Origin of the sequence: uncultured Proteiniphilum sp., from assembly GCF_937873925.1 — a bacterium.
In the GTDB taxonomy this organism is placed as follows: Bacteria; Bacteroidota; Bacteroidia; order Bacteroidales; family Dysgonomonadaceae; genus Proteiniphilum.
In genome coordinates this window covers 1-55,582 of record NZ_CALNAT010000151.1, presented here as the reverse complement: position 1 = coordinate 55,582, position 55,582 = coordinate 1, and the positions used below count along the sequence as shown (strand labels likewise).

Here is a 55,582-nt window from a genome sequence, read left to right as displayed (position 1 = left end):
GATATATCAGTGACCTGGGAGGTCCCTCGGCAAACATGTACCGGATGCAGGGAAAGGATCTGGCAATTTGCGAAAAATGTAAAAAACCCTCCTGCATCTTCCCGAAAGTCTGCTTCAACCTGAATACCGATCATTCCGGTCTGTTGGATATCTACAGGGAAGTGGATGCATTGCCCGGGATCAGGAAATCATTTATCGGAAGCGGTATCCGTTACGATATGCTGCTGCACGACAGTAACGATGAAAAAACCAATGAATCCAACAGGGCTTATCTCCGCGAACTGATCAGGAATCACGTCTCCGGAAGATTGAAAATCGCTCCCGAACACACTTCGGATGCAACATTGAAGATCATGCGGAAACCTTCTTTTCAGTTTTTCGACCGGTTCAAACAGATCTTCGATGAATTGGATAAAAAATACGGTCTGAATCAGCAGCTTATCCCCTACTTCATCTCCTCCCATCCGGGATGCACGGAAGAAGATATGGCGGAATTAGCCGTTATCACTAAAAAACTGAACTTCAGGCTGGAGCAGGTCCAGGATTTCACTCCATCACCCATGACACTCGCTACTGAAATCTACTACACCGGTTTTCACCCCTATACCCTCCAGCCGGTTTTTACGGCAAAGAGTAAGGAAGAAAAAAATGCCCAGCGTCAATTTTTCTTCTGGTACGACCCCAATCACAAACAGGACGTTATCAAAGAGCTAAAACGGATGGGCCGGCCGGATCTGGTCAAAAAGCTCTATGCGAAAACCCCTTATAACAACCCACCTCTCCCGGGAAAAAAGCTATCCAACGACCCGAAAAGTTAAATATTGCTAATTAATCAAACTTCCTTGTTTTTCCATGCAGCGTTTTCTCTTTTTATGCATCTGTTATAAAAAGAGGATAGATATGTATGAAACGGGCAATCAATTTATCAGACCCGAAAGTATAATGATGGCGGGGTTCATACACCAATCTAAATAAAATAGTCGCATGAAGAGAACAGTATTGACATTCAGCCTCCTTTTGATCGGGATTCTACTGATCACTACCTCCTGTGACGATAATTCAAGATCGCCGGATTTCCGCATCAATATCGCCACTGTCATACCGGAAGGTGAAAACGCATATTCCCTGCTGCTGGATAACGGCAAACGCCTATGGCCTGCTGCCAGCGATATAAGATATACGCCGGCATATAACCAGCGCGTCTTCCTGAATTATACAATCCTCCGCGACAGCCAGGGAGAGTATGATTACGACATCAAAGTGAACGACATATGGAATATACTCACCAAACAAACCATCGAACTGAATGCGGAAAATGCTGACAGCATAGGTAACGACCCGGTAAAAGCCAATGCCGTCTGGGTCGGCGGAGACTACCTGAATGTATCGTTCATGTTCAATTACGGTGGTATCAGGCCGCACGCGATCAATCTGGTCGAGAACACCCTTTCGTCCGAAGTATCGCCCGACGCGATTGAGCTCGAATTCCGGCATAACTCCTATCAAAGTCCGCAGACAAGATTGTACGAAGGATTTGTCTGCTTCGACCTGAAACCTTTCAGAATAGACGATGCCGACTTGGTCAACCTCTCCATCAAAGTAAAGGAGTGGGATAGAGAAATAATATATAATGTGGTTTACAGGTATAATCAGCCGGCGGCGGAAGCAATCACCCAAATGCCCATACCTGTAATATCATCCAATGAATACTATTAAATATGAAACCACAACCACAATTAAATTAGTTCTATTTCTTATATGACTTTTTGATTTTCCAATAACCGGGCGGACTCTGTGAAGAGTTCGTCCGGTTTACTTTTCCGTAAACATATGTTATAAAACATATAAATATCTTTTTCTATTTCTTCTTTTTGTTCTACTTTTGTACCAGAACAGAACAGCACAGTATGCCGGATCGATGAAATTAGAGTTTAACAACAGAAACACCAAAGTACAGCAACTCACGGATTTTATCCAGAAATCCATTGCTGCCCGTGAATTGAAGGTTGGAGATAAGTTACCCTCTATCAATCAGCTGAGTAATCGGTTTCATCTCTCCCGCGATACGGTCTTTAAAGCTTTCACAGATTTAAAAAGCAGGGGCATCGTAGATTCCATACATGGCAAAAACTATCATGTAGCGTCGCACAACAAGAACATTTTATTGTTACTGGATGAATATACTCCTTTTAAAGAAGTATTATACAATACGTTACGAGACAGATTACCCTCTTATTATGACATTGATCTCTGGTTTCACCAATATAATGAACATCTTTTCAATCAGATAATCAATAATTCTGCGGGTATGTACAACCGGTATCTCGTGATGAATTATCACAATGAAAAGTTTTCCGAAGAATTGGTGAAAATTGATCAAAAGAAGTTATTGCTTTTGGATTTCGGAAAATTCGAGAAAAACGGGTATTCCTATGTTTGTCAGGACTTCGATACGGCGCTTTACAATGCTTTGGAAACAATAAAAATCCGGCTAAAAAAATACCGGAAGTTGTTCTTCGTATTCAATAAACACCACAAACATCCACAGAGCAGTAAGGAGTATTTCAGCAAATTTTGCATCGAGAACAATCTCCCGTTCGACATCATCGATGAGATCACGGAAAGAACGATCATCCTGGAAAACGCGTTTTATCTGGTCATCAAGCAGGAGGATCTCGTAAAGATCATAAAAAAAGGAAAGTCGGAACAACTTAAATCCGGCAAAGATTACGGGCTATTGGCCTATAACGAGACTCCGTTCTATGAAGTGATAGAAAACGGGATAGCAAGTATAGGGGTCAATTGGGAAAAAATGGGAACCCTCGCTGCCGATTTCGTCGTTAAGGAAGATCCTGTCAAAATATTTTTACCGACAGAGATCATACTCCGGGATTCTTTTTAATTTTTTTTATTCGCAATCAGCACAGTTCAGCATACAATTATCTAAGAAAATATAAAACGAGCAGGAAAGTCAATTTGGTGAACCGATTTAATAATTACTAAACAACAAGTCGATAAATCGTTAAATTAACTAATCATTAAAGGTTCCATACACCTGAAAAAGCAACTATATGAAAAAATATCCTAAAATCGGGATCCGTCCTACCATCGACGGACGTCAGGGAGGTGTCAGGGAAAGCCTCGAGGAAAAAACGATGAAGCTGGCAAAGGCTGTTGCCGAACTCATCAGTAGTAATTTAAAAAACGGGGATGGGAGTCCGGTAGAATGTATAATCGCCGACAACACTATCGGACGAGTGAGCGAAAGCGCTGCCTGTGCCGAAAAATTCGAACGGGCGGGGGTGGGCGCCACCATCACCGTCACTTCAAGCTGGTGCTACGGTTCGGAGACCATGGACATGAATCCGTATTACCCAAAAGCCGTTTGGGGTTTCAACGGGACGGAACGCCCGGGGGCCGTTTATCTGGCGGCAGTCCTGGCAGCCCATTCACAGAAAGGGCTTCCTGCTTTCGGTATCTACGGACATGAGGTGCAGGATATGCAGGACAACACGATCCCCGAAGACGTGGCGGAAAAGCTCCTGCGTTTCGCACGTGCTGCACAGGCCGTAGCCACAATGAGAGGGCAATCATACCTTTCCATAGGCAGCGTTTCAATGGGGATTGCCGGATCCATTGTGAATCCCGTTTTTTTTCAAAAATATCTCGGTATCCGGAACGAATCGGTCGATTCTACAGAGATCCTTCGCCGGATACAGGAAGGGATCTACGACCACGAAGAGTTCGAAAAAGCCATGGCGTGGACGGAGAAATACTGCAAAGTGAACGAAGGCCCCGATTTCAATAGAAGGGAAAAACAAAAGAGCCGTGAGGAAAAAGACCAAGACTGGGAATTTGTCGTAAAAATGACCATCATCATCCGCGACCTGATGCAGGGCAACCCGAAACTCGAAGCGTTGGGTTTCAAGGAAGAGGCGATCGGGCATAATGCGATCTCCGGCGGATTTCAGGGACAACGCCAATGGACCGATTTCCTGCCCAACGGCGATTTCAGCGAAACGATACTAACTACGTCGTTCGACTGGAACGGTATCCGCGAGGCTTATGTAGTCGCCACCGAAAACGATTCGCTGAACGGGGTGGTCATGTTGTTCGGCCACTTGCTGACCAATACGGCACAGATCTTTTCAGACGTACGTACTTACTGGAGCCCCGAAGCCGTGAAACGCATTACCGGAAAAGAGCTTACGGGACTAGCGGCCAATGGCGTCATTCACCTGATCAATTCGGGAGCCACCACGCTCGACGGTACAGGCCGTATGGATCTCAACGGGAAGCCGGCCCTGAAAGAACCGTGGAATATCACCGATGAAGAAACAGAAGCCTGTCTTGCGGCCACCACCTGGTCGCCCGCCGATCGCGATTATTTCCGCGGCGGCGGGTATTCATCCACCTTCCTCACCAGAGGTGGCATGCCCGTCACCATGTCTAGACTGAATATGGTGGACGGCCTGGGGCCTGTCTTACAGATAGCCGAAGGGTGGACGGTAGATCTCGATCCCGAAGTTCACCATATCATCAACCAACGCACTGATAAAACATGGCCAACCACCTGGTTTGCTCCGCGCCTTAACGGAAAAGGTCCCTTCAAAGATGTCTATTCGGTGATGAACAATTGGGGTGCCAACCACGGAGCGATCAGTTACGGCCATATCGGGCAGGATCTGATTACCCTCGCATCGATCCTCCGCATTCCGGTATGCATGCATAACGTGGAAGAAGACGATATCTTTCGTCCCTCGGCATGGAACGCTTTCGGCATGGATAAAGAGGGAGCCGATTTCCGTGCCTGCAAGAATTTCGGTCCTATTTATAAATAGTCACATAAAAACCACTACGCCATGCTAAAAAAAATTCCAAAAATTCTTTCACCGCAGTTGGTAAAAACGCTGATGGAAATGGGACACGGAGACGAGATAGTGATTGCCGACGGCAATTTCCCCTGTCACACCCTTTCGCAGCATATAATCCGGGCAGACGGGGTATCGGGAAAGGATATCCTGAAAGCATTGATGGAATTGTTCCCGTTGGATTCCTACAGTGAATATCAGGTATTCCTGATGGAGATCGTACCTGGTGACGATTACAAACCCGGGATATGGGACGACTATAAAGCTATCCTCCAAAATTCAGGAGAGCCTTACTCAATAAACTACCTGGAGCGATTTGCATTTTATGAGAGAGCTAAAAGATCGTATGCGGTGATAGCCACGGGAGAAGAGGCGCTTTACGCCAATATCATCCTGAAAAAAGGGGTGGTTAAATAAAAAATGAGATGAATAAGAAGGAACTTCCATTGCTTACACATAAGGGTATCAACTACCTGTTACCGTTTATCATCATTACCGCTTGTTTTGCCTTGTGGGGGTTTGCCAATGACATTACCAATCCCATGGTAAAAGCCTTCTCGAAAATTTTCAGGATGAACGTTACGCAGGGTGCGCTGGTACAACTGGCTTTTTACGGAGGCTATTTTGCCATGGCGTTTCCTGCCGCCGTATTCATAAAAAAGTTCTCTTACAAATCCGGGATATTATTGGGGCTGGCACTATATGCCATAGGCGCGTTTCTGTTCTTTCCCGCGATGAGGTCAGGCAACTACTACCCCTTCCTGGTAGCCTACTTTGTTCTCACGTGCGGATTATCATTCCTGGAGACCAGTGCCAACCCCTATATCCTGACGATGGGGCCCGAAGAAAACGCTACCCGCCGGCTTAATATGGCCCAGGCATTTAATCCCATAGGATCCCTGTTGGGAATGTTCGTCGCTATGAACTTTATTCAGGCGCGGCTCGACCCCATGAGTACGGCCGAACGTGCCATGCTTCCCGATCCGGAGTTTGAGGCATTGAAACGATCCGACCTGGCCACTCTGATTGCGCCCTATCTGGCCATCGGTATCATCGTGATAGTGATGTTCCTGGTCATCCTTATGGCGAGAATGCCGAAAAACGGAGATTCGGATAAAAGGCTCCATTTCGGCGCTACCATCAGACGAATATTTTTGATTCCCAATTACCGTCAGGGAGTCATCGCGCAATTCTTTTACGTAGGTGCACAGATCATGTGCTGGACGTTTATCATCCAGTATGGCACACGCATCTTCATGGGGCAGGGGATGGAAGAGCAGGCAGCGGAGGTTTTGTCGCAGAAGTATAACATTGCCGCAATGATCATTTTCTGCTTCAGCCGTTTAATAGCCACCTATCTGATGAAATTCTTCGATCCCGGGAATATGCTACGTACATTTGCCGTTGCCGCGGGAATGTTCACGCTGGGGGTTATCCTTTTCCAAGATATATGGGGACTCTATTGTCTGGTCGCCGTGTCGGCATGCATGTCGCTTATGTTCCCCACTATCTACGGTATTGCCCTGAAAGGGATGGGCGAGGACGCCAAATTCGGCGCGGCGGGACTGATCATGGCCATATTGGGAGGATCCATTCTACCGCCGGTACAGGCAGCTATTATCGATATGGGGACGGTAGGCGCATCGTTCCCTGCCGTAAACGCTTCATTTATCCTGCCGTTCATGAGTTTTGTGGTGGTAGCGTGGTACGGCACACAGGCATACAACAGGAGAAAAATAAACACAGCCGCATAATACAGCGATATTATCACAGTATAATATATTAAATAATAAAGAATCTTTCGGAAAGGGAAGATGTCCTATAGTTAAATAAATAAAAATAAATCACGTCAATTATTAATCCTTAAAAAAAGAAAGAATGAAAAGAGAGAAGTCGTTTAAGTGGAAAGGACTGTTATTCGCATGTATGTGGATAGTGTCCTTGGCAATGTTCGCTCAGAACATTACAGTAAAAGGAACGGTAACCGACGCCAACAATGAGCCGGTGATCGGTGCTACGATTACGGTGCAGGGCAATGCATCGCATGGTACGGTGACCGATATAGACGGGAATTACACATTAAGTAATGTTCCGAGAAATGCAACGTTACAGTTTAGCTATGTGGGAATGACGACCCAATCTGTTCCGGTGGAAGGAAGAACAACAATTGACATTGTACTGGAATCCGATACGGAACTATTGGATGAGATCGTTATCACAGCCTTAGGTATTCCACGCGATAGAAAATCACTCGGCTATGCGGTTAGCTCCATAAAGGGTGACGAACTGGTGATAGCCGGTGTTCCTACAAATCCGCTCGCGTCTATTTACGGTAAGGCGCCGGGGGTAGGATTAACGGCAAGTTCATCAGGCCCAACGGGGGGTATCAACATCAAAGTCCGTGGTGCTACACAACTGGAGTCTTCTTCCACTACACGCCCGTTGTTTGTTGTGGATGGTGTGCCTATTTATGACAAGGAGTCAAGTATGGAAACACGAGGTTATGATCCGTTCAATTCTTTTGACTATGGTGCCGGTATTAACGACATCAACGCGGAAGACATTGAGTCGATGGAAATTTTGAAGGGTGCTAAAGCATCGGTATTATATGGAAGCGCCGGAGCTAACGGAGTGGTGTTGATTACTACAAAAAAGGGTGCAAGAACCCGGGGATTGGGTGTAACGTTATCACTCAACCACACATGGGAAGAACCGGTAAGTTTTATTGATTTTCAAAACGAATACGGATCGGGAAGTAATGCATATAGCCTTGATGTCAATGATAACAAAATTGTTTCCGATTACAGGAATTTCGGACCAAGATTCGACGGCCGTACCATCACATATTGGGATGGATCAACGCGAAAATACGAGCCATATCCCAATAACTACAATGACCTGTTTCAAACGGGGAGCACCAATAGTTTACAAGTAGCAATTGCCGGGGGTAATGAAAGAGGGAATATGCGTATTTCCTATACCAATTACAGTTTTGATGGTATCATGCAGAACCACTGGCAAAAAAGGCATACTTTCAGTTTTGCCGGACAGATGGATGTATCGGAACTTGCTAAAATTGAAGTTACCTCCAATCTCTATAAAATTAAGACCAATAACCGTTATCCGAACATTTACTCTTTAATGAGTACAGGATTCAACAGGGATTACGATTATCAAACCATTGCCAGTAGATATTTGGATCCCAACGGATATAGGGCTGATCTCAGTGAAATAGGTTTACCGGCTTCTCAAACGCAAATAGCCAATATTCTATGGCATCAGAACCAGAATACGAATTTGGATGATAAAACGCACATGATCTCGGCAGTCCGTGGCATCTTCCAATTCCATCCCCTGGTTGCATTGGTTACACATGCGGGACTTGATTTTACACAGACCGATTATACCAAAAAAGAAAAGGTAACCGCAATAGAACCGGAGGTAAAAGGAGGAAGATACCGGTTTGATACTGATCAATATTTCATTTATAACCTGAGGGCAAATCTTCAATACGATCAATCATTCCTGAATGATGAATTACGTATTACAGCATTAGGGGGAGGCGAGTTTAAAAGTATAAAAGATTATAATATTTATGCTTCTACTTATGGAGATATGGCATATCCCGATTGGTATTCGTTGAATAATGCTCCAAACTGGCCCGGAGGAGGTGAACGGGGTAAGGTGTTAGGACATGCACGCGGACAGGAAAGCCTATACAGCGCATACGCATCGATAACGACCTCTTGGAAAGATCGTTATTACCTCGAAATACAAGGTCGTAACGACTGGTCCTCCACGCTTCCAAGAGGGAACAATTCATATTTCTACCCCGGTATTTCGTTTAACTGGAATTTCAGCGAAGATTTTAAAATTCCACAACTACAATTCGGAACAATACGCCTGTCGTGGGCTGATGTAGGGAGACCTGCAACCCGTTATTTTGCACTGCGTCAATATAACCTGAGTACTATCCCGAATACAAATACAGGAAGGGTAGAACCTCCCCTGGAACTCTTCTCGGGAGATATTAAACCTGAACGTAAAAGGGAGTATGAAATCGGTGGTAATTTGCGCTTTTTCCCGCAAAACCGCCTGGAACTTGACTTCTCATACTACAATGCTACAATTTATGACCAGATTATGGGTATACCTTTGACTTCTGCCACCGGTTATAACAAAATCAAAATCAATGCTGGTAAGGTAAAGAATCATGGTTATGAGATCATGCTGAAAGGTGCGATATTGGCCCACAAGGACTATCGGTGGGATGTAACCTTTAACCTTGCCAATCAGTTCTCTGAGGTAAAAGAACTCTATGGAGGAATCACGCGTCATATACTGGGATCCAACAACGGATGGCAAGTGGTGGCCGAAACGGGAAAACGTTCAGGGGAAATCATGACCTACGATTATCTAAGAGCGCCTGACGGACAACGTATAATAGGAGCGGACGGTTTATATCAACTCGACAAAAATGCCGGATTCAAGGCAACAGGTAATGTAAACCCCTCGCTTATCGGAGGTGTTGCAACGGATTTTTATTATAAGAATTTCAGCCTGCGCGTAGGATTGGATTATAGTTTCGGTAGCCGTTTGATTTCAATGTCCAACTATTACCTTCTGGGAACAGGTACAGTGAAAGAGACCCTGGCTAATCGCGATGAGGCCAGTGGAGGTATTCCATACTACATACAGGAAGGTACGGAACGGAGAATACGTCTTGATAACCATCAAGCTTCCGCTCCCGCCGACGCGAAAGATGGCAGGGTTTATCATGACGGTATGATTCTAAGCGGTGTGAAAAGTGATGGCGATGGTTATGTGGCAAATGACCAGATTATTCCGGTAGCCACATATTGGTCTACCTTCATTCATGACATGCAGGATAATCTTCAACCGGATTACATCTTTAAAAACAATTATGTAAAGTTACGTGAAATCGGAATAGCTTATTCGTTACCGAAAGTCGTTTCAGAAAGAATGCATTTACAAAAAGTGACATTGAGTCTTACCGGACGTAATCTCTTCTATCTTCACAAGTCTATTCCCAATATCGACTCTGAATCGTTACAGGGAACTAACAGCTATCTGGAATACTCTATCTTTCCTATGCACCGTTCGTGGGGATTTGGCGTAAACGTCAGTTTCTGAACATCATATACTTTAAAAAATATAACAATGAAAACAATAAAAAATATATTCTTTACGATACTTGCTTTTTTCGGTTTTCTGTTTACCTCCTGTCAGTCACAACTGGAAGAACAGTTTTACAATCCGGAGCAATATCAAGCACCCGAAGAAACACTCATGCCGGGTATGTTTAGCAATGTAGTTTACCAATGGAAGATTTTCGTGCAAGATTACGGAGAGTATTGGTGGGGACTTGGAGGATGGGGTATAACTGCTTATTCCCAAATTGGGGTACGTCCTATGATTGCCAATTACGATGCCATCTATAACACCTGGCCCGACCTGAATGGTGGGGGGTTCGATGAAACCAATGACGCCAGAACATACTTCAACCATATGTATGAGCGTTTGCGTCCCTGGGGATTGATGAAAAACCTGATTGAGACGGGCGATGAAGCTTTCATTAAAGAAAACCAACTCTATTATGATCTTGTTACAATCATCAAAGACTTTGCTTTCTTAAGAAATGTGGACTTTTTCAACAGCATTCCTTATTTCGATGCTTTGAGAGGAGCGGAAGGAGTATTTTTCGTAAAATACGACGATCCGAAGGATATTTATGTGGCGGGACTCAATAACATAAAGGACTGTACCGAGAGATTGCAAACCGCCTATAACGGGATGAGTGCCGAATCGAAAGCGCTTTTCACCCAGCAGGATCTTGCTTTCAACGGAGATATCAGTAAATGGATCGAATGGGCAACTGCCGTCAGGCTAAAATATGCCGTACGGTTATCGGGGGTTGATGAAGCTACAGCTAAGGAACATATTCAGGATATTATAAGTAAAGGTACGCTTCCCAGCTCAGACCTTACCTGGGATCCGCCTTTTACTACTCTCAGTGCCACACTTTCGGGTGGAGGTGAAACATGGGTGCGCGGTATGATCGAACGATTCACCAGTTACTTTATTCCCAATGTGATCATGAAACGCATGAATCGTGGTAGCGATACATACGAGCCGGGTACCGACGACCCGCGCCTGCCGGTGATTGCTATGCCCACCAAATGGGGTGATTATCGCGGTATACGTATGGATAGGGGATATGAGCGGAACGAACCTTACAGGGCAGCTCAGGTAGAATATTATAATACAGCTACGAAACCCGATGACGTAACGGATACACAGTGGAGCCTGATGAAATCATTCCCCTATTTGATGAACAACGGTTCTTATCGCAACAACCTGGATGTAATGCTCAGTGTGAACAGCGTGTCAAAATACAATCTCAAGACGCTTGTTTTTAATGAAACTCCCGTTTATATGATCTCGCGCGCCGAGGTGGACCTGTTACTGGCAGAAGTGGCGCTAAAGAATCTGGGAAGCACGGGAAAAAATGGAGCCGACCATGTTGCCGATGCAGTGAAACACTCTGTTGATTTCTGGTACTGGTATAATGCCCGATCGACATATAATCCTGAGAAAACCTACTTTCCGGATGTGGATTTAACAGTGTTAAGCCCGACAAAACCGGCCCAGTCAGTCATTGATCAATATGCTGATTTCATTAAGAATGAATACAATAATGCACCTGATAAACTTGAAATAGTTATGCAACAAAAGTATATTCATCTCAATATGATCGGTATTTATGAATTATGGACGGAATTGCGCCGCACCCGTCGTCCTAAGCTGGAACCGGTAACAACACTTCAGGATATACGGACAAAGACCCAGATAGAGCGGGCTCATTATCCGGCCAGTGAACAATCTACGAATGCCGAAGAGTATCAGAAAGTGCAGGATCAGGATAATTATAGTTCACCAATTTTCTGGGTGAAAAATCCTTCTGAATCTTTTTATCGCGACACCTACATTGATTAGGTAGGAGAAAGGGATTATATGAATTACCGTCCCGTCAGAAGAGTTATTTTTTATACGCTTCTAACGGGTGAAGTAAATATAACAAATTGATAAATAAAGGGGAGCCGGAGAGAATAACCATATATTATTCTTCCGATTCCCTTTTTTCGTACAATTATTTTATTTTTTTCTTTTCGGTATATCAAGAGTTCGTTATAAATCGTTCTTCCTTCTCCCTGAAATATGTTACACAACATATAAAAATCTTTTTTTATTTTCCTTTTTTATTTTATTTTTGTATCAGCACAGTACAGCACAGTATAGCCTATAGGGATCATGTAATTAAAGTTCACACTAAACCATAAAAAAATTACAATAACTTACAGATCTCACAAGATGTACTGATAAACCCATAATCTGCTTCTCGATCGTGTGGAAATGGCTCACCTCACCGTAAACCCTGCGGCAGATGCGAAATTAATTATTTGTCATATGAAATCCGAAGAGAACGTCGTAACTCAAAATCCAGGATGGAAATAATTCTGATTATTATCAGGAGAAATGTGGAAACACACTTCTCCTGATAATTTATTTCAAAATTATTGATAATAATGAAAAAAATAATCCATACAATCACCTTTCCGGTTTCCTGCATTCTCGGTCTGTTGCTGACAGCCTGTCAACCCGGGAAAAGTATAGAGCCGCCGGCTCCGGTATTGCCGGTGCCGTCCGAAAACCAGCTTGCCTGGCACGAAATGGAAATGAATGCATTCATTCATTTCACGACCAACACCTTTACCGGTAAGGAATGGGGATATGGCGATGAAAGCCCTTCTATCTTCAATCCCACCGAACTGGATGCTACCCAATGGATATCCGTTTTGAAAGAGACCGGATTCAAAGGTATGATCCTTACCTGCAAACATCATGACGGTTTCTGTCTGTGGCCCTCCGAATACACGGAACACGCCGTCAAGAACAGTCCGTATAAGAACGGGAACGGCGACATCGTCAAAGATGTAAGCGATGCCTGCAAAAAGCATGGTCTGAAATTCGGAGTATACCTCTCCCCATGGGACAGGAACCATAAGGATTACGGAAACCCTGAATACATCACCTACTACCGTAATCAGTTGAAAGAACTGTTTACTGGCTATGGGCCTGTATTTGAAATGTGGTTCGACGGAGCCAACGGTGGCGACGGCTATTACGGAGGAAAAAGAGAAATACGGAGGATCGACCGCAAAACATATTATGACTGGCCGGCAACGCTCGATCTGGTACGAGCTATCCAGCCGCAGGTTATTTTTTTCAGCGATGCCGGACCCGATATCCGTTGGATAGGAAACGAAAGTGGATATGCAGGAGAAACCAACTGGAACACCATCACTCCAGACACTTTATACGCCGGAAAAGCAGGAATTCAAAAACTTTTGAACACCGGTTCTATCGACGGTTCCCACTGGATCCCCGGCGAAGTGGATGTATCCATCAGGCCGGGATGGTTCTATCATGCAGAGGAAGACTCCCTTGTAAAATCACCCGAACAACTGTTCGATATCTACCTCACTTCAGTAGGCAGAGGGTCGGTATTATTATTAAATGTCCCGCCCGACAGAAGGGGACTGATCCACGAGAATGATATCCGGTCGCTTCAGGGTTTCAGAGAACTACTCAACGAAGCTTTTTCGAATAACCTGGCAATCGTAGCAACAGCTAATGCAAGCAGTTACAGAGGTAAATCGTCTCAATTTTCCCCTGAAAACCTGATCGACGGTGATAAAGAAACCTATTGGACGACGGACGACGATGTGGTGACGGGTAGTTTCGAACTGGAATTCAGCGAACCCCAAACGGTTTCCTACGTCCTCTTGCAGGAATATATTCCTTTAGGACAAAGGATCAAATCGTTCCGCGTCGAAATATGGAACAACGATCAATGGGAAACGGTCTCTGAAGCTAGGACCATCGGGTACAAAAGAATTTTACAGATAAACCCTGTAAAAACCTCAAAAATAAAAATAGAAATCACCGATTCGAAAGCCTGCCCGGTGATTTCCAATGTTGAACTCTATTAATAAATAGTTTAGAACAATTGATTGTCATGCCCACAAAAGGGATTTTTAGCTGTTGTATTTATTAGTATGGTTAGAAACAACTTTTTATTTTCACTTAAAAACATAAAGTGAGAGCAAAGAACAGAAAACCCAAAGGATAGGTGGCTAAGGCAACTCTATTTTTTAAAATGGAAAGAAGAATGTATAAAAAACAAATCTTGATCTTATGTGGGATCCTATTCTCCGCAATGATCTATTCCCAGCAGGGTTTTGTACACGAACAATCGAAAGGATATGTCTGGCCGGAAGAAGAGAACGTGCTTAAAAAACTGGATAGCTGGCAGGATCTCAAATTCGGGGTACTGTTCCACTGGGGGTTGTATTCCGTACCGGGGATCGTAGAATCGTGGTCGATCTGTTCCGAAGATGTCGATTGGATACCGCGCGACAGCACCGTTTCCTACGAGGAATACAAGAAATGGTACTGGGGGTTGAAAGACCAATTCAATCCGGTCGATTTCGATCCGGACCAGTGGAGCGACGTCATGAAGCAGGCAGGTATGAAATATGCCATCTTCACCACCAAACATCACGACGGGTTCAACATGTTCGACACAAAAGAGACGGACTTCTCTATCGCACAGGGGCCGTTCAAAAACCATCCGAAGGCCGACGTGGCGAAATTCGTATTCGATGCCTTCCGGCAAAAGGATTTCATGGTGGGAGCCTATTTCTCCAAACCCGACTGGCATAGCCAGTATTACTGGTGGGATTATTTCGCCACACCCACCCGAAATGTAAATTACAAAATTGAACGGCATCCGGAGCGATGGGATAATTTCAAACAATTCACGTTCAACCAGATACAGGAGTTGATGACCAACTACGGCGACATAGATATCCTCTGGCTCGACGGCGGTTGGGTAGCCTCTCCCAGGCAGGATATCGATATGGATAAGATCGCGGCGATGGCACGCCGCAACCAATCCGGTTTACTGATCGTTGACCGGACCATCCGCGGAAAATACGAGAACTACCAGACACCCGAACGATCCGTTCCCTCGGAACAACTCCCCTACCCGTGGGAAAGTTGTATCACTTTAAGCAGTGATTGGGGATGGACCCCGGACGCCACCTTCAAAACGCCGGCCGAAGTGATCGCCTTACTGATCGAAGTGACGGCAAAAGGAGGAAACCTTCTGCTGGGCGTAGGGCCTACACCTGAAGGGATCATCCAGCCCGAAGTAGAAGCCATATTGAAAGAGATCGGCGGCTGGCTCAAAATAAACGGGAAAGGCATTTACAATACCCGCATCACTCCTCATTACCACAGTGGAAAGGTATGGTTCACAGCCGGCAAAGACAACAAAACGGTTTACGCCCATTATGTACCGGAAAACGGCAAGGAGATACCTTCCGTAATCGAGTGGGAAGGCAATACACCCAAAAAAGGGAGCAAAGTCACTCTTCTGCACACGAAAAAGCAGGTAAAATGGAAGGTAGAGGGAAATAAAACCCGTATCGTTTTGCCCGTTATAAAAAATCCTACTAACTTGCCATGGGTATTTTCATTTGAAACAGGTAAATAATGAGAGAAATAATCCTATTCGCATTCGGCATTCTTCTTTTATCATGCCAAACGGGATCACAACACTCCATCACTCCTCAAAGCACCATTAAAATAGAAGAGGGGGACAGTAAAGAAGCCATCATCGAAAAAGCAGCCCATGTAGTTCCGACAGAGAATCAATTGGATGCTTTGAGAAATGAATTTATCGCTTTCATTCACTTCGGCCCCAACACCTTTACCCGTAAGGAATGGGGAAGCGGGATGGAAGATCCGGCCGTTTTTGATCTGAAAATACTCGACACCGACCAGTGGTGCCGTGCAATGAAAGCAGCCGGAATGAAAATGGTCATTCTGACCGTGAAACATCATGACGGCTTCGTACTGTGGCAGAGCCGTTATACCGATCATGGCATTATGTCTTCCGGGTTCCTCGACGGGAAAGGCGATGTGCTCAAAGACCTTTCGGAATCCTGTAAAAAATATGGGATGAAACTCGGCGTTTATATGTCCCCGGCGGATCTATACCAGATCGAACATCCCGAAGGGCTGTACGGCAACCTGAGTGAATACACCAAACGTACCATTCCACGCGAAGTGCCGGGCCGTCCGTTCGAAAACAAAACCACGTTCGAGTTCGAAGCGGATGATTACAATGAATACTTCCTGAACCAGCTTTTTGAGATACTGACAGAATACGGCGAGATCCATGAAGTATGGTTCGACGGCGCACATCCCAAAACCAAAGGCGGACAGACCTACAACTATCCGGCATGGAGAGAATTGATCCGTACCCTGGCCCCTAAGGCGGTTATTTTCGGACGCGAAGATATCCGCTGGTGCGGCAACGAAGCAGGAGCAACACGACAAACGGAGTGGAACGTGATAACCTATCCCAAAGATCCCAATACCACTTCTCATTTCACAGACCTTACAGACACGGATCTCGGCTCACGTGAAAAACTCTATCAGGGAAAATACCTTCACTATCAACAGGCCGAAACCAATACATCCATCCGTGAAGGGTGGTTTTACCGCGACGACACGCATCAGAAAGTACGGAGCGCCGACGATGTATTCGACATTTACGAACGTTCCGTCGGTGGTAATTCCACATTTTTGCTGAATATCCCCCCCAACCGTGAGGGTACATTTTCTCCCCGGGATGTAGATGTGCTGGAAGAAGTGGGGAAACGTATCAAAGAAACATACGAAAAGAATCTGTTACAGGATGCCAAAGGGCCAAAACAGGTGTTGGACGGTGATCCGGACACATACCTGTTACTGGACAAAAAAAAGCACGGGATCATCATTACACTGCCGGCACCCGCCACGATCAACCGGTTGATGCTGCAGGAAGCCATAGCCACCCACAGTGAACGGGTAGAACAACACGCCGTGGACGCCTGGATAGACACTCAATGGAAAGAAATTTCCACAGCGACCAATATCGGCTACAAGCGCATCCTGCGTTTTCCGGAAGTTACTACCCATAAGATCCGTATCCGGATACTGGAATCACGGCTTGATCCGGCTATCAGCCACGTATCAGCGCACTATTACCGTACACGCCCGCCGCAATTGGCGTTTTCACGCGACAAAGAGGGAATGGTCACTATTGCCCCGCTGCAAACCGAGTTTAACTGGAATCCTCACGGCGAGAATGCCGCCGGTAACCTGAATACCGGATACCAGATTTTCTACACGCTCGACGGATCGGAACCGACTCAAAACTCCCTCAGGTATGAAAACCCGGTCAAAGTGGAACATAATATACTGAAAGCGGTCTCATTCAATAACAATATACAGGGAGCGGTACACAGTGAAGCGTTCGGAATCGTGAAAAAGGACTGGAAACTGCTTGAAGTAAGCAGTCAACGAAATAATCGCACCGCCGCCGTACAGGCTTTCGACGCGGATCGCCGCACCTACTGGCAATCGGAAGACGGCGCCGCACCTCATTTCATAGCTATTGATCTCGGCACGGAATACGAATTGAAAGCAATGGTTTATACACCACAAACCTTCCATCCCGAAGGAATGATGGCAAGAGGGATCCTTCGGGTCAGCGCCGATGGGAAAAGCTGGAAAACGGTAGAAACCTTTGAATTCGGGAACCTGGTTAACGACCCGACTCCACGGTCACACCCATTCACCAACCCGGTAACTACCCGTTATATACGTGTGGAAGCCACCGGTATTGCGGGAAACGGAAGATCTGTAGCGATCGCCGAGTTGGATTTTTTATAAGCAAATGAAGAAAGTAACTGGTTTCATAATCGCTCTCTGTTTGTGCGCCATTGCGCAGTTGTCTGTAGCACAACAACTCTATAAAAACCCGTCCACCCCGGTCGGCGACAGGGTAAAGGATCTGTTAAGCCGGATGACGCCGGAAGAGAAGATCGGCCAACTAGGCTTTCCCACAGGATGGGAAATGTACACCAAAACAGGTGAACAGGCCGTTGCACCTTCCGATGTATTCAGGGAACGGATGCAAACCATGCCTTTGGGTGGTTTCTGGGCGACACTCCGTGCCGACCCCTGGACCCGGAAAACGTTACAGACAGGACTTAATCCTGAACTGGCAGCCAACGCACTGAACGAATTACAACAATATGCCGTAGAACATACCCGGCTGGGAATTCCCCTGCTTTTTGCCGAAGAATGTATGCACGGCCACATGGCTATCGGAACAACCGTTTTTCCCACCGGCCTAGGGCAAGGCAGCACATGGAACCCCGGGCTGGTACGGCAAATGGCAGAAGTAATTGCCCTTGAAACACGGCTGCAGGGCGCCCATATAGGGTATGGCCCTATCCTGGATCTGGCAAGGGAACTCCGGTGGTCGAGAGTGGAGGAAACGTTCGGCGAAGATCCGGTACTGACAGCGAAACTGGGTGTTTCTTTTGTGCAAGGCCTGCAAGGAGATGATATCCGTAACGGCCGGAACGTCTATTCCACCCCGAAACACTTCGTAGCCTATGGCATTCCTGCGGGCGGTCATAACGGCCGACAGGCAAATATCGGAATACGGGAATTATTCTCCGACTATTTAATGCCGTTCAAAAAAGTGACGGATACGGGAGTGAAAACTCTTATGACCTCCTATAATTCCATCGACGGCATCCCCGCTACGGCCCATCGGTTCCTGCTGAAGGATGTCCTTCGGGATCAATGGGGTTTCGACGGGTTTGTATTTTCCGATCTCGGCAGTATCGAAGGCATCGCAGGGACACACCGCGTTGCGCCCGGTATAAAACATGCGGCGGCTATGGCATTGCAGGCAGGGGTAGACGCCGATCTGGGAGGGAATGCCTATGGGAGGAACCTGAAACAGGCGTTGGAAGAAGGACTCGTCACGATACAGGATATAGATGATGCAGTAGCCAATATTCTCCGGCTGAAATTTGAAATGGGGCTGTTCGAGGATCCGTATGTCGACCCCACGCAGACATCCCCTCTCGTAAGAAGTGAAGCGCATAAGCAGATCGCGCGCGAGGTAGCCCGCCAGGGAACGGTGTTGCTCAAAAACAGTGACGGTCTGTTGCCGCTCCCGAAAGAGATCGGGTCCATCGCGGTGATAGGACCAAACGCTGACAACATCTATAACCAGTTGGGTGATTACACCGCCCCGCAGGAGCGAAGTAATATTATTACCGTGCTCGACGGGATCAGGAAAGCCGTAAGTCCCCGTACCGTCGTCTACTATGCAAAGGGCTGCGCCATCAGGGATACTACCCGAAGCGATATAGAAGAAGCGGTACAAATAGCCCGCCAATCGGACGTGATACTGTTGGTTGTGGGAGGATCCAGTGCAAGGGATTTCAAGACGGAATATATCGAAACCGGAGCGGCAACGGTCGGTAACAGCCGGGATGAAATTCTTTCGGATATGGAATCGGGGGAAGGATACGACCGCAGCACCCTCGATCTGTTAGGTGAGCAGGAGAAACTGCTCGAAGCGCTTGCCGGAATAGGGAAGCCGTTGATCGTGGTCTATATACAGGGACGGCCGCTCAATATGAACAACGCTTCGGAGAAAGCCGATGCGCTGCTGACGGCATGGTATCCGGGACAGGAAGGTGGCCATGCTATCGCCGATATCCTTTTCGGAGACTATAATCCCGCGGGCAGGTTACCGGTTTCCGTTCCACGCTCGGTAGGACAGTTACCGGTATATTACTCATTAGGCAGGCAGGCTGATTACGTGGAAGAGAGCAGTTCGCCGCTGTATGCATTCGGATACGGACTAAGCTATACCAACTTCAGTTATAAAGACCTATCCATAAAGGTGGCACAGGATCATGTACGGATATTCTGTGCCGTAACCAACACGGGCAGTATCGACGGAGATGAGGTGGTCCAACTCTATGTACGTGACAACGTAAGTTCGGTGGTTACCCCTCCCATTCAACTGAAAGATTTTCAACGGATCCATGTCCGGAAAGGCGAATCAAAAAACGTGGAATTTATATTAACGTACGATGATCTCGCACTGTATGACCTGCATATGCAAAGCATTACCGAACCGGGTGAGTTTACGCTAATGATCGGTGCCGCTTCCAACGATATACGGTTGAAAGAGAGTTTCCGGATTGAAGAATAGATATTCCCGGAACGAAAACCTGTCCGGTGATTGCCAACATTGCTACTTTTAATAAATGACTTATAATGATTAATCACTATGAACACAAAGAAAATGATTCTGGCTGTTGTCTTTTTCACTATGGTTAGCAGTAATTTACTGTTTTCACAACGGCAAACATGGAGTGAGACCAAAGAGCAAAAAGCCCAAAGAATGGGATGGTGGACCAACGACCGGTTCGGCATGTTTATCCATTGGGGCATATACGCTTTACCGGCACGGCACGAATGGGTGAAGCAAAGAGAGCGGATCCCGGACGAAGCGTATCAGAAATATTTCGACCATTTCAATCCAGATCTGTACAATCCCGAAGAATGGGCGGCCAAAGCCAGAAAGGCCGGCATGAAATATGTCGTATTGACCACCAAACATCACGACGGATTTTGCCTGTGGGACTCCAAACATACCGATTTCAAGGTGACCAATACACCCTACAAAAAAGACCTGGTAAAGCCTTTTGTGGATGCTTTCCGCGCGGAAGGGATACGGATAGGATTTTACTACTCGCTGATCGACTGGCATCATCCTCATTTTACCTACGACAATATCCATCCCAACGGCCCGCGGGATGCCGAAGAACGGAAAAAAGCGAACGAAAACCGGAACATGGACATATATCGCCAATATATGAAAGACCAGCTGACGGAATTATTGACACAATTCGGTCAGATAGACGAATTGTTCCTCGACTTTTCTTATCCCGGAGAGAACGGTAAAGGACATCAGGACTGGAAATCGGAAGAACTGTTGGCACTTGTACGTAAACTTCAACCCAATGTGCTGGTCAATAACCGGATGGACCTGGACCATACCGATTGGGGTTGGGATTTTATTACTCCCGAACAATTTATGCCTCAGGAATGGCCTACTGTCCGGGGTGAACGCGTGCCGTGGGAAACCTGCCAGACCTTCTCCGGTTCATGGGGATACAATCGCGACGAATATACCTGGAAAAGTACGCATCAGTTGATTGTGATGCTGATAGAAACCGTGAGCAAGGGCGGTAACCTGCTTCTCAATGTGGGACCCACGGCACGGGGAGTATTTGATGATCGCGCCAATGAACGTCTCGACGGGATAGGCGAATGGATGCGATTCCACAGCCGGTCGATCTACGGCTGCACGCAGGTTCCGGACGAATATAAAACTCCTCAGAACTGTCTTATGACCTATAACCCCGAAACCCACAGGCTGTATATTCACGTGCTCGAATGGCCTTTCAAGTCGCTCCACCTGCCGGGATTGAAAGATAAAATCGAATACGCGCAGTTGCTACATGATGCGTCGGAAATTAAATTTTACTCGCAAACACAGTCCGGTAGCCACACAGTCGAGACCTCGAAAGAGAACGACATTATTTTGAACCTTCCGGTAGAACGCCCGAACACGGATGTGCCGGTGATTGAATTGATCTTGAAATAATTCCGGCGAAAACCCCCTTATGAAAAAATATCCATTTTCACTCGCTATCGTGCTATCGGTGTTATTGATCCAATGTACCGCAGGCGGTACAACCCCGCAAAAACTGGTGGTACGCTACACTATGCCGGCCACTGTGTGGGAAGAGACCCTTCCGTTGGGTAACGGACGCATCGGCATGATGCCCGACGGCGGTATCGACACCGAACACATAGTACTGAATGATATCACCATGTGGTCGGGAAGTGAAGATCCCGAGGCATTTAATCCGGAAGCGATCAATTATTTACCGGAAATCCGGGAGTTGCTGCTCGCAGGCAGGAATCCGGATGCGCAGCAACTGATGTACCGCCACTTCCGTTGCGGAGGACAAGGATCAGCTTTCGGCAACGGGAAAGATGCGCCCTACGGTTGTTTCCAGATGCTGGGCGATCTGCATATCACTTACAGATATCCGCAAACGGACAGCATAAGCCGTTACGAGCGAACACTCTCCCTGGACGATGCAGTCGCCACCACTCAGTTCAACAGGAACGGCATCACCTATACCCGCGAATATTTTGCTTCACACGCCCATGATGTGCTGGTTATCCGGCTGACAGCCGATCAGAAAAAATCGGTATCCTTCAAGGTAAATCTGAGCAGGACGGAAAGGGCCACAGTCTCTGTAAAAGAGAACAAGCTTTATATGGAAGGACAACTGAACGACGGGCACAACGGAGCGAATGGCGTACGCTATCTCACACAATTGGAAATTGTGAACAACGGAGGCAACCTGGTATCATCCGGTAACGCATTATCCCTGTCCGGGGCGGATGAGGCCGTAATTCTCATCTCCACCGCAACAGATATGTTCGACAAGGATCACCTCACTACTTTCTCCTTATATGTAGAACAATTATCGGCACAAGCCAGAAACAACCCTTACGACCGGTTAAAACATGCCCATATTGACACCTATAAGAAGAAATTCGATCGCGTGGAACTGAACCTGGGCGAACAGGACATTACAACCCCCACGGATGAACGCCTTCTCCGGTTCCAATCGGACAATGACCCGGCATTTGCCGCCCTTTATTTCCAATACGGCCGCTACCTGATGATTAGCGGCGCCCGTGAGGCCAACCTGCCACTCAACCTGCAAGGGTTGTGGGCAAATCAGGTACAAACTCCCTGGAACGGGGACTATCACCTGAACATCAACCTGCAAATGAACTACTGGCCGGCAGAAGTATGTAATCTGCCGGAACTGCATAAGGCATTCATAGACTTCACCACATCACTGGTGCCGTCAGGAGAAAAAACGGCGGAAACTTTTTACAACGCTGAAGGATGGGTAGCGCATATGATGAGCAACCCCTGGCAATTCACGGCACCCGGCGAGCATGCTTCATGGGGTGCCACCAACACGGGCGGCGCCTGGCTTTGCCAACACCTCTGGGAGCATTACGCCTTCACGCAGGACAGGGCATATCTGGAATCCATCTATCCCGTGCTGACGGGGGCAGCCGGTTTTTTCCTGAGCAGTATGATCCGCGAACCAAAACAGGGATGGCTGGTAACCGCTCCTTCTTCCTCGCCCGAAAATGCATTTTATCTTCCCGGAAGCAGGGATGTCGTGTATGTATGTATGGGCCCGACAATGGATGTGCAGATCATAAAGGAACTTTTCACCAATATTCTTTCCGCGGCAAAGATACTCGGTATGGAAGATGGAACCACGGTAAAGATCAGGGAAGCAATTCCTCAATTACCCCCTATGCAGATCAGCTCCGACGGACATTTACAGGAATGGTTGGAAGATTATAAGGAAGTGGATCCGCAACACCGGCATGTCTCGCACCTTTACGGATTGCATCCCTCCAACCAGATATCACCCGTCACTACGCCCGAACTGGCAGAAGCAGCCCGAAAGACACTCAACCGTCGCGGTGATGCCGGAACAGGATGGTCACGGGCATGGAAGGTGAATTTCTGGGCGCGCCTGCACGATGGCAACCGGGCATACAAACTTTTAAAAAGCCTGCTGGAACCCACATTCGGAAACGAGATAAAAATGAGTAGCGGAGGCGGGACCTATCCAAATCTATTCTGCGCCCATCCCCCGTTCCAGATAGACGGCAATTTAGGAGGTACGGCAGGAATCGCTGAAATGCTGATACAAAGCCAGGACGGATATATCCACCTGCTGCCGGCATTGCCTACCGCATGGGCAAACGGGAACTTCAAAGGATTGTGTGTGAGAGGGGGCGCCGAAGTGGATGCAGCATGGAAAAACGGTAGGTTAACCCGACTCACCCTGGCCGCAAAAACAGATAATACCTTTCGATTGAAAGTCCCCCATGGTGCTATCGCGATAAAGAAGAAAGGGAAAGAACTTCCCATTGAAAACGGATTGGTGCTGATCGAAATGAAAAACGGGAAAAAATCGGAACTGGAAATAGTATATCCCGTTTAAAGTGCAACGGAAAGGGGATTGCTGAGACGGTCAGAAGATCATAGCTGATCGTAGGGCAACTGCGTCAGCATGTCGGAGATCTTATCGACCGCTTCCTTCATCGGTTTCTCGACCATCCCCCTGATAAACGGGTTCAGGTCGGCTTTTACCGTCATTCGCAGCCGGGTATCTTTCTCGGCTTTCGCTACTAATTGTATCCACAGGAAAACCTCAAAAGGCAATTTTTCCGATTTAAACTTTACCAGTTTATTCGGCTCGCGTTCCACCACGAGAAAGGTCACCTTCCCTATCGGATCTACCCGGAAGGAGACACTATTCTCATCGAACGAAAAATCTTTAAGTTTGTCTTCAGGGATCTTATCCTTTACCAATTCGAGTTTCCGGAGATCGGAGAGCACGCGGAACACATCGGCATCGTTGTGCGAAATGGTTTTTACCTCACTGGCGAATTCGGTCATTTTTGGCCTTTTTTACGGTTTGTCCCCAGTTTTCCGGATCTTTGCGCCAGTCCTGCAATGTCTGCAACTCCGATTCATCGATATAATCGGTCGCCAGCGCCTCATCCAGGATCGCATCATAATTGCAAAGCGTAGTGAGTTCTACCCGCGCTTCATGCATGCGATTCTCAGCATAAGGAAATCCATAGGTAAATACCGCCAGCATGCCGAGGACATCCGAACCGTTACGCCGGATTGCTTCCACCGCTTTCAGGCTGCTTCCTCCCGTAGAGACCAGGTCTTCAATCACGAGAACTTTCTGCTTTGGTCGCAGATCTCCCTCTATCATATTCTCCAGTCCGTGGTCTTTCGGTGCGGAACGGATATATACAAAAGGCAGACCGAGCAGGTCGGCCACCAATACACCGGGAGCGATAGCGCCCGTAGCAACCCCTGCAATGGCGTCGGCCTGTGGATATTTCTCGAGAACAAGGCGGGCAAACTCCACCTTTACAAAATTACGGATGGCCGGATAAGACATCAACTTCCGGTTGTCACAATATATGGGCGATTTCCAGCCCGAAGCCCAGGTAAACGGGTTAGATGGCTGTAACTTAATGGCTTTAATTCTAAGAAGCTTTTCAGCTGTTAATTTTTGTAGCGTGTTCATATTTTTTGTCGACTTTTTTGCAGATTAACCACAAAAGTACTCTTTTTCAAAAATATTTGCGTGCTATTTCTGAAAAAAATAGGACTAAAAAACCTCTCCGAGAGTAGCGATACTGATTTTCACACCCTTACATACCTGCAGAGCCGTTCCACAGGCTTCTAAAGTGGATCCTGTAGTGATCACATCGTCTACCAGCAACAGGTGCTTCTGCTCGAACAATCCCGGATCGGCCACTTTGAAAATATCTCTCACATTCTCCCATCGCTGCGTTTTGGTACGCTTTGTCTGCGTGGGATTGTATACCACACGAAGCAGGTTACCGGCCGACATAGGCAGGCCGGTAGTTTCGGAAAGGCCTTTTGCAATTATTCCGGCCTGATTGTATCCCCTGGCTTTTTCTCTTTTGGGATGGAGCGGCACAGGAACGATCAGCTCGACAGGGTTCAGGAATTCACTTCCCAGCAGGTCTTTTCCGAACATTCGCCCAAGCAGCAGGCCGATACGCTGATTGTGACGGTATTTCAGATGATGGATCAGGGGCGGAAGGATCCCTCCCTTTGTATATACGCAGTATGAGGCGATCCGTTCGAAAGGGATCCGGCCGGCCATCAGCTTTTCGGCATCATTATCCGGCTCCCTGAAGTTATGGGTCTTGGGTAACTTATACAGGCACTGCAGGCAGGCGCCTTCTTCCCCCGGAAGCAATTCGCCGCCGCAGATAACACATACATTCGGAAAAAAAAGGTTTGCCAGTTGATTTAAAAGTTCATTCCGTTTCATCGAAGATTTCCCCTATCCGCATTTTTTTCATGCAAGCCATCACCTCATCCATGGAGAAGCCCCTGCTCAATACATACCGGATCAGCTTACCCCGTTTTTCGTAATCCGACTTTCCTTTCACGGTCTTCCATTTCTTCTCAAGGATGGGTTGCAGGGATTCGCCGAACGAAGCGCCGGAAAACTCCGACAACACCTCCTCGATCAGGTCCTGAGGCAGTTGCTTCTGCTTCAGGGAGAGTATTATCTTTCTCCTCCCCCATTTATTAAAATGAAGTTTATCATGGATATAACTACGGATAAACCGTTTTTCATCCATATATTTCTCCTTCTTAAGCCGATCGATAATCTTATCTATCACCGGCCTGGGAAGCTCCATCCTTCCCAGCTTCCGGGCTATATCACAGGGAGCGCATTCCTTTTGCGAGCAGATCCGCGCCATCTTCGCATAAGCTTTCTCTTCAGTTATTCTCCTGCCGTTCTTATCCATGACCTTCCGGTTTTAGGGCACGTACCATCCTGTCATTCCCTGAAATATCTTTTCTCAGTTCTACCCGGGCAAAACCTTTGCCCCGGAGCATATCACATACCTCCGGCCCCTTTTCCCTGTTGATCTCAAAATACAACTCCCCGTTGTTGTACAGCAACTCAGACGCCACATCGGCAATCCGTTCATAAAACAGCAAAGCATGGTCGTTAGGAACAAAAAGTGCCTCATGGGGTTCAAAACCGAGGACGTTCGCCTCCATGGTCGCCTTTTCCGATTCGGTCACATAGGGGGGATTACTCACTATCACGTCAAAGACGGGATCGATGCCCACAGGCTGAAAAACATCCCGCACCGAGAAATGTACAGTTACCCCGTTCAGGCGGGCATTTTCCGATGCCACTTTCAGTGCCTTCTCCGATATATCCCAGGCGTATACACGGGCATCGCTCATTTTTTTCGCCAGCGTCACCGCGATGCAGCCGCTACCGGTTCCTATATCCAGCACCGAGCGACCTATTTGCCGGTTTCCGGAGAGGATCCATTCCACGAGTTCCTCTGTTTCAGGCCGGGGGATAAGTACATCGGGCGTAATCATAAAAGGTATTCCGTAAAACTCCGTCTTACCCAATACATACTGCACCGGCTCCCCGTTTTTCAGCCTACAGACAATATCTTCCGCTTTCCGGAGTTCCGAACGGGATAAATGATTAATTTTGTCTGTCGTTATACCTGTAAAAGAGTCATCGCACACCTCCTCCAGGATAAGTTGCGCAAGAACGGAGATCTCGGATTTGGAATAGAGCCCGTTCAATTCCTGCAGGATATGTCGAACCGAATGCTGCATAATGATCGTCAAAGATAATAAAAAATGGAATTAAATCCGGTATTTATGGAGAGATGCCTTCAGCTTGCCCGTAAGGGGGAAGGCTTCACGAAACCGAACCCTTTGGTAGGCGCTGTAGTGGTACACAACAACCGGATCATCGGGGAGGGGTTCCACCGGCAATATGGGGAAGCACATGCGGAGGTGAATGCCATCGCTTCCGTAAAGAACAGTGCACTGCTTCCCGAATCGACCCTCTATGTATCGCTCGAACCCTGTGCACATCATGGCAAGACCCCGCCCTGTGCAGAGTTGATCATCTCCAGGAAGATCCCCCGTGTGGTGGTGGCAACCAGTGATCCCAACCCCAAAGTGGCGGGCAGAGGTATCGCCATGATGAGAGAGAGCGGTATCGAAGTGACGGTGGGAATGCTGGAAGAAAAAGCCCGCGACCTGAACAGGATCTTCTTCGTAAACCAGCTCTGCAACAGGCCTTATCTGATTTTAAAATGGGCGCAGAGCAGCGACGGATTTATGGACCAGCATCGTACTCCGAATGACGGGAGAACACCGGTGATCATATCCAACACCCTGACACACACTATCGTCCATAAATTCCGCACGCAAGTCCAGGGAATTCTGGTGGGTACAAATACCGCACTCCTGGACAATCCGCAACTGACGGCAAGGAAGTGGTTCGGCGATCATCCCACAAGGGTGGTTATCGACAGGGAAAACAAGATCCCCTCCGACGCGTTCCTGTTCGACGAATCAGCGCCTACCATCGTTTTCACGGCATCCCTCCCTCCTGAGACAGGGAGAAAAGAGCATATCAAATATATCGGGATAGATTTCTCCGGGGATACCAACAGACAGATATTAGAGCGGTTGTACGATGAAAAAATATACTCTCTCCTGATAGAAGGAGGCGCTCAATTACTGGCTTCTTTTATCGAGAAGGAGATGTGGGACGAAGCATATGTTGAGATATCCGCAAAAGCACTCCACTCAGGGGTGAAAGCGCCGGTCATACAGGGAGATGTGGCTGCTTCCAGCACCTATCCGGATTCGGTTCAATTTCATTTAAAGAGTAAAATAACTCGAAATTTTCATTAAATATTCATTTTAATATGGTTAAAGAGAAAAATCTTTCTACTTTTGCATATCCTAAATAACGTGGTGTACAATATTTTTGAAACAAATGATATCTAAATATTTCTTTTGGACATCGGTACTTATCGTGAACATATTGTTGTTTTCCTCCTGCCTTAATTCATCCGACAACAATATAGAATATCCGAGTGATCCGCAAATATATACCGTATCCCTCTCCTCCAAAGCCGATACAGCCGGATTGTTAGCCGGCGTCACTTTTACGATCGATCAGGTAAACGGAAGAATATTCAACAAGGAGCCGCTACCCTACCTGTTTCATGTTGACAGTATAATATTAAACATCAACAGTTCAAACACTTATTACCCATTTTCCCGAATACAACTCAGACTCGGTCAGCCCGACAGCACCTACTTCTGGAACGGGTCGGATTCGATCCCCCTACCCCGGTTGCAGAAAATCACCACCACTGCTGCCGACGGCGTCACTGACAAAGATTATGACTTTCAACTGAATATATATCAGGAAGACCCTTATATTATCTATTGGGATAAAATTGCGGGAAACTGGCTTACTCCTCCTGTAGAAAGTCAGAGAACGATCGCCCACAATAACCAATTCTTCACTTATTACCGGTCGGGAACAGAGATGAAGGCTGTGTCGACACCCGCCTCCGACGGTAAAAACTGGAGTGCCGTCGACCGCCTGTCCGGGATGCCTCATACTCTCCGCCTTTCGTCGCTTATCACCTTCGGGAGCGCTGTCTACGCACTCGATGCGCCCACAGGCTGGGTTTATCGATCGTCGGATGGTGCCACATGGAATGCCGTTTCCACAGTTTACGACGTGAAAGCGCTCTACGGCGAACTTCCTTTCGCCACCCCCGGGAATATTTTGCTGGCGGTAAATCACGACGGAAAACTCAAGTTTGCCCAGACGGATGTCAACTTCTCGGAGATCATCCTGATGAATGACATGCCGGACAATATGCCGGTTACGGATTTTTCAGCGATAAAAGTAGAGAGTGCGTCGTCTTATGCCACAAAATTCATCTTCTTATCGGGCGGGATCACCTCAACCAATACTTCCAATAACGATATCTGGGTGTTACAGGAAGACGAAGGGATTGTTAAATATATCCTCTCAAAAAGGCCGGAAGAAGGGGCCTTGCAAGGGAGCAGCCTCTTTTTCTATGACGATAAACCCTACCTGATCACTCTATCTGCCGGAAAGAACCTATTGATGTATTCAGAGAATTACGGTCTGAATTGGGTCAAAGCGGGAGAAAATCAGGCTTTCCCATCCGATTTTACAGGAAGGACGACTGCATCGGTAATAACCGATACAGACAACAATATATGGATATTCGGCGGAATATCCTCATCCAATACCCAGCTTACGGATATCTGGAAAGGCAGACTCAATAAGTTTGCTTCGAATTGACCGAAAAAGCCACTTTTACGGTTGCCACGAGTAACAGAGGTGAGAAGTTTTTGTTCCAAACAATTTATTTGCTGAATTTGCGTTAGAGTTGAGACAATACTTACCAAACAGGATAACAGAATGAAGATTTCCGGAAGACCTGTCGTTGTCTCACTTTTTGCAACAGGTCTCTTTTTGATGATCTCTATCGCAAACATCCGCGCTCAGGAGTACAAATACGAAGTTGGAGGCGCTGTCGGAACTGCGTTCTACATGGGTGACGCCAACCAGACAAGATACTACCTCCATCCCGGAATTGCCGGGGGTCTCCTGTTCCGGTATAACATCGATTTTCACTGGAGTATCAAAGTCGGTATGTTTGCAGGAAACGTTTCAGGGAAGAGTGAAGATTCAGGTAATACTTTCCCGTTCACACACCGGGACTCTTTTCACCGCACCCTGGCTGAACTGGGTGCGCAAGCGGAGTTCAATTTTTTCCCGTACAGCGACAAGTATGTCTATCTCGGGACAAAACCTTATACTCCCTACCTGTTTACAGGGGTGGGAGGCACCTATGCGACGGGAGAGAAAACTTTTATTGACGCGAATATCCCTTTCGGAATGGGGTTTAAGTATAAATTAAAAAACAGAATGAATATCGGTATCGAGTTTTCGATGCGAAAGCTGTTTGGTGACGATTTCGATGTTACCGAGAAAACGAACGGAGGGGATCTGGACAGTCCTTATGGCATTCAAAGCAGTCTCCTTAAAAACCGGGACTGGTATTCATTCACAATGATTTTCCTAACGTGGGAATTCAGGATGCGTGAAGATCCCTGCCACGGAAATTAACAATTCAGACGTAAGAAAGATGTCGTTGCTTGACAAGATAGATAAAAACCGCCTTCCTGCCCACATCGCCATTATTATGGACGGGAACGGACGATGGGCAAAAGCCCGGGGACTGGATCGGGGCGAAGGGCACAGAGAGGGTATCAGTGCGATAAGAAGAGTGGTGGATGCTGCATCGAAAGCATCGGTACGGTATCTTACGCTCTACGCTTTTTCCACTGAGAATTGGAGCCGTCCCACCGAAGAGGTGACGGGATTGATGGATCTGATGGTGTATGCCATCTCCAGAGAAACCCCCGACCTGAAAAAAAACGGGGTCAGGATTCGTTCTATAGGAGATATGAGCCGCCTGCCGGAATATGCACGTACGGCCCTTGAAGAGTGTATCAGGGAAACTGCGGAAGGGACAGGGGTCACTTTAGTGCTTGCATTAAGTTACTCTTCAAAGTGGGAACTTGCCACAGCCGCAAAAAAGATAGCAGCTGACGCGGTAAAAGGCGTTTTGCAGGAAAAAGATATCGATGAAGAAACCCTTGGTAATTATCTTACCACACGTGGCCTTCCCGATCCCGATCTGCTGATACGGACCGGGGGTGAACAACGAATAAGCAATTTTCTGTTGTGGCAGTGCGCCTATGCAGAGTTTTACTTTACCGGTATCTTCTGGCCCGATTTTGACGAAGAAGCTTTGTATGAAGCAATCCTCGAATATCAGGGACGGGAGAGAAGATACGGCAAGACCAGCGAACAAATAAAAAACGACTAACTTTAGTGAACAATAACAGTTCTCCACTAACCCAGGAGTCAGAGAAAAGAAATATATCACAATGTTGAAGAAAATATCTTATTTACTTCTGTTATTTATCATGCTGTCGCAGTTTGTGTCGATCGCGCAGACCAATGACACCATACCCTCGTCCGTTCCCGGTAAACCGGCCGTGAACTATACCGCTCCTCCCAAGAAATATTACATTGCCGATATCGATGTGACGGGTGTGGAAGGTACGATGTATGAGGATCAGAAGTTTGTCCTTGTAGGCTTTTCCGGTCTGTCCAAAGGGATGGAAATACAGATCCCCGGAGATGACATCACCAATGCCGTTAAAAAATTCTGGCGGCATGGGCTTTTTTCTGATGTAAAGATATTGCAGAGTAAGGTCGAGGGCGACAGTGTCTGGTTGGAAATCCATCTGACTGACCGCCCGCGCGTAAGTGATATCCGCTATATAGGCATGAGAAAGGGGGAACAGGAAGATATTGAGAAAAAGTTAGGTGTGGTCAAAGGAAATCAGATTACCCCACCTCAGATATCCCGCGCAGAAACGATCATTAAAAGCTTTTTCTCGGAAAAAGGGTTTGGTGACGCGGAAGTAAGTATCATGCAACGCCCCGATTCCACACAGAAAAACCAGGTTATTCTGGAGATTGCGGTCGATAAAAAGGAGAAACTGAAGGTAAACAGTATCAATATTGAAGGGAACGAAGCGCTCTCAGACCGCAAACTGAAGTGGGCGATGAAAAAAACCAACGAGAAGGGAAAGCTGATCAATCTCTTCCGTGCCAAAAAGTTTGTGGACGATCTCTATAAGGAGGACAAGAATAAACTCATCGATAAATATCATGAAGAGGGATACCGCGATGCGGAGATTATTCGTGACTCGGTTTATAAACATGATGAGAAAACGGTAAATATAGATATCGTACTGGAGGAAGGACCCCTGTATCATATCCGCTCCATCAACTGGGTGGGAAATACGCATTATCCCTCTTCACAACTGGGACAACTGCTCAATATGTCTCCCGGCGAGGTCTATAACCAGAAGAAATTGCAGGAGAGGCTGATCTCCGATGAAGATGCGGCCGTCAACCTGTACCAGAATAACGGATACCTGTTCTCCAACATCGACCCGGTAGAGATCAATATCGAGAACGACTCCGTCGACCTCGAGCTTCGAGTGATAGAGGGTCCCAAAGCAACGATCAAGCGGGTGATCATCCAGGGAAACGATCGCCTCTATGAAGATATTATCCGCCGTGAGTTAAGGACAAAACCGGGTGCGGTATTCAGCAAAGAAGACCTCCTGCGTTCAGTGCGTGAGATTGCACAGACAGGACACTTCGATCCGGAGGCTCTGTCGTCCGACATCTCCGGGGGAATCAATCCCAATCCCGAAGACGGAACCGTGGATATTACCTATCCGCTGACATCGAAGGGGAACGACCAGATCGAATTTTCAGCCGGCTGGGGTGTGACCGGACTGGTAGGAAAACTCAGCTTACGCCTGAATAACTTCTCGCTGCAAAATCTGCTGAACCCCTCTATGCACCGGGGAATCATTCCCCAGGGAGAAGGACAGACACTGGTACTGAGTGCACAGACCAACGGCCAATATTATCAATCTTACCAGTTCCAGTTCATAGAACCCTGGTTTGGAGGGAAAAGGCCGAATAATCTCTCATTCAGCGTTTACTATTCACGGATGACCGGATTGAGCGATCAATATTACAGCCAGAATCTCTATAACAATATGTATGGTTACGGTAGTTATCCTTACTATAGCGGATCGGGAGGGTACGGATACGGCGGCTACGGATATCAGGATGCGATGGAATACGCTTACGACCCGAATCAGGTGTTCAATATGGTAGGAGTTTCAATGGGATACGGAAAGCGGCTCGAATGGCCCGATGATTACTTCGAGTTTATGGCAGAATTAGGCTACCAGCTCTACGGGTTAAAAAACTGGAGATACAACTCCTTCCCGTTCCAGACAGGGACGAGCAACAGTGTCACCCTCGGCCTTACGCTATCGCGTATCTCCACAGACAGCCCTATATACACGCGCGTCGGTTCCCAGTTTACTTTAAGCGTCAATGCCACTCCTCCCTTCTCATTGTGGGACGGAAAGGATTACACCAATATGGCTGACACCGATCCGGCAAAATACAGATGGAACGAATATCATAAATGGAAACTGAAAATCCGTACCTTTACCCCACTGACTCCCCTGACGGTCACCAGAACACCGGTAATAGCCACAAGGGTCGAGTTCGGAATACTGGGGCACTATAATCAAAACAAGCAGACTCCCTTTGAAACGTTCGATGTGGGTGGCGACGGGATGACCGGTTATACCGGTACTTTCGCCACGGAAAATGTGGCGTTAAGGGGATATGAGAATAATTCCGTTGCCACACAGGCCCGTGCCTATACACGTCTTGGACTGGAATTACGCTATCCGTTTATTCTGGAACCCAATTCCACCATATATGGGGTAGCATTCCTGGAAGCGGGGAATGCATGGTGGGAAGTAAAAAATTTCAATCCTTTCGACCTGAAACGCTCTGCAGGTGTAGGTGCACGTATCTTCCTGCCGATGATCGGACTGATGGGGATCGACTGGGCATACGGGTTCGACACGGTATACGGACGGGGTACCAGAGAAAGGGGCGGCAGCCAGTTCCACTTTATTATCGGACAGGAATTCTGATAATTATCCGCTCCGAGCCATTGACAGGGTCAGATAAAGATATGGTCTGACCCGTCACGCCAGGGGAGTTTATACCCTCCCGGTCGGGTTTAACATAATTTATTAAGGTACCTGTAAACATTTCACTTACGAAACCGTCTTTATTGAGAGTAAAGAATAAAAAATAAAATCATATGAAGAAAGTATTTTTTTTAATAGGGATATTCATGGCGTTGGCAGTGGGGAACACCTATGCCCAAAGATACGCCCTGATCGATATGGAATATATCCTGAAAAGGATACCAGCCTATGAGAGCGCCAATAAACAGCTAGAGTCATTCTCACAACAATGGCAGAGCGAAGTGGACAAAGAGGTGGAAGCAGTCGATGCCATGTATAAAAAATACCAGGCTGATCTTGTGTTCCTGGCAGGAAATGAAAAGACCAAACGTGAAAGCGAAATTGTAGCAAAAGAGAATGCCATTCAGGAACTCAGGAATCAATATTTCGGACCGCAAGGTGAATTGTTTAAAAAACAGGAAGAGTTCATCAAACCCATACAGGATGATATCTATGAAGCCGTCAAGGAAATTTCCACCGAATCGGGTTATACGATCGTGGTAGACAGAGCTTCCGCTACATCGATCATTTTTGCCTCACCCAGCATTGATATCAGCGATCAGGTGCTTTCAAAGTTAGGTTATTAAAATAAATAGATTATCTTTGTAGCCGATTTTTTATCGAATTACCAACTAAAAAATAGGGAATAGTAATCATGTTAAAGAAATTATTGATTTTGTTTATTGCCTTGGCGCCATTGGCAGCCATGGCGCAAGAGGTGAAAATTGCCATAGTCAATGCACAGGAGATTTTTGCTGCGATGCCCGAAATTCCGAACATTGAAACCCAACTTGGCAAAAAGCAGGAAGAGATCACAAAAAACATTCAGGCGCTGGAGGACGAATTCAACAAGAAAATAGAAGAATTTGAAAAAAATCCTGCTACCTCTGATGCTGTGAAACAGGACCAGCAAAAACAAGTGGGCCAGATACAGGAGAGATACCAGACCTACATGCAAAACAGCCAGCAGGAAATAGGGCAACTACGTCAACAACTGCTCGAGCCGTTGAATAGAAAGATAATGGATGCTATCAAAGCGGTAGGAGATGAAAACAAATACACCTTTGTTTACGACGTATCTTCCATGCAATCTCCATTCATGTATATCACACCCACGGCCGTAGACATTACACAACAGGTAAAAACGAAGTTGGGCATCTGATAATGGTAAATTCCTACAAAAAAGGCTCTTCGCGCATGCGAAGAGCCTTTTTTGTATCCGGATAAAGAAGAGAGTAAATTTACATCCCTTTTATCACCAGCAGGGGCGTATCGGAATGGAATATCATTCTCCTTGCAATTCCCGGATTGAATATCCTTGCGAAAATATTGCGCCGTGAGCTCGACAGGGATATCATGTCTACCTTGTTCTCTTCCGCGAACTTGTCGAGTGTCACTTCCAACCCCTCATTCTGATCGATCAGTTTATATTCGATCTCCAAATGGGGATAAATGTCGGAAAAACGTTTCTGAATACCCGACAATTTGATTTCGTTCCACACGTCCTCCTTCTTTGCAATATGTGCCAGGTACACTTTTATAGGATATGGCTTCAGAAATTTCATCATGAGATCAAACGCCTTGAACTCACGCTCCTGGAAGTTGGTAAGAAAAACAATAGTTTTCATTTCGGAAAGACTTCTTATTTTGGCCCCCTCAGGAATAGCAAAAACAGGGGTCCTGCAACCATCCATCACTTCAGCGGTAACACTCCCGATCAGGTCCAGTTCCTTGGCATTCTTTCCTCTCGTTCCCATCACAATGGCAGTCGGACGCATCTTCTTGGAATAGGTAATGATTTCCTCTTCAGGCAGGCCCTCCACCAACGCGGTTTTATAAGATATTTCCGGTATGGAACCGGCGGCAATCCTGTTCTCAATCTTCTCCACCAGACTCTGCATTTCTTTTTCCGTCCTGTTTCTGACGTCCTGAAAAAGATCTTTATCGGTAGTCTGCAGGGTAAAAGTATCCCCAAAGGGCACCGATGCAGGGTAGAAAGGGGTAAAGAAAGCATTCAACAGTTTTACTTCGCAGTCCAGATCACGTGCCAGACGAAATCCGAACTCACATGCGACCAGAGAATAATCGGAGAAGTCGACCGGAATGAGGATCTCTTTCTTCATCTTTATCTGGTCTTTCGCTTCCATATCCGAGGTAAAATCTACCTCTTCAATGATCCGGAGTGCTCTGGGGAGATCACTCTCGTTGATCCGCACACGTACGTTTCCGGGTACTACCGGGTCGATCATCTTTATACCGTGTATGACCGCCGGAATTCCCTCCGATTCAAGGATTGATTTTAATATATGTGCTTTTTCATACGTATGGATGGCAACGGTAACCAACTTTTCGTCGTTTGAATCGCTCTTTTTTTTATCTTTTTCCATACTATCATCTTTTTAGGCATCCGGAGGAGGTATCTCCTACAAACGCCTGTGTTAATTCAGAGATAAAAACCCAATATCGAACCGGAAAGTGATCAATAATGGGTTTTCATTTTTTATTCTACCTCTTCGGTTTCAACCGAATCGGGTTCGGGATAATCTTTAAGACCAAGAATATTCAACGCCTTATCAAAGATAGTGGTATCATCGAGCACAACAATACCACCATTGGGACCGGGCTCAATATGTATTCCTACACTCTTGCCTTCCTTGTAATTGTATCCACCAAAATAATTCCTCACGGTTTCGGGTTTCATGTCCAATTCCGTGGCTATCCGGTGGATACTACCGTCAGGGAGTTTGTCTTTCAGTTCTCTCAACTCGTTAAAAGTAATTGTTCTTGCCATGGCTTTCTATTCTTTATATTAATAATGCAATTTGGTAATCTATTCATGCCATAAACATACACAAAAAAACAGAGAAACCAAATTTTTTTATTAGAATCTTTACGAAAATGTTGCGTCGTTACCTGTATAACATCTTCAATGAGGTAAAGTTGCTAAAAAAGGACTAAAAATGGTAATAACAAGCAGATATAAAAGGATAAAAACAGCCAGTACCGTACCTTCTTTCCTGCCGTAAGCGGTATGCCTGCGGAATGATGGGGGACCAATAAGGGCTTTTCTCAGTGCTGTATAAATCGTGTATAAAAGGAGCGCTACAAGAGACCCCACCATCATTCCCGCCAGAATATCCGAAATAAAATGTACCCCAAGATAGATGCGGGTATAGCTGTTGATTATCGCCCACAGAATTGTACAGAGTGTCACCAGACGGTTTTTGAATACCAGGGAAAGGAATACGGCAAGCCCGAAACTGTTGGTGGCATGCCCCGAAATAAAGCCGTATCTGCCGCCCCTGTAGCCGTTCACAATATCTACCGTATCCATGAAGTCAGGATGATGGGTAGGGCGGAAACGTTCAAAGAAGGGCTTGAAAAAAGAGGATGAGATCTGGTCGGTAGCCACGAATACGAGAATAAAGAAAAGCGTGACCAGGATGGCCTCCTTCGGGCGAGTACGGTAAAAAAAGATAAAGAGGATAAAAAGAAAAAGCGGGATCCAGATAAACCGGCCGCTGATCGTCCACATCACATTGTCCAGAAACAACGACTCGCTGCCGTTCAGGGCAAAAAAGAGATCGCGCTCTGAAGGAAGTAATCCTTCCACAAATTCTTTCATATTTTTTATTTTAGATCCAAGAACCGAGAGTCAGGAACCAAGACTATTTGGAATTCCGAAATTTCACCATCAAAATCCTCCAATCAATATATTACACCTATTGACATATTATTCTCATTGGCACATTAGTTTATATCACCTCCAGATTTTGTTGGTGAATCCAACCCACACTGCCGTCGGCAATCTGAATTTCGAACCAGTTGCCATCACTGTTTCTGATCTTTACTTTGGTGCCTTCATGCAATTCGAAAAGTTGATTACTGCTCGTATCTGGCGATGCATTGACCGTTGCGGCTCCCACCATTACAATGGCAGAGTCCCTCCGGATACGTTCTCTTTTCTGACTAAAGGCGAAGATATTTGCCGTAATCATCAACACCAAAAACACAATCCCAGCATAAAAAGCGCTCTTTCTTGCCCAGAGCGAACGGATAAAAAGATAGACGGCAACACAAGTCAGAAAGAGGATGAAGAGCACAATGCCAGTAGTAGCCCATTGATTGGAACTGAACATATTCCTGACCCCCCTGAACCAGTTGGTAAGAAAAAGATTGGCAGCGGTGTCTATGCGGTCTACAGTACGATTCTGTGCAAACCGGAGATTATGCCGGATATCACCATCCCCCGGATCAAGAAGAAGTGCCCTCTCATAGTACAGGATCGCTTTTCCCAGTTGATTATCCCGGAAATAGGCGTTCCCCAGGTTATAATAAAGTTGTGCCGACACCCGGTCTTCAGCTATTCCCTGCGCTATAATCTCTTCATAAAGCGCTATGCTTTCTTTATAGTCCCGATCGCGGTAGGCCTGGGCAGCAGCCTCCGGCGTGCCTTCCGATACCGTTCCGGTAACGATTGGCATAGTATTGCCGGCCTGCGGAACGGTATCGGAAACCTCCTGCCCCACCGCCATCTCCACACCACAGCACAGGATCAAAATAAAAATCAATATATTCCGTATCATAATTTGAGTAAACTAAAAACCAAAAGTGAATTTTCTTAGGAACGAGTGCAGAGTCAAGTTTACTTGAACTCTGCCGAGTGACAACAGAAAATCAACATAGTTAAAAGTGAAAATTTTAATTATCACATCTTTATATCAATAAAACAACTCATCAACTTTTTACTTTCCTCAATCTGTTCTCCATCTCGCCGATAGCTTGCACCGTGTCGTTGTAAATCCGGTCCATCTCCGCATTACTTTCGGCAGGGGCATACCGGGCAAATTCGCAGGTATCCAGAATCTCTATAAACTTGCCTGCCAGCTGTTCACTGATTCCTTTTCGCGACAGTTCCTCTTCGATATTGTTTCTTGAAAGGCGTGCCAGCGATATGGACAGTTTATCGCTGAAATATCCCCATATCGCGCGGAGTACTTCATCGTAGAAATGCTCCTTATCCTGTTCTTTGAGATACCTGTTTGCCGCTTTTAATCTCTTGATAGCCGTTTTATTTGCTTTCCGGGTACGCATCAACGCCACATTGGCATTTTCACGCGCCTGCTTCCGGTTAATGATATACAACAGGATCAGTATCATCAGCGGGATCAGATACCCTAGCCAGTAGTTCAATGAACCCACGAAGAATGTAGTTCCCGAAAGATAGGCCGGCTCGCCTGTCTTCAGGAAACGTATATCCTGCTCTACCTTCACATCCTGCCGGTTTACAAAGGTGTTTGCCGTACTGCTGCCCGGATCCCCTTTCGCTATCTGCAGCTTCTGCTCAGGCATGGTCAGTGTTTCGTACCGGTGCTTGTTCGGATCGAAATAAGTAAATTCTACGGACGGTATGGTATAGGCTCCTTCGTAACGCGGAATAGCCATATATTCAATTTTTCTGATCCCGGCCAGTCCGTTAGTGGTCACATTCAAAGAGTTAGCTACTGTAGGGTCATACACCTCGAAATTGTTGGGGAATTCTATTTCAGGATCCCGTATCAGTTTCATGTTCCCTGTGCCCGATATTTCCAAGATCACGGTGATCGCTTCATTGGCCTTTACTTCCGTGGAATTGATACCGGATTTCATTGTGAAGGTGCCTACCGCGTTGGCGTAGCTGGCAGGCTTGTTTGCCGGAAGGGGTTTTACGTTGATCGATAAGGGATTTGTGGCCAATTCTTTCTTCACATCCACCATCACCTCCTGAGTGCCGAAGAAGGTGGACACCTTTCTCCCTGACGGGACTGAAAAGACCATTTCCAGACTTCCGCGCGGAATGGATATCTGGCCCGACCGCTGAGGGAACAACAGTGTCTTGCGAAGATCGGCCGTATAATAGTTTCTTCCGTTGTACCGCTCCAACTGCAATTGCTGGTTCGACGGAAGGTCAATTTCTTCTACCATAAAACCCTCGAATTCTGGAAACTGTATCTTCCCGAAATTCACCACATTCAATGTGGTATAAAGCCGGAATGTAACGGTAAATCCCTCCTGTTCATAGGGGTCGTTCTTAGAGACAATGGCCCTGATAAAAGCATCATTAGCCGAAACAGTGGCCGTACCGGATGAACGCTCTTCGCTCCGGCCCCCACCCGCAGAAGACCTCTGCGATGATGATTCGTCGGGGGGAAGCACTTCTATTTGCAGGGAATTGGATTCGTAATTACTCCCGTCCACCTTGATAAATGCAGGAGGAATGGTGAATTTCCCCGTTTTTTTCGCCCTCAGGATATAAGTATAGGCGACAGAACTTTCGGAAGTGGTTTTACCGTTCACAGTCTGCTGGCTGAAACTGGTAGATGGTGTGGGGCCGAAGAGAATCTCAAAATCTGGAATATCGGCCAGACGAAAATCCCTCCCCTCCTTATTCGTCAAGATATAACTTAACCTGAACTGCTCCCCTTCGACTACCGTCGCCGGCGCAGAAGCCTTGAATGTTACCTGTGCAGATACCTTGCCGGCACCGGTAAGCAACACAGCGAAAAGAAGAAAAAATATATAGATACGCTTCATAGGGCTTATTTCATTTTTCATTCTTCACTTTTAATTTATCAATATATCGACTCATTGGCACATTGGCATATTAGCACATTCATCAATTATTTTTTACCAATTCTTATTATTCCTCCTGTTATTTTCAGCCTGCTCTTCTCTCTCCCTGGCTTTTATCTGTTGCACCTTTTCCTGCGTTTCCCGTTCATCCTGTTCTATCGCCTGAAGCAATTGCCGGGCATTGTCGCGTGACATCTGCTCGGGCTGCTCGGGTTGTTCGGCGCGCTGCTCCTGATCCTGTTCATTCTGCTGCGGCTGTTGCTCCTGTTGCTGGTCTTGCTGTTGTTGTTCCTGTTGCTGATCCTGCTCTCCCCCGCCCTGATCCTGTTCTTCATCCTGGATCATCTTCTGCACCACCGCCAGGTTATACCGCGTCTCCTCGTCCTGAGGGTTCAACCGCAATGCCATTTTATAAGCCTCCATGGATTTTTGGAGCTCTTTCTTTTGCAGCATCGTATTCCCGATATTATGCCATCCGGCAGAGGCTTCCACCGGATTTTCCTGTTCCAGTGAGATATAGTGATTGTATTTCTCAATAGTCTGATCCCACTCTTTTTGCCGGTAGAGTGCATTCCCGAGGTTAAAATTCGCCTCTTTGGAGGCGGCATTTTCTTCCACCGCCTTTTCATATAATTTCGCCGCGTCAGAAAACTTTTCCTGCCGGTACTCCTTGTTCCCTTTGCGGATGTTCTTCCGGACATCTTTTTGCGCGGAAACAGCTACAGGAAGCATCATCCCTACCATAAGAAATAAGATGTATTTTATAATAAACCTGTTCATTCGACTCCTTTTTATTATTTCAGATTCAAGATTTCAAATTCAAGATCCGGCTTCCGAACTTCTTAGGGCAATTTATTTATCCTCTATCGTACGAAGCTCGCTATCTTCTATCCTGTATCCCTTATCATGAGAAGCACACTATCTTGTGTCAAATCATCAAATTCACCTTTTCACTTTTAGTTTTTCGCTTTTCATTTTTCACTTAAACACCCTCACATTCCTGAACAGCGGATTCTTCTTGTCATAAACGAGAATCTCCACCAACAGGATTATCAACAGGATCCAGGCAAGCATGGAAAATTTCTCATCGTATTCCGAATAGGAGAGGTTGGTAGTCTTGCCCGTTTCCAACTCATCGAGCTGTGTTTCCAATGCCCGGATGGCACTGTTGGAATTATCGGCCCGGACATATAATCCCCCTCCGCTCTGCGCTATTTCCATCGCCACCTGTTCATTCAGGCGGGAAACCACTACATTGCCTTCGGAATCGGTCATAAAGTTACTGCCATATTCCGTGGAGGGTATCGGCGAACCGTCGGGCGAACCGATCCCCACCACATTGATCATCACGCCTGCTTTTGCCGCTTCCGCAGCGATATCAACGGCGCTTCCCCCGTGATCTTCACCGTCGGTGATGATCACCATCGCCTTACTCATCTCCTGGTCACCCGAAAAAGAACTCACTCCCAGGCTGATCGCCTGCCCTATCGCGGTACCCTGTATCGGGACAAGGCTCGGGTCGATGGTGTTGAGAAATATCTTTGCCGACTGGGTATCGGACGTCAGTGGCATCTGAACATATGCCTCTCCTGCAAATACGATCAGCGCTATCTTATCATTCCGGCGCAGGTCGATCAGCCTCGAGAGAATCTGTTTAGCCCTCGCCAACCTGTCAGGTGACACATCTTTGGCCAGCATCGAATTGGATACGTCAATGGCTATTACCAACTCAATCCCTTCTTTTTCAACCGTCTCCACCTTTGTACCGAATTGCGGGCGGGCAATCATAAAGATGCCGGCACACAACGCCGCGAAGATAAGCCAGAATTTGAGGTAGGAACGTTTCAGGGACAGTTCGGGCATCATCCTCTTGAGCGTGGACAGATTACCCATCTTCTGTACGTCTTTTCGTTTCCTGATGTTCAGATAGATGTATATCGCCAGCAACAGAGGCATAGCGAAGAACAACCATAAATATTCCGGATTTCCGAATCTAAACATATCTATCGCATTTTATTAAGGTATACTCCTTAGCCACGTTCTTCGTAATAACAATTCCAACAATATCAATCCCAGGGCAGCCAGCGCGAAAGGAAGAAATAATTCCTTGCGGCGTGTCACATTCTGCACGCTGATCAGGTATTTTTCCATCTCATCGATTTCGTCATACACCTGGCGAAGCCCTTCGGTATCCTGCGCCCGGAAATATTGTCCTCCGGTCATCGCAGCGATCTCGGTAAGTGTTTTCTCGTCGATATCCACAGGCATATTCTGCACCCTGATCCCATATGGCGTATTTACGGGGGTCGGGGCCATTCCTTTGGTTCCTGCTCCCACCGTATAGACACGGATGCCATAGGAACGTGCCAGGTCAGCGGCGGTGAGGGGAGCGATCTGACCGCTGTTATTGGTGCCGTCGGTAAGCAGGATCACTATACGCGACTGCGACTCACTATCTTTCAGCCGGTTCACCGAAGTAGCCAGCCCGAGTCCGATCGCCGTACCATCCTCTATCATGCCGAACTCTATTTCGTTGAGCAGATTCAACAAAACCTTATGATCGGTGGTGAGCGGACATTGCGTGAAACTCTCCCCGGCAAAGATCACCAATCCGATATTATCGTTGGGGCGGTCGGTGATAAATTCAGCCGCCACCTTTTTGGCCGCCTGCAGGCGATCCGGTTCCAGGTCCTGCGCGAGCATGGAACCTGATACGTCGAGCGCCATCACTATATCGATACCTTGCGTCTCCGTCTCTTCCCAACTGTTGACCGACTGCGGACGGGCAATTACAACGATGATCAACGCAACGGAGAGCAACCGCAATACAAAGGGAAAATGGCGCATATAAACCCTGAAATCAGGCTTCATTTCCCCGAAAGCGCTGGTAGAAGCCAGTTTGAACGAAGCCTGGGTCTTCGAAAGGCGCAACACATACCACACGATTAGTGGGATAATCAGCAGCAACAGATATAGATATTCAGGATGCAGAAATTCCATTCTTATTTACTTTTAATACTGTTATCCGGTTTGTTTCCACTCTCTTCCTCTCCTTCCGGCTCCCCTTCCTTCGTAATGGGATCAGGCTCTCTGGTCTGGTTTATGAAGAAATAAGCATTTACCATGCTCAGGTCATTTTCATCGGGATAAGGCCTGTATTTTGCAAATTTCACCAGATCGGAAGTCGACAGGATCTGTTTCAGGTTTTCATACGCCGATTCCACATCCGTTGTTTTCCGTATCTCATTCAGGATCTCTCCCGAAGTCATTTCCATTGCATTGATCCCTTCCCGTTCATAGATATAGAAGCGAAGGACCTCCGTCAGTCGGCTATAGAATTCTTTCTCCCTCCCCTGTTGCCATATTTTCTCTGCTTTGAGCCTGTCCAGTTCGCTGAGAGCACGCACATGTGCCGGCAACACCACCGGAGGTTTAAAGAAATAACCTTTTTTCTTTTTCTTCAGGACGAGATAGATAATAACACCTATCAAGCCAAGTATCAGCGCAATTCCCAATATAATCCAGCATATCCAGAGGTAGTCTGTCCATACGAAGGGCGCTTTCCGTACGGATTTTATATCGTTAAGTTGCAGTTGCCTGAAATCGATAGAATCGGTCTCCCCCTTATGGATCCGCTCCAGATAGGCCAGCGTGGAATCGGAAAGTTCCGGGGATGTGACCTTTAATCCGAACGAATTGGAGAAGATAGTGTCGGTACCGTCGAAAATCGGGATAGAGGGTACATGGTACAAGGTGGAATCGAAGGAGGTGACCACGTACTTGAAATTGAGCGTCATCACATTGTTTTCAATAGTAGTATCGGGTGGCAGCATGGCAATCACTTCGATACCGGGAATCATCTCCTTTTCGTACACCGGAAAATGGATGATCTTATCTTTCGGGGTGATTACCTTCAGGTTGACCAGCGCCTGTTCCCCGATCAGAATTTCAGTGGGCTGTACCGTCGCCTGTACCGAAGCCTTCTGCGCGGCAAGGGAAGTGACGAATATAAGGCATAGAGCAACCGCAGCTGCCCTATGTAATAATTTAATATGTTGTTCTTTCCGTCCCAAAGTTACTTTCTTTGTTTAAATAATTGCAGTAACGACTTCACGTAATCACTTTCGGTCGAGACCGACACACTGTCTACCCCGCTCTGGCGGAAGATGTTGTTCATCGATACCTGCAGATCGCTCCACCATGACCGGTACCGGTCCCTCACTTTTTTAGAGGAGGTGTTGATCCATCGCTCCTCTCCCGTTTCAGGATTCCTCACCTTCATTAGCCCAACCGGATAAAGTTCCGTACCCAGCGTATCGTACACCTGAATAGCCGCCACATCATGCTTCTTAGCGGCAATCCGGAGCGCCTGCCTGTAATCGCCCGCATCAATAAAATCCGATATCAGGAAAGCGGTACACCGCTTTTTGATGGCATTGGTCATATACCGGAGTGTCACGTTCAGGTCCGTCCCGTTACCTTCAGGCTTGAATCCCAGTATCTCACGGATAATGAATAGGATATGCTTCTTCCCTTTTTTTGGAGGAATGAATTTCTCCACCTTATTGGAAAAGAAAATAACCCCGATCTTATCGTTGTTCTGAATAGCGGAAAATGCCAGCGTTGCCGCGATCTCCGCCACTATATCGCGCTTCAACAGCGATTTGGAGCCAAAGCCCAGGCTCTCCGACACATCGATCAGCAGCATTACAGTAAGTTCACGTTCCTCTTCGAATATTTTGATATAGGGCCGGTTGTAACGCGCCGTCACATTCCAGTCTATATCGCGCATATCGTCTCCGTACTGGTACTCCCGAACCTCAGAGAAAGCCATACCACGTCCCTTGAACGCAGAGTGGTATTCTCCCGCGAAGATATTCCGCGAAAGGCCCCGCGCCTTGATCTCTATATGTCGTACTTTTTTAAGTAGTTCGGTCGTCTCCATGTGTAACTGCCTTTTATCTCCTTACGGTACCTCTACCCTGTTCAGAATCTCACTGACGATCTCCTCGGAAGTCATGTTATTGGCTTCGGCTTCATAAGTAAGACCGATACGATGGCGAAGCACATCATGGCATACGGCACGGATATCTTCGGGAATTACATAGCCGCGGCGTTTGATGAAGGCGAAGGCACGGGCGGCCAGCGCCAGGTTAATGGAAGCACGGGGTGATGCCCCGAAGCCGATCATCTCTTTCAGGTTCGCCATACCGAACTGGTCGGGGAAACGTGAGGCAAACACGATATCTACAATATACTTACTGATCTTTTCATCGATATATACCTCCCTCACCACTTTGCGCGCCTCTAAAATGGCCTCTTTAGAGATAACCGCCTTATCTATGGTAAGCGGTTCGAAAATATTCTGCCGGATGATCTGTTTCTCTTCCTCCTTGGATGGATAGGAGATGATCACCTTCAGCATAAAACGGTCTACCTGCGCTTCCGGCAGCGGGTAAGTGCCCTCCTGTTCGATAGGATTCTGTGTTGCCATCACAAGGAAGGGATTGGGCAGCGGATAGGTCTGTTCGCCAATGGTGACGTGACGTTCCTGCATTGCTTCAAGCAGTGCGCTCTGCACCTTGGCGGGAGCACGGTTTATTTCATCGGCCAGCACGAAGTTGGCAAAAATGGGACCGTGTTTCACCAGAAACTCTTCATTGCGCTGGCTGTAGATCATGGTTCCGATCACATCGGCAGGCAACAGGTCGGGGGTAAACTGAATACGGCTGTAATCCGCATCGATCAGTTGAGCCAGCGTTTTAATAGCCAGGGTTTTCGCCAGCCCGGGTACTCCTTCCAGCAGGATATGCCCGTCCGACAATAATCCGATCAGCAACGACTCCACCAGATGTTTCTGTCCCACGATCACATGGTTCATCCCGGCAACGAGGGTCTGGACGAAGCCGCTTTTTTGCTCTATTCTCTCATTTAGCTCCTTAATATCGACAACTTGGCTCATACTTTTTTATTATTGAAGTGTGGATTTTTTTTCGACATACAAAATTAGAAATGTTAAAGAGGATTCTTATAGTTTCAGGGTTAAAAATGTTTAAGTCTGTATTATAACTCCATTTCGAAGCGATGGGCAAAAGCTTCTTTCATCCGGCCGGAAACCTCCTCAAAGTCGGTTTCACTCCCCCGTTCCCTCTGCATGGAAGTCACACCGCGATCCCTGAACCCACAGGGATTGATATAGTTAAAATAGGAAAGATCGGTATTAACATTGAGCGCCAGGCCATGCATCGTCACAAAACGGCTTGCCCGCACACCGATGGCGCAGATCTTCCTTGCTTTGACCGGATCGCCTGCGTCAATCCATACTCCCATTGCCTTGTCGTCTTTCTCACCCTTGATCCCGTAGGATTCCAACGTCTCTATCACCACCTCTTCAAGAGCAGAGATATAACTTTTCACTCCCATCCCGAACGATTCCAGATCGATGATCGGATAGGCTACCAACTGCCCCGGCCCGTGATAGGTGATATCCCCTCCGCGGTCGATGGTATGCAGGTCGATATTCCTGCTTTTACAGACATGATTGGCAATCAGCAGGTTTTGCTTGTCACCATGTTTACCAAGGGTGTACACATGCTCATGTTCGCAAAAAAGGAGATACTGCTTTTTATCTTCCTTCTTCTCCGATTTTTCCCGGACTACCGATTCGAACAGCTCTTCCTGGTAATCCCACGCCTTCTTGTAACGGATGCGTCCGAGGTTTTCAAAAATCACTTTTTCATTCATTATTCAATATTCCAGATTTGGCTACGCAGATTCTTAATTCAGATTCAAATTTTTCAGAGTTTCAGTGTTCTATCTTTTTTATCGTGTGAAGCACATTATCCTTTATCATTCGAAGCATCTATCTTTTCACCGTTCTATTTTATTCTCATTATTCACGTTGACTCATTGGCACATCGGCACATTAAACATGTCTCTCCGCATGATAGGAAGAACGGACCAACGGACCGCTCTCTACAAACTTAAACCCTTTCTCCAATCCGATGGCCTTGTATTTCCGAAACTGCTCCGGCGATATATACTCCTTTACCGTCAGGTGCTTTCTGGTGGGCTGAAGATATTGACCGATCGTGAGCACCTGGCACCCTACGTTGATCAGGTCGTCCATCGTCTCCAGCATCTCCTCTTCTGTTTCTCCCAAACCGACCATCATACCCGACTTGGGTTTCACTTTGCCGCTCTTCGCGATCGTCTCTATCGTCCTGAGACTGACATCGTATTTGGCACGGCTACGTACCTTCGGCGTCAGGCGCCTTACGGTTTCCATATTGTGCGATATGATTTCGGGGCCCGCTTCTATCACTTTATAGATAAGGACTGACTCCCCGTTGAAATCGGGTATCAGGGTCTCGATCGTCACCCCGGGGTTTCTCTCTTTGACACGTCTGATGGTAGTCGCCCAGAAACCGGCGCCGAGATCGGGCAGGTCATCCCTGTCCACACTGGTAATCACACAGTGCTTCAGGTTCATCTTCTCAATGCTCTCGGCCAGCCGATCCGGTTCGCCCCAATCGACTATTCCCTGCGGACTGCCTGTTTTCACGGAACAAAACCTGCACGCACGCGTACAAATATCGCCCAAGATCATAAAGGAAGCGGTTCCCCTGCCCCAGCATTCCGACAGGTTGGGGCATTTCCCACTTACGCAGATCGTATGCAGTCCTTTTTTTGCGATAATCTCTCTTACATCCAGGTATTGCTTCCCCTGGGGAAGCGATATTTTGAGCCAATCCGGCTTCCTTACCATTAATTCGGGTTTATTCTCCATATTCTTTAACTTATTTCTTCCGCCGCATCAGACAGATAAAAAAACAGATCCTGCCTGCAGCACAACGAAAAAGTGACTTTTTAAAATGCTATACAGAGAACAAAAATACGACTTTATTCGGGTATTACCCAATTATCGGCCTTGCATACGATTAAATTTCATAATTTCCAGATTCAAGATTCAAGATTTCAAGTTCCAGATTCCCGCATCTCGGATTTCAAATTTCAAATTTCAAAATCATCAAACCGTTTAATCACATTAGTCACATTGGCACATTAGTATTAACTCCTAACTATTTTTAAACGGCTACCCTACTGTTTGTAACCGCAAAAGATTTATCTTTGCCGTTAAAACGCAGTTAGAGCAGATCATATTGGATTTCCGACTATTACATACCGACCCCAGATCGAATGCCCGGGCGGGCTTAATTTCCACCGACCATGGAGAGGTGGAGACACCCGTGTTTATGCCGGTAGGCACCGTAGGAAGCGTAAAAGCAGTACATATCAGCGAATTGAAAGAAGATATCGGAGCACAGATCATTCTGGGCAACACCTACCATCTTTATCTGCGTCCGGGAATGGAGATCCTGCAACAGGCCGGAGGCTTACACCGCTTTAACAGCTGGAACAAGCCGATGCTTACCGACAGCGGCGGATTCCAGGTATTCTCACTGACGGAAAACCGGAAACTCTCGGAAGAGGGAGCCGAGTTCCAATCGCATATTGACGGCTCCCGGCATTTCTTCACACCGGAAAAGGTGGTCGATATCCAACGGATCATCGGCGCCGATATCATCATGGCTTTCGATGAGTGTACCCCCGGGGATGCCGATTACGCCTATGCGAAAAAATCACTCGACCTTACGGAACGGTGGCTTGACCGCTGTCTGACCCGCTTCCACGAAACGGAATGTCCCTACGGACACGGGCAGGCGCTTTTCCCCATTGTGCAGGGTTGCGTATATCCCGATCTCCGCCGCCGTGCGGCGGAAAATGTGGCGGCCAAAGAAGCGGACGGTAATGCCATCGGAGGGCTTGCCGTGGGCGAGCCTACCGGAAAAATGTACGAGATGGTAGAGCTGGTTAACGAGATACTGCCGAAAGATAAACCGCGCTACCTGATGGGGGTAGGTAAGCCGGAAAATATCCTGGAGGCCATCGAGCGCGGTGTGGACATGTTCGATTGTATCATGCCCACGCGCAATGGACGTAACGGGCAGATCTTTACCAAACAGGGAGTGATGAACATGCGCAATGAACGGTGGAAAAACGACTTTTCACCCATCGAAGAGGATGGAGCTTCGTTCGTAGACAATCTGTACAGTAAAGGCTATCTGCGGCACCTTATCAACGTCGACGAAATATTGGGCCTGCAAATCGCTTCCATCCACAATCTGGCCTTTTATATATGGTTGGTACAGGAGGCAAGAAAGCATATCATCGCCGGTGATTTTTCGGAGTGGAAGCCGGTGATGGTAGAAAATGTGACCAGACGATTATGAAGAAAGAGAACGATTTTCTGAAATTAAAACGGTTAGACAGGTACATCATTAAAAAGTTCCTGGGAACGTATGTCTTTATGATCGCCCTGATCATTTCGATCGCCGTGGTGTTCGACATCAACGAGAAGATCGACAAGTTCATGACCAACAATGCCTCACTGGAGGGTATTATCTTCGATTACTATTTCAATTTTATTCCCTATTATACCAACCTGTTCAGTCCGTTGTTCGTCTTTCTTGCCGTCATCTTTTTTACTTCCAAGATGGCGAACAATTCTGAAATTATCGCCATCCTGTCGAACGGCATCAGCTTTAAACGATTAATGAAACCCTACATGATATCCGCGTTGGTGGTCGCCATCTTCTCCTTTGTCTTCGGGAGCTATCTGATCCCACCGGCCAATGCCACACGCATTGAGTTCGAGCAGACCTATGTGGATCCGCGGAAAAAGGTGCTGGGCGATCGCGATATCCAGTTCAGGGTAGGACCCCAGACCATTGTTTACTTCGGAAACTTTGACATGACCAGCAAAACGGGATACAATTTCTCCATGGATCATTTCGACAGCCTTCAACTGGCGTCGAGGCTCACGGCACAATCGATCCGCTACGACTCGGCTTATCACTGGACCATTAACAACTATCAGGTCAGGCGCTTTGAGGGACTGAAGGAGACCATCACCAAAGGTACATCAATAGACACCACCTTACAGATCGTTCCCAACGATTTCATCATCGCCAAGACCGACCAGCAGATGATGACCTCACCTCAGCTCCGCCGTTACATCCGGAGTCAAAAAGAACGGGGGCTGGGAAATATCCAGGCATTCCAGATAGAATATCACTCGAGGATAGCCTCCGTGTTCTCGGCGTTTATCCTTACCATTATCGGAGCGTCGATCTCAGCGAGAAAAGTGAAAGGGGGGATGGGGCTCAATATTGGTATCGGACTGGTGTTAAGTATGGCCTATATCCTTTTTATGACCATAAGTTCCACCTTTGCCGTGAAAGGAGGAATGAGCCCGTTTATTGCCGCCTGGATACCGAATATCATCTTTACCGGAATAGCGTTATATCTGTATAAGAGAGCGCCGAATTGATTTGTGAGTGAACGATATGACGATGTGAATAATGTGCCCATAAGACTAATGGGATTAATAAGGTTAAATAATTTAATGATGAGTCGATGTGACAATTTGTTGATTTCACGATTTGGTGATGAGTAATTCAATTAGTAAATCGGCACATTAACAATTTAGCACATTAGTTTAGCTCTTTAATCTAAATGATATGATACGGAATATACTGATTTTTATTTTGATTGTGGTGGCATGGCAGACAAAAGCGCAGACAAATTATCCGGCCATTGTCATCGAGACCAATTACGGCACAATGAAAGCCATATTATACGATGATACGCCCGTGCACAGCAATCACTATCTGAAACTGATCAGGGAGGGCTATTTCGACGGCACTCTCTTTCACCGGGTAGTAAAGGATTTCGTCATACAGGGAGGAGCCCAGGATTCACGCAATGCTCCTGCCGGCGCACAGATTGGCGGCGGACGTACCGATATGGAACTGATGCCGGAATTCCGCAAGAACAGGTTCCATAAGAAAGGGGCGCTGGCTGCCCCGAGAAAAGGAGATAACGAAAATCCGCAGAAAAAATCGGATGCTTCACAACTCTACATCGTACAAGGGAAAGTCTATACGCAAGGACGGCTCGACACCATGGAAATGGCTGTAAATGTCCCCATCAAGAACGAACTTATACGCACCCATTATTTACCGCACAGAGAAGAGCTGGACAAACTGAAAGAAGCGAATGACGCAAGAGGATTCAACGCACTCTTAGACTCGCTTTTAGGTGTGGTGGACTCACTCTACGCGATAGCTCCGGGTAAATTCTTTCTTCCCGAAGGATTGAAAGAAGCATATACTACTCTGGGCGGCATAGACCGCTTAGATGGAAAGTATACCGTTTTCGGGGAGATAACCGAAGGGTTGGAAGTGATCGATAAGATCGCCGCCCTGCCTGTCGACGGCAACAGCCGCCCCGAAACCGATGCTAAAATTATAAGGATCTATGTAGAGTAACTGTACGTTTGTCCGAAGCCTACCCTGGCCGGTCACTCAATATTTTTTCGCACCTCTGTCAGAAAGCCTTTCATCCGTTCGGAATCTTTCGCACCGATAATATCGAGCAATTCCCTCAACTTCGTGCGGATCCGCTCTACCTGTTCCGAGGTATAGGGGTTGAACAGTATCTCGGTGAGCAGGAAATCGTCTTCCGACAACAGCCCCTGGGCGATGGCCATATGCCGTTTGAAGGTGGTGCCGGGCGCATCCTGGTGTTTCATCACAGAAGCGAACACCAGCGTCGATGCAAAAGGGATAGAAAGTGAATAGGCAATGGTCTCATCGTGTTCGCGGAATGAATATTCAAACACGTTCAACTTGAGGTGCTGGTACAAGTCCCTGAAAAACACCTTTCCCAGATGCGACGATTCGGAAATAATGATAGCGCTCTGCGTACTCAGGTCGCTCAGACTGGCAAAAGTGGGGCCGAACATAGGATGGGTGGAGACAAACGGGCGGGTACGCTCCCTGTAGAACTCCTCCAATCCGGTTTTTACCGAAGCGATATCACTCAGGATGCATGTCTCCGGCAGATAGGACAATACGTTATGGAATGCCGGAATGGTATATTTGAGCGTGGCGGCGTTGATCACCAGCTCCGGGGCAAAACCTTTTACTTCGGCCGCATCGGTCATGCGTTGCGTGTTATAAATAAACCGTAACTTTTGGGGATCGGTATCCAGCACCGCCACTTCATGCTCAAAACTGAGCACATCGGCAAAGAACGATCCCATCTTGCCGGCTCCGAGAATTAGTATCTTCATATATTTGGGATATTTCTGATTAGTAATTTATTGATTTACCGATTAGCAGATTAGCAGATAAACCCACAAATCGTCACATCATAAATCATCAAATCATTGAACCTTTTTTGCTCTCTCCATGACCACCATCTGCTGACGTACCGATTCCGAGTGAATGGCTTCCAGCACCTTTTTGATGAAATCTCCCGACATCTCCATCCGCTCGCCCTGGCCGGCGCGGTCGGTCAGTATCTGATCATACCGCTGCGTCTGCAGGATAGGCATATCATGCTCCAGCTTATACTGCCCGATCTCCCTCGACACACGCATCCGCTTGGCCAGCAATTGCAACAGTTCATTGTCCAGTTCGTCGATCTGGTCACGCAATACGGAGAGGTCTTCCGTGGTCTGTACCGTATCGCGGATCACAAGGTTGCCAAGGACCTCTTTAAGGGCAGCGGGTGTGATCTGTTGCGCCTTATCGCTCCAGGCATCGTCTGGTGAACAGTGCGACTCAATGATCAATCCTGAATAATTGAGATCCATAGCCTGCTGGCTTAATTTCGAGATCAGGTTGCGATCCCCTCCGATATGGCTCGGGTCACATAGCATGGGTAGTGTAGGGAAACGCCGTTTCAACTCGATGGGGATATGCCATTGGGGAAGATTACGGTATATGGTCTTATCGGTTGTGCTGAATCCGCGGTGTATTACGCCCAATCTTTTTATCCCTGCGTTGTACAACCGTTCCAAAGCGCCGATCCACAGTTCCAGGTCGGGGTTGACAGGATTCTTTACCAGTATGGGAATATCCACCCCCTTCAGCGTATCGGCGATTTCCTGTACTGCAAAAGGATTTGCCGCCGTACGTGCGCCGATCCATAACATATCGATCCCATATTTTAAGGCCTCATAGACATGCTTTTCAGTGGCTACTTCGGTGGCCATGTACATGCCGGTCTCCTTTTCAGCCTCCATCATCCATCTGAGCGCGGGACTGCCCACTCCTTCAAAACCGCCCGGCTTAGTCCTGGGTTTCCACACGCCTGCCCTGAATATTTTCACTCCGGCAGCCACCAGTTGCCGGGCAGTGCCTATCACCTGTTCTTCCGTTTCCGCACTGCAGGGACCGGCAATCACGAGCGGCCTCTTGTCGTCTATACCGGGTAATAAGATTGATTCGAAATTCATATATCTGTTTTATTATAGTTGCAATTTAGAATTCAGAAATTAGAACTGAAAAATTGGTATCCCCAAATTTTTCACTTTTCGTTTTTCACTTTTCGTTTTTAATTTATCAATATATTGACTCATTGGCATATTGGCATATTGGCATATTGCCCTATTCATCCTCACATCGTTAAATCAGTAAATCAGCTAACCAACATACTTCTTTATCCTCTGGTACGCTTCCTCCAGTTTCTCTGCCGACGAGCCGAGTGAAATCCGGATAAACCGTACCCCATTATCGCCGAAGATAGCTCCCGGTGTAATAAACACCCTCGCACTGTAAAGGATATCATCGATAAATATTTTACTATCCGGAGCATCCGCCCTGAGCCTGCCCCATACGAAAAGTCCCACCTGGCGTTTGTCGTAGCTGCACTGCAGCAGATCCATGATCTTCTCCGCCCACACGCGGCGCTCCGCATAGGTAGCGTTCATCGCGGCATGCCATTCATCCGGATTCGACAATGCGGCAACGGCAGCCAGTTGCATCGGCTTGAACTGACCGCTGTCGATATTGCTTTTTGCCTTGAGGACCCATTTTACAAATTGCGGATTGGATGCCAGCATTCCCATACGCCAGCCCGACATATTATGTGATTTACTCAATGAATTCAGTTCAATACAGATATCCTTGGCGCCCGGCACCGACAGAATACTCATCGGCTGGTCGTTCAGAATAAAGCTGTAGGGATTATCATGGCAGATAACAATATCATGCCTTCTACCGAAGTCCACCAGTTTTTCGAACAACTCCACCGACGCGTTGGCGCCGGTAGGCATATTCGGATAGTTGATCCACATCAGCTTCACGTTCGACAGATCCATTTTCTCCAGCGCCTCAAAATCGGGCTCCCAGTTATTGTCTTCCAGCAAATCGTAGGGTATCACCTGCGCTCTCAGCAGGTTCGAGACTGACCGGTAGGTAGGATAACCGGGATCAGGCACAAGGACGCCATCCCCAAAATTGAGAAAGGTCATTGAGATATGCAGGATACCCTCTTTCGAACCGATCAGCGGCAATACTTCCTCCTCCGCCAGCTCCACCTGATACATCTTTCCGTACCATTGGGCATATGCTCTCCTCAGTTCGGGAATACCCGTATAGGGCTGATAGGCATGCACATCGGGACGTCTCGCGGTTTCGCAAAGTGTCCGGATGGTCTCGTCCGACGGCATACGGTCAGGGGCGCCTACCCCCAGACTGATCACATCCTTCCCCTGGGCATTCATGCGGGCGACTTCCGCCAGCTTCACCGAAAAATAGTATTCCGAAATCGATTTAATATGTTCGGCAGGTTCTATCTTCATTTTTTAATTATAAATTATCATTAGTGGGCACTTAAATAAAAAAATAGTTCTTTGAAATCTTTTGTA

Annotated in this window: 45 protein-coding genes; 24 read left to right on the top strand and 21 right to left on the bottom strand. The window is 47.0% G+C overall.

Annotation, left to right across the window (positions count from 1 at the left end; all coding sequences use genetic code 11):
* The 14 genes from Q0502_RS10515 to Q0502_RS10450 form a co-directional block, all read left to right on the top strand.
* Positions 1-818 (top strand): DUF3362 domain-containing protein (locus tag Q0502_RS10515; protein ID WP_298650472.1); only part of this gene is annotated, 818 nt, incomplete at its 5' end.
* A 166-nt stretch (positions 819-984) separates the two neighbouring features.
* Positions 985-1,716, top strand: coding sequence for a NigD-like protein (locus tag Q0502_RS10510; RefSeq protein WP_298650470.1), 732 nt, complete (start codon positions 985-987; stop codon positions 1,714-1,716).
* A gap of 202 nt (positions 1,717-1,918) precedes the next feature.
* Positions 1,919-2,902, top strand: a complete 984-nt coding sequence (locus tag Q0502_RS10505; protein ID WP_298650467.1) for a GntR family transcriptional regulator — start codon at positions 1,919-1,921, stop codon at positions 2,900-2,902.
* A 169-nt stretch (positions 2,903-3,071) separates the two neighbouring features.
* A complete protein-coding gene (fucI, locus tag Q0502_RS10500; RefSeq protein ID WP_298650465.1) occupies positions 3,072-4,841 on the top strand; it encodes an L-fucose isomerase in 1,770 nt (589 codons plus the stop codon).
* Positions 4,842-4,862: 21 nt separating this feature from the next.
* Positions 4,863-5,288 (top strand): L-fucose mutarotase, encoded by a 426-nt coding sequence (gene fucU, locus Q0502_RS10495; protein ID WP_298650463.1) that lies wholly within the window; start codon positions 4,863-4,865, stop codon positions 5,286-5,288.
* 8 nt (positions 5,289-5,296) lie between these two features.
* Complete coding sequence (gene fucP / locus Q0502_RS10490; RefSeq protein ID WP_298650460.1) at positions 5,297-6,625, top strand: L-fucose:H+ symporter permease; 1,329 nt, start codon at positions 5,297-5,299, stop codon at positions 6,623-6,625.
* A gap of 124 nt (positions 6,626-6,749) precedes the next feature.
* The gene (locus Q0502_RS10485) at positions 6,750-10,025 is read left to right on the top strand and encodes a SusC/RagA family TonB-linked outer membrane protein (RefSeq protein ID WP_298650457.1); all 3,276 of its coding nucleotides are present in this window, start codon (positions 6,750-6,752) and stop codon (positions 10,023-10,025) included.
* A gap of 27 nt (positions 10,026-10,052) precedes the next feature.
* Positions 10,053-11,888 carry a SusD/RagB family nutrient-binding outer membrane lipoprotein gene (locus Q0502_RS10480; RefSeq protein WP_298650455.1) on the top strand — a complete coding sequence of 612 codons (1,836 nt, stop codon included), beginning with the start codon at positions 10,053-10,055 and terminating at the stop codon, positions 11,886-11,888.
* 590 nt (positions 11,889-12,478) lie between these two features.
* Positions 12,479-13,945: an alpha-L-fucosidase gene (locus tag Q0502_RS10475; protein ID WP_298650452.1), complete on the top strand. Its 1,467-nt coding sequence runs from the start codon at positions 12,479-12,481 to the stop codon at positions 13,943-13,945.
* 179 nt (positions 13,946-14,124) lie between these two features.
* On the top strand, positions 14,125-15,513 hold the full coding sequence (locus tag Q0502_RS10470) for an alpha-L-fucosidase (protein ID WP_298650450.1): 1,389 nt from the start codon (positions 14,125-14,127) through the stop codon (positions 15,511-15,513).
* Complete coding sequence (locus Q0502_RS10465; RefSeq protein WP_298650448.1) at positions 15,513-17,741, top strand: alpha-L-fucosidase; 2,229 nt, start codon at positions 15,513-15,515, stop codon at positions 17,739-17,741. Before Q0502_RS10470 ends, Q0502_RS10465 begins: the two co-directional genes overlap by 1 nt.
* Before the next feature lie 4 nt (positions 17,742-17,745).
* A complete protein-coding gene (locus Q0502_RS10460; protein WP_298650445.1) occupies positions 17,746-20,097 on the top strand; it encodes a glycoside hydrolase family 3 N-terminal domain-containing protein in 2,352 nt (783 codons plus the stop codon).
* 78 nt (positions 20,098-20,175) lie between these two features.
* Positions 20,176-21,558 carry an alpha-L-fucosidase gene (locus Q0502_RS10455; RefSeq protein ID WP_298650442.1) on the top strand — a complete coding sequence of 461 codons (1,383 nt, stop codon included), beginning with the start codon at positions 20,176-20,178 and terminating at the stop codon, positions 21,556-21,558.
* 19 nt (positions 21,559-21,577) lie between these two features.
* A complete protein-coding gene (locus Q0502_RS10450) occupies positions 21,578-24,013 on the top strand; it encodes a glycoside hydrolase family 95 protein (protein ID WP_298650440.1) in 2,436 nt (811 codons plus the stop codon).
* Positions 24,014-24,051: 38 nt separating this feature from the next.
* Here Q0502_RS10450 and Q0502_RS10445 read toward each other — a convergent pair whose 3' ends face one another.
* From Q0502_RS10445 to prmC, 5 genes are all read right to left on the bottom strand, one after another.
* The gene (locus Q0502_RS10445) at positions 24,052-24,471 is read right to left on the bottom strand and encodes an SRPBCC family protein (RefSeq protein ID WP_298650438.1); all 420 of its coding nucleotides are present in this window, start codon (positions 24,469-24,471) and stop codon (positions 24,052-24,054) included.
* Positions 24,452-25,120: an orotate phosphoribosyltransferase gene (gene pyrE, locus Q0502_RS10440; protein WP_298650435.1), complete on the bottom strand. Its 669-nt coding sequence runs from the start codon at positions 25,118-25,120 to the stop codon at positions 24,452-24,454. The genes Q0502_RS10445 and pyrE overlap by 20 nt, the downstream gene beginning before the upstream one ends.
* 84 nt (positions 25,121-25,204) lie before the next feature.
* Entirely contained in the window at positions 25,205-25,900 is a 696-nt protein-coding gene (locus tag Q0502_RS10435) for a ComF family protein (protein ID WP_298650434.1), read from the bottom strand.
* Positions 25,887-26,387 carry a regulatory protein RecX gene (locus Q0502_RS10430; protein WP_298650433.1) on the bottom strand — a complete coding sequence of 167 codons (501 nt, stop codon included), beginning with the start codon at positions 26,385-26,387 and terminating at the stop codon, positions 25,887-25,889. The genes Q0502_RS10435 and Q0502_RS10430 overlap by 14 nt, the downstream gene beginning before the upstream one ends.
* Positions 26,380-27,231, bottom strand: coding sequence for a peptide chain release factor N(5)-glutamine methyltransferase (prmC, locus tag Q0502_RS10425; RefSeq protein WP_298650431.1), 852 nt, complete (start codon positions 27,229-27,231; stop codon positions 26,380-26,382). Before prmC ends, Q0502_RS10430 begins: the two co-directional genes overlap by 8 nt.
* A gap of 24 nt (positions 27,232-27,255) precedes the next feature.
* Between prmC and ribD the strand changes: the two genes are divergently transcribed.
* From ribD to Q0502_RS10390, 7 genes are all read left to right on the top strand, one after another.
* The gene (ribD, locus tag Q0502_RS10420) at positions 27,256-28,326 is read left to right on the top strand and encodes a bifunctional diaminohydroxyphosphoribosylaminopyrimidine deaminase/5-amino-6-(5-phosphoribosylamino)uracil reductase RibD (RefSeq protein WP_298650429.1); all 1,071 of its coding nucleotides are present in this window, start codon (positions 27,256-27,258) and stop codon (positions 28,324-28,326) included.
* A gap of 85 nt (positions 28,327-28,411) precedes the next feature.
* Positions 28,412-29,767: a DUF6242 domain-containing protein gene (locus Q0502_RS10415; protein ID WP_298650426.1), complete on the top strand. Its 1,356-nt coding sequence runs from the start codon at positions 28,412-28,414 to the stop codon at positions 29,765-29,767.
* 120 nt (positions 29,768-29,887) lie between these two features.
* Positions 29,888-30,598: a DUF6089 family protein gene (locus Q0502_RS10410; RefSeq protein WP_298650424.1), complete on the top strand. Its 711-nt coding sequence runs from the start codon at positions 29,888-29,890 to the stop codon at positions 30,596-30,598.
* Positions 30,599-30,617: 19 nt separating this feature from the next.
* Entirely contained in the window at positions 30,618-31,364 is a 747-nt protein-coding gene (locus tag Q0502_RS10405; RefSeq protein ID WP_298650422.1) for an isoprenyl transferase, read from the top strand.
* A 61-nt stretch (positions 31,365-31,425) separates the two neighbouring features.
* Positions 31,426-34,089 (top strand): POTRA domain-containing protein, encoded by a 2,664-nt coding sequence (locus Q0502_RS10400; RefSeq protein ID WP_298650420.1) that lies wholly within the window; start codon positions 31,426-31,428, stop codon positions 34,087-34,089.
* Positions 34,090-34,262: 173 nt separating this feature from the next.
* Positions 34,263-34,775, top strand: a complete 513-nt coding sequence (locus Q0502_RS10395; protein ID WP_298650417.1) for an OmpH family outer membrane protein — start codon at positions 34,263-34,265, stop codon at positions 34,773-34,775.
* Positions 34,776-34,843: 68 nt separating this feature from the next.
* Positions 34,844-35,350, top strand: a complete 507-nt coding sequence (locus tag Q0502_RS10390; protein ID WP_298650415.1) for an OmpH family outer membrane protein — start codon at positions 34,844-34,846, stop codon at positions 35,348-35,350.
* A gap of 79 nt (positions 35,351-35,429) precedes the next feature.
* Here Q0502_RS10390 and Q0502_RS10385 read toward each other — a convergent pair whose 3' ends face one another.
* The 13 genes from Q0502_RS10385 to lipA form a co-directional block, all read right to left on the bottom strand.
* Entirely contained in the window at positions 35,430-36,575 is a 1,146-nt protein-coding gene (locus Q0502_RS10385; protein ID WP_298650413.1) for a universal stress protein, read from the bottom strand.
* Between the two features lie 113 nt (positions 36,576-36,688).
* Positions 36,689-36,979, bottom strand: a complete 291-nt coding sequence (locus Q0502_RS10380; RefSeq protein WP_298650410.1) for a DNA-binding protein — start codon at positions 36,977-36,979, stop codon at positions 36,689-36,691.
* Positions 36,980-37,114: 135 nt separating this feature from the next.
* Positions 37,115-37,813: a phosphatase PAP2 family protein gene (locus Q0502_RS10375; protein WP_298650407.1), complete on the bottom strand. Its 699-nt coding sequence runs from the start codon at positions 37,811-37,813 to the stop codon at positions 37,115-37,117.
* Between the two features lie 130 nt (positions 37,814-37,943).
* Positions 37,944-38,774, bottom strand: coding sequence for an SH3 domain-containing protein (locus tag Q0502_RS10370; protein WP_298650404.1), 831 nt, complete (start codon positions 38,772-38,774; stop codon positions 37,944-37,946).
* A gap of 151 nt (positions 38,775-38,925) precedes the next feature.
* On the bottom strand, positions 38,926-40,782 hold the full coding sequence (locus tag Q0502_RS10365) for a BatD family protein (protein ID WP_298650402.1): 1,857 nt from the start codon (positions 40,780-40,782) through the stop codon (positions 38,926-38,928).
* Between the two features lie 72 nt (positions 40,783-40,854).
* On the bottom strand, positions 40,855-41,580 hold the full coding sequence (locus tag Q0502_RS10360; RefSeq protein ID WP_298650399.1) for a tetratricopeptide repeat protein: 726 nt from the start codon (positions 41,578-41,580) through the stop codon (positions 40,855-40,857).
* A 198-nt stretch (positions 41,581-41,778) separates the two neighbouring features.
* Complete coding sequence (locus Q0502_RS10355) at positions 41,779-42,801, bottom strand: VWA domain-containing protein (protein WP_298650397.1); 1,023 nt, start codon at positions 42,799-42,801, stop codon at positions 41,779-41,781.
* A gap of 15 nt (positions 42,802-42,816) precedes the next feature.
* Positions 42,817-43,800, bottom strand: coding sequence for a VWA domain-containing protein (locus Q0502_RS10350; RefSeq protein WP_298650395.1), 984 nt, complete (start codon positions 43,798-43,800; stop codon positions 42,817-42,819).
* 2 nt (positions 43,801-43,802) lie between these two features.
* Positions 43,803-44,873 carry a hypothetical protein gene (locus Q0502_RS10345; RefSeq protein ID WP_298650392.1) on the bottom strand — a complete coding sequence of 357 codons (1,071 nt, stop codon included), beginning with the start codon at positions 44,871-44,873 and terminating at the stop codon, positions 43,803-43,805.
* Positions 44,874-44,875: 2 nt separating this feature from the next.
* Positions 44,876-45,745 carry a DUF58 domain-containing protein gene (locus Q0502_RS10340; RefSeq protein WP_298650389.1) on the bottom strand — a complete coding sequence of 290 codons (870 nt, stop codon included), beginning with the start codon at positions 45,743-45,745 and terminating at the stop codon, positions 44,876-44,878.
* 21 nt (positions 45,746-45,766) lie between these two features.
* Entirely contained in the window at positions 45,767-46,762 is a 996-nt protein-coding gene (locus Q0502_RS10335; protein WP_298650386.1) for an AAA family ATPase, read from the bottom strand.
* A 101-nt stretch (positions 46,763-46,863) separates the two neighbouring features.
* Positions 46,864-47,544: a lipoyl(octanoyl) transferase LipB gene (gene lipB / locus Q0502_RS10330; protein WP_298650383.1), complete on the bottom strand. Its 681-nt coding sequence runs from the start codon at positions 47,542-47,544 to the stop codon at positions 46,864-46,866.
* 181 nt (positions 47,545-47,725) lie between these two features.
* Positions 47,726-48,589: a lipoyl synthase gene (gene lipA / locus Q0502_RS10325; RefSeq protein ID WP_298650380.1), complete on the bottom strand. Its 864-nt coding sequence runs from the start codon at positions 48,587-48,589 to the stop codon at positions 47,726-47,728.
* Positions 48,590-48,962: 373 nt separating this feature from the next.
* Here lipA and tgt point away from each other — a divergent pair, with 373 nt between their 5' ends.
* The 3 genes from tgt to Q0502_RS10310 all read left to right on the top strand — a co-directional run bounded on the left by tgt (position 48,963) and on the right by Q0502_RS10310 (position 52,193).
* On the top strand, positions 48,963-50,093 hold the full coding sequence (tgt, locus tag Q0502_RS10320) for a tRNA guanosine(34) transglycosylase Tgt (RefSeq protein ID WP_298650377.1): 1,131 nt from the start codon (positions 48,963-48,965) through the stop codon (positions 50,091-50,093).
* Positions 50,090-51,193 (top strand): LptF/LptG family permease, encoded by a 1,104-nt coding sequence (locus Q0502_RS10315; RefSeq protein ID WP_298650372.1) that lies wholly within the window; start codon positions 50,090-50,092, stop codon positions 51,191-51,193. The genes tgt and Q0502_RS10315 overlap by 4 nt, the downstream gene beginning before the upstream one ends.
* A gap of 190 nt (positions 51,194-51,383) precedes the next feature.
* On the top strand, positions 51,384-52,193 hold the full coding sequence (locus Q0502_RS10310; protein WP_298650369.1) for a peptidylprolyl isomerase: 810 nt from the start codon (positions 51,384-51,386) through the stop codon (positions 52,191-52,193).
* Positions 52,194-52,225: 32 nt separating this feature from the next.
* Here the strand turns inward: Q0502_RS10310 and Q0502_RS10305 are convergent, their stop codons facing one another.
* From Q0502_RS10305 to Q0502_RS10295, 3 genes are all read right to left on the bottom strand, one after another.
* Positions 52,226-52,999: a prephenate dehydrogenase/arogenate dehydrogenase family protein gene (locus tag Q0502_RS10305; protein ID WP_298650366.1), complete on the bottom strand. Its 774-nt coding sequence runs from the start codon at positions 52,997-52,999 to the stop codon at positions 52,226-52,228.
* Positions 53,000-53,092: 93 nt separating this feature from the next.
* The gene (locus Q0502_RS10300; RefSeq protein ID WP_298650364.1) at positions 53,093-54,169 is read right to left on the bottom strand and encodes a bifunctional 3-deoxy-7-phosphoheptulonate synthase/chorismate mutase type II; all 1,077 of its coding nucleotides are present in this window, start codon (positions 54,167-54,169) and stop codon (positions 53,093-53,095) included.
* Positions 54,170-54,355: 186 nt separating this feature from the next.
* Entirely contained in the window at positions 54,356-55,516 is a 1,161-nt protein-coding gene (locus Q0502_RS10295) for an aminotransferase class I/II-fold pyridoxal phosphate-dependent enzyme (protein WP_298650362.1), read from the bottom strand.
* Between the last annotated feature and the right edge of the window lie 66 nt (positions 55,517-55,582).

Coding starts and splice junctions, on each gene's coding strand:
- Q0502_RS10510 (WP_298650470.1), top strand. CDS start 985: ATGAAGAGAACAGTATTGACATTCAGCCTCCTTTTGATCGGGATTCTA.
- Q0502_RS10505 (WP_298650467.1), top strand. CDS start 1,919: ATGAAATTAGAGTTTAACAACAGAAACACCAAAGTACAGCAACTCACG.
- fucI (WP_298650465.1), top strand. CDS start 3,072: ATGAAAAAATATCCTAAAATCGGGATCCGTCCTACCATCGACGGACGT.
- fucU (WP_298650463.1), top strand. CDS start 4,863: ATGCTAAAAAAAATTCCAAAAATTCTTTCACCGCAGTTGGTAAAAACG.
- fucP (WP_298650460.1), top strand. CDS start 5,297: ATGAATAAGAAGGAACTTCCATTGCTTACACATAAGGGTATCAACTAC.
- Q0502_RS10485 (WP_298650457.1), top strand. CDS start 6,750: ATGAAAAGAGAGAAGTCGTTTAAGTGGAAAGGACTGTTATTCGCATGT.
- Q0502_RS10480 (WP_298650455.1), top strand. CDS start 10,053: ATGAAAACAATAAAAAATATATTCTTTACGATACTTGCTTTTTTCGGT.
- Q0502_RS10475 (WP_298650452.1), top strand. CDS start 12,479: ATGAAAAAAATAATCCATACAATCACCTTTCCGGTTTCCTGCATTCTC.
- Q0502_RS10470 (WP_298650450.1), top strand. CDS start 14,125: ATGTATAAAAAACAAATCTTGATCTTATGTGGGATCCTATTCTCCGCA.
- Q0502_RS10465 (WP_298650448.1), top strand. CDS start 15,513: ATGAGAGAAATAATCCTATTCGCATTCGGCATTCTTCTTTTATCATGC.
- Q0502_RS10460 (WP_298650445.1), top strand. CDS start 17,746: ATGAAGAAAGTAACTGGTTTCATAATCGCTCTCTGTTTGTGCGCCATT.
- Q0502_RS10455 (WP_298650442.1), top strand. CDS start 20,176: ATGAACACAAAGAAAATGATTCTGGCTGTTGTCTTTTTCACTATGGTT.
- Q0502_RS10450 (WP_298650440.1), top strand. CDS start 21,578: ATGAAAAAATATCCATTTTCACTCGCTATCGTGCTATCGGTGTTATTG.
- Q0502_RS10445 (WP_298650438.1), bottom strand. CDS start 24,471: ATGACCGAATTCGCCAGTGAGGTAAAAACCATTTCGCACAACGATGCC.
- pyrE (WP_298650435.1), bottom strand. CDS start 25,120: ATGAACACGCTACAAAAATTAACAGCTGAAAAGCTTCTTAGAATTAAA.
- Q0502_RS10435 (WP_298650434.1), bottom strand. CDS start 25,900: ATGAAACGGAATGAACTTTTAAATCAACTGGCAAACCTTTTTTTTCCG.
- Q0502_RS10430 (WP_298650433.1), bottom strand. CDS start 26,387: ATGGATAAGAACGGCAGGAGAATAACTGAAGAGAAAGCTTATGCGAAG.
- prmC (WP_298650431.1), bottom strand. CDS start 27,231: ATGCAGCATTCGGTTCGACATATCCTGCAGGAATTGAACGGGCTCTAT.
- ribD (WP_298650429.1), top strand. CDS start 27,256: ATGGAATTAAATCCGGTATTTATGGAGAGATGCCTTCAGCTTGCCCGT.
- Q0502_RS10415 (WP_298650426.1), top strand. CDS start 28,412: ATGATATCTAAATATTTCTTTTGGACATCGGTACTTATCGTGAACATA.
- Q0502_RS10410 (WP_298650424.1), top strand. CDS start 29,888: ATGAAGATTTCCGGAAGACCTGTCGTTGTCTCACTTTTTGCAACAGGT.
- Q0502_RS10405 (WP_298650422.1), top strand. CDS start 30,618: ATGTCGTTGCTTGACAAGATAGATAAAAACCGCCTTCCTGCCCACATC.
- Q0502_RS10400 (WP_298650420.1), top strand. CDS start 31,426: ATGTTGAAGAAAATATCTTATTTACTTCTGTTATTTATCATGCTGTCG.
- Q0502_RS10395 (WP_298650417.1), top strand. CDS start 34,263: ATGAAGAAAGTATTTTTTTTAATAGGGATATTCATGGCGTTGGCAGTG.
- Q0502_RS10390 (WP_298650415.1), top strand. CDS start 34,844: ATGTTAAAGAAATTATTGATTTTGTTTATTGCCTTGGCGCCATTGGCA.
- Q0502_RS10385 (WP_298650413.1), bottom strand. CDS start 36,575: ATGGAAAAAGATAAAAAAAAGAGCGATTCAAACGACGAAAAGTTGGTT.
- Q0502_RS10380 (WP_298650410.1), bottom strand. CDS start 36,979: ATGGCAAGAACAATTACTTTTAACGAGTTGAGAGAACTGAAAGACAAA.
- Q0502_RS10375 (WP_298650407.1), bottom strand. CDS start 37,813: ATGAAAGAATTTGTGGAAGGATTACTTCCTTCAGAGCGCGATCTCTTT.
- Q0502_RS10370 (WP_298650404.1), bottom strand. CDS start 38,774: ATGATACGGAATATATTGATTTTTATTTTGATCCTGTGCTGTGGTGTG.
- Q0502_RS10365 (WP_298650402.1), bottom strand. CDS start 40,782: ATGAAAAATGAAATAAGCCCTATGAAGCGTATCTATATATTTTTTCTT.
- Q0502_RS10360 (WP_298650399.1), bottom strand. CDS start 41,580: ATGAACAGGTTTATTATAAAATACATCTTATTTCTTATGGTAGGGATG.
- Q0502_RS10355 (WP_298650397.1), bottom strand. CDS start 42,801: ATGTTTAGATTCGGAAATCCGGAATATTTATGGTTGTTCTTCGCTATG.
- Q0502_RS10350 (WP_298650395.1), bottom strand. CDS start 43,800: ATGGAATTTCTGCATCCTGAATATCTATATCTGTTGCTGCTGATTATC.
- Q0502_RS10340 (WP_298650389.1), bottom strand. CDS start 45,745: ATGGAGACGACCGAACTACTTAAAAAAGTACGACATATAGAGATCAAG.
- Q0502_RS10335 (WP_298650386.1), bottom strand. CDS start 46,762: ATGAGCCAAGTTGTCGATATTAAGGAGCTAAATGAGAGAATAGAGCAA.
- lipB (WP_298650383.1), bottom strand. CDS start 47,544: ATGAATGAAAAAGTGATTTTTGAAAACCTCGGACGCATCCGTTACAAG.
- lipA (WP_298650380.1), bottom strand. CDS start 48,589: ATGGAGAATAAACCCGAATTAATGGTAAGGAAGCCGGATTGGCTCAAA.
- Q0502_RS10315 (WP_298650372.1), top strand. CDS start 50,090: ATGAAGAAAGAGAACGATTTTCTGAAATTAAAACGGTTAGACAGGTAC.
- Q0502_RS10310 (WP_298650369.1), top strand. CDS start 51,384: ATGATACGGAATATACTGATTTTTATTTTGATTGTGGTGGCATGGCAG.
- Q0502_RS10305 (WP_298650366.1), bottom strand. CDS start 52,999: ATGAAGATACTAATTCTCGGAGCCGGCAAGATGGGATCGTTCTTTGCC.
- Q0502_RS10300 (WP_298650364.1), bottom strand. CDS start 54,169: ATGAATTTCGAATCAATCTTATTACCCGGTATAGACGACAAGAGGCCG.
- Q0502_RS10295 (WP_298650362.1), bottom strand. CDS start 55,516: ATGAAGATAGAACCTGCCGAACATATTAAATCGATTTCGGAATACTAT.